54 protein-coding genes and 2 tRNA genes (1 of these 56 cut by a window edge) are annotated in these 57115 nt (G+C 68.1%); 25 read left to right on the top strand and 31 right to left on the bottom strand.

Annotation, left to right across the window (positions count from 1 at the left end; all coding sequences use genetic code 11):
- Positions 1-186: transposase (locus tag COA17_RS05610; protein WP_141397027.1), on the bottom strand; the 186-nt coding region annotated here is incomplete at its 3' end.
- Between the two features lie 54 nt (positions 187-240).
- Here COA17_RS05610 and COA17_RS18725 point away from each other — a divergent pair.
- Positions 241-1389: a recombinase family protein gene (locus tag COA17_RS18725; RefSeq protein ID WP_342746850.1), complete on the top strand. Its 1149-nt coding sequence runs from the start codon at positions 241-243 to the stop codon at positions 1387-1389.
- Between the two features lie 6 nt (positions 1390-1395).
- Here COA17_RS18725 and COA17_RS05615 read toward each other — a convergent pair whose 3' ends face one another.
- Positions 1396-2622: a tyrosine-type recombinase/integrase gene (locus tag COA17_RS05615; protein ID WP_096610881.1), complete on the bottom strand. Its 1227-nt coding sequence runs from the start codon at positions 2620-2622 to the stop codon at positions 1396-1398.
- 166 nt (positions 2623-2788) lie between these two features.
- Positions 2789-2875, bottom strand: a tRNA-Leu gene (locus tag COA17_RS05620).
- A gap of 203 nt (positions 2876-3078) precedes the next feature.
- On the opposite strand from COA17_RS05620, the gene COA17_RS05625 reads away from it, so the two are divergent.
- The 5 genes from COA17_RS05625 to gltB all read left to right on the top strand — a co-directional run bounded on the left by COA17_RS05625 (position 3079) and on the right by gltB (position 11735).
- The gene (locus COA17_RS05625; RefSeq protein WP_096610883.1) at positions 3079-4005 is read left to right on the top strand and encodes a complex I NDUFA9 subunit family protein; all 927 of its coding nucleotides are present in this window, start codon (positions 3079-3081) and stop codon (positions 4003-4005) included.
- Between the two features lie 41 nt (positions 4006-4046).
- Complete coding sequence (locus tag COA17_RS05630) at positions 4047-4847, top strand: undecaprenyl-diphosphate phosphatase (RefSeq protein ID WP_096610885.1); 801 nt, start codon at positions 4047-4049, stop codon at positions 4845-4847.
- A 155-nt stretch (positions 4848-5002) separates the two neighbouring features.
- Positions 5003-6442, top strand: coding sequence for an NAD(P)-dependent oxidoreductase (locus tag COA17_RS05635; RefSeq protein ID WP_066487051.1), 1440 nt, complete (start codon positions 5003-5005; stop codon positions 6440-6442).
- The gene (locus tag COA17_RS05640; protein WP_141397029.1) at positions 6442-7200 is read left to right on the top strand and encodes a DUF2059 domain-containing protein; all 759 of its coding nucleotides are present in this window, start codon (positions 6442-6444) and stop codon (positions 7198-7200) included. Before COA17_RS05635 ends, COA17_RS05640 begins: the two co-directional genes overlap by 1 nt.
- A complete protein-coding gene (gene gltB, locus COA17_RS05645; protein ID WP_096610887.1) occupies positions 7200-11735 on the top strand; it encodes a glutamate synthase large subunit in 4536 nt (1511 codons plus the stop codon). The genes COA17_RS05640 and gltB overlap by 1 nt, the downstream gene beginning before the upstream one ends.
- 4 nt (positions 11736-11739) lie before the next feature.
- On the opposite strand, the gene COA17_RS05650 is transcribed toward gltB, so the two are convergent.
- Both COA17_RS05650 and COA17_RS05655 read right to left on the bottom strand, forming a co-directional pair.
- Positions 11740-12129 (bottom strand): type II toxin-antitoxin system VapC family toxin, encoded by a 390-nt coding sequence (locus tag COA17_RS05650; protein WP_096610889.1) that lies wholly within the window; start codon positions 12127-12129, stop codon positions 11740-11742.
- A complete protein-coding gene (locus COA17_RS05655; protein WP_096610891.1) occupies positions 12126-12368 on the bottom strand; it encodes a type II toxin-antitoxin system VapB family antitoxin in 243 nt (80 codons plus the stop codon). The genes COA17_RS05650 and COA17_RS05655 overlap by 4 nt, the downstream gene beginning before the upstream one ends.
- A gap of 98 nt (positions 12369-12466) precedes the next feature.
- On the opposite strand from COA17_RS05655, the gene COA17_RS05660 reads away from it, so the two are divergent.
- Genes COA17_RS05660 through COA17_RS05670 form a run of 3 tightly spaced genes read left to right on the top strand, consistent with a single transcriptional unit; the run spans position 12467 to position 13925 of the window.
- On the top strand, positions 12467-13138 hold the full coding sequence (locus COA17_RS05660; RefSeq protein ID WP_066487063.1) for a glutathione S-transferase family protein: 672 nt from the start codon (positions 12467-12469) through the stop codon (positions 13136-13138).
- Positions 13138-13509, top strand: coding sequence for a tRNA-binding protein (locus COA17_RS05665; RefSeq protein ID WP_066487065.1), 372 nt, complete (start codon positions 13138-13140; stop codon positions 13507-13509). Before COA17_RS05660 ends, COA17_RS05665 begins: the two co-directional genes overlap by 1 nt.
- On the top strand, positions 13509-13925 hold the full coding sequence (locus COA17_RS05670; RefSeq protein ID WP_096610893.1) for a secondary thiamine-phosphate synthase enzyme YjbQ: 417 nt from the start codon (positions 13509-13511) through the stop codon (positions 13923-13925). The genes COA17_RS05665 and COA17_RS05670 overlap by 1 nt, the downstream gene beginning before the upstream one ends.
- A 104-nt stretch (positions 13926-14029) precedes the next feature.
- On the opposite strand, the gene COA17_RS05675 is transcribed toward COA17_RS05670, so the two are convergent.
- Positions 14030-14758: a class I SAM-dependent methyltransferase gene (locus tag COA17_RS05675; protein ID WP_096610895.1), complete on the bottom strand. Its 729-nt coding sequence runs from the start codon at positions 14756-14758 to the stop codon at positions 14030-14032.
- A gap of 3 nt (positions 14759-14761) precedes the next feature.
- Complete coding sequence (locus COA17_RS05680) at positions 14762-15175, bottom strand: GtrA family protein (RefSeq protein WP_231738665.1); 414 nt, start codon at positions 15173-15175, stop codon at positions 14762-14764.
- 123 nt (positions 15176-15298) lie between these two features.
- Here COA17_RS05680 and COA17_RS05685 point away from each other — a divergent pair, with 123 nt between their 5' ends.
- Positions 15299-17089, top strand: coding sequence for a hypothetical protein (locus COA17_RS05685; protein ID WP_096611589.1), 1791 nt, complete (start codon positions 15299-15301; stop codon positions 17087-17089).
- 177 nt (positions 17090-17266) lie between these two features.
- On the opposite strand, the gene COA17_RS05690 is transcribed toward COA17_RS05685, so the two are convergent.
- From COA17_RS05690 to COA17_RS05725, 8 genes are all read right to left on the bottom strand, one after another.
- Positions 17267-17884, bottom strand: coding sequence for a MarC family protein (locus COA17_RS05690; protein ID WP_066487075.1), 618 nt, complete (start codon positions 17882-17884; stop codon positions 17267-17269).
- 13 nt (positions 17885-17897) lie between these two features.
- Positions 17898-18767 carry a bifunctional methylenetetrahydrofolate dehydrogenase/methenyltetrahydrofolate cyclohydrolase FolD gene (folD, locus tag COA17_RS05695; RefSeq protein ID WP_096610897.1) on the bottom strand — a complete coding sequence of 290 codons (870 nt, stop codon included), beginning with the start codon at positions 18765-18767 and terminating at the stop codon, positions 17898-17900.
- Positions 18764-19066, bottom strand: coding sequence for a DUF167 domain-containing protein (locus tag COA17_RS05700; protein ID WP_066487081.1), 303 nt, complete (start codon positions 19064-19066; stop codon positions 18764-18766). Before COA17_RS05700 ends, folD begins: the two co-directional genes overlap by 4 nt.
- Entirely contained in the window at positions 19063-19374 is a 312-nt protein-coding gene (locus COA17_RS05705; RefSeq protein ID WP_066487082.1) for a YggT family protein, read from the bottom strand. The genes COA17_RS05700 and COA17_RS05705 overlap by 4 nt, the downstream gene beginning before the upstream one ends.
- A 56-nt stretch (positions 19375-19430) precedes the next feature.
- Complete coding sequence (gene argB / locus COA17_RS05710; protein WP_066487095.1) at positions 19431-20327, bottom strand: acetylglutamate kinase; 897 nt, start codon at positions 20325-20327, stop codon at positions 19431-19433.
- 25 nt (positions 20328-20352) lie between these two features.
- Complete coding sequence (locus COA17_RS05715) at positions 20353-21036, bottom strand: queuosine precursor transporter (RefSeq protein WP_096610899.1); 684 nt, start codon at positions 21034-21036, stop codon at positions 20353-20355.
- A 55-nt stretch (positions 21037-21091) separates the two neighbouring features.
- Entirely contained in the window at positions 21092-21370 is a 279-nt protein-coding gene (locus COA17_RS05720) for a DUF3297 family protein (protein ID WP_066487099.1), read from the bottom strand.
- Positions 21371-21451: 81 nt separating this feature from the next.
- The gene (locus COA17_RS05725) at positions 21452-21820 is read right to left on the bottom strand and encodes a hypothetical protein (RefSeq protein ID WP_070321597.1); all 369 of its coding nucleotides are present in this window, start codon (positions 21818-21820) and stop codon (positions 21452-21454) included.
- A 138-nt stretch (positions 21821-21958) separates the two neighbouring features.
- On the opposite strand from COA17_RS05725, the gene COA17_RS05730 reads away from it, so the two are divergent.
- Positions 21959-22363 (top strand): EVE domain-containing protein, encoded by a 405-nt coding sequence (locus COA17_RS05730; RefSeq protein ID WP_096610901.1) that lies wholly within the window; start codon positions 21959-21961, stop codon positions 22361-22363.
- A gap of 171 nt (positions 22364-22534) precedes the next feature.
- Positions 22535-24859, top strand: a complete 2325-nt coding sequence (locus COA17_RS05735) for a TonB-dependent receptor (protein ID WP_096610903.1) — start codon at positions 22535-22537, stop codon at positions 24857-24859.
- Positions 24860-24904: 45 nt separating this feature from the next.
- Here COA17_RS05735 and COA17_RS05740 read toward each other — a convergent pair whose 3' ends face one another.
- On the bottom strand, positions 24905-25324 hold the full coding sequence (locus COA17_RS05740; protein WP_066491789.1) for a DUF2147 domain-containing protein: 420 nt from the start codon (positions 25322-25324) through the stop codon (positions 24905-24907).
- 91 nt (positions 25325-25415) lie between these two features.
- Here COA17_RS05740 and COA17_RS05745 point away from each other — a divergent pair, with 91 nt between their 5' ends.
- The 3 genes from COA17_RS05745 to COA17_RS05755 all read left to right on the top strand — a co-directional run bounded on the left by COA17_RS05745 (position 25416) and on the right by COA17_RS05755 (position 27626).
- Positions 25416-26717, top strand: coding sequence for an Nramp family divalent metal transporter (locus tag COA17_RS05745; RefSeq protein ID WP_096610905.1), 1302 nt, complete (start codon positions 25416-25418; stop codon positions 26715-26717).
- Positions 26718-26758: 41 nt separating this feature from the next.
- On the top strand, positions 26759-27151 hold the full coding sequence (locus tag COA17_RS05750; protein ID WP_096610907.1) for a hypothetical protein: 393 nt from the start codon (positions 26759-26761) through the stop codon (positions 27149-27151).
- A 103-nt stretch (positions 27152-27254) separates the two neighbouring features.
- Positions 27255-27626, top strand: a complete 372-nt coding sequence (locus COA17_RS05755) for a hypothetical protein (protein WP_141397030.1) — start codon at positions 27255-27257, stop codon at positions 27624-27626.
- Between the two features lie 15 nt (positions 27627-27641).
- On the opposite strand, the gene COA17_RS05760 is transcribed toward COA17_RS05755, so the two are convergent.
- Both COA17_RS05760 and COA17_RS05765 read right to left on the bottom strand, forming a co-directional pair.
- Positions 27642-28367 carry a hypothetical protein gene (locus COA17_RS05760; protein WP_096610911.1) on the bottom strand — a complete coding sequence of 242 codons (726 nt, stop codon included), beginning with the start codon at positions 28365-28367 and terminating at the stop codon, positions 27642-27644.
- Entirely contained in the window at positions 28364-29578 is a 1215-nt protein-coding gene (locus COA17_RS05765) for a toxic anion resistance protein (RefSeq protein WP_066488426.1), read from the bottom strand. The genes COA17_RS05760 and COA17_RS05765 overlap by 4 nt, the downstream gene beginning before the upstream one ends.
- A 181-nt stretch (positions 29579-29759) precedes the next feature.
- On the opposite strand from COA17_RS05765, the gene COA17_RS05770 reads away from it, so the two are divergent.
- Complete coding sequence (locus COA17_RS05770) at positions 29760-32156, top strand: TonB-dependent receptor (RefSeq protein WP_096610912.1); 2397 nt, start codon at positions 29760-29762, stop codon at positions 32154-32156.
- 167 nt (positions 32157-32323) lie between these two features.
- Complete coding sequence (typA, locus tag COA17_RS05775; protein ID WP_066488424.1) at positions 32324-34147, top strand: translational GTPase TypA; 1824 nt, start codon at positions 32324-32326, stop codon at positions 34145-34147.
- Positions 34148-34234: 87 nt separating this feature from the next.
- Here the strand turns inward: typA and COA17_RS05780 are convergent, their stop codons facing one another.
- Positions 34235-34933 (bottom strand): hypothetical protein, encoded by a 699-nt coding sequence (locus COA17_RS05780; protein WP_066488423.1) that lies wholly within the window; start codon positions 34931-34933, stop codon positions 34235-34237.
- Positions 34917-35897 carry a M48 family metallopeptidase gene (locus tag COA17_RS05785; protein WP_096610914.1) on the bottom strand — a complete coding sequence of 327 codons (981 nt, stop codon included), beginning with the start codon at positions 35895-35897 and terminating at the stop codon, positions 34917-34919. Before COA17_RS05785 ends, COA17_RS05780 begins: the two co-directional genes overlap by 17 nt.
- Before the next feature lie 121 nt (positions 35898-36018).
- Here COA17_RS05785 and COA17_RS05790 point away from each other — a divergent pair, with 121 nt between their 5' ends.
- The gene (locus COA17_RS05790; protein WP_096610915.1) at positions 36019-37920 is read left to right on the top strand and encodes a M61 family metallopeptidase; all 1902 of its coding nucleotides are present in this window, start codon (positions 36019-36021) and stop codon (positions 37918-37920) included.
- A 56-nt stretch (positions 37921-37976) separates the two neighbouring features.
- Positions 37977-40922 carry a hybrid sensor histidine kinase/response regulator gene (locus COA17_RS05795; RefSeq protein ID WP_096610917.1) on the top strand — a complete coding sequence of 982 codons (2946 nt, stop codon included), beginning with the start codon at positions 37977-37979 and terminating at the stop codon, positions 40920-40922.
- A 33-nt stretch (positions 40923-40955) separates the two neighbouring features.
- Here the strand turns inward: COA17_RS05795 and COA17_RS05800 are convergent, their stop codons facing one another.
- Positions 40956-41840, bottom strand: coding sequence for a glucosamine kinase nucleotide-binding domain-containing protein (locus tag COA17_RS05800; protein WP_096610919.1), 885 nt, complete (start codon positions 41838-41840; stop codon positions 40956-40958).
- A gap of 114 nt (positions 41841-41954) precedes the next feature.
- On the opposite strand from COA17_RS05800, the gene COA17_RS05805 reads away from it, so the two are divergent.
- The 3 genes from COA17_RS05805 to COA17_RS05815 all read left to right on the top strand — a co-directional run bounded on the left by COA17_RS05805 (position 41955) and on the right by COA17_RS05815 (position 46507).
- Complete coding sequence (locus tag COA17_RS05805) at positions 41955-43451, top strand: MFS transporter (protein ID WP_245857469.1); 1497 nt, start codon at positions 41955-41957, stop codon at positions 43449-43451.
- Complete coding sequence (locus COA17_RS05810; RefSeq protein WP_066488837.1) at positions 43448-44479, top strand: serine hydrolase domain-containing protein; 1032 nt, start codon at positions 43448-43450, stop codon at positions 44477-44479. Before COA17_RS05805 ends, COA17_RS05810 begins: the two co-directional genes overlap by 4 nt.
- An 84-nt stretch (positions 44480-44563) precedes the next feature.
- Positions 44564-46507, top strand: a complete 1944-nt coding sequence (locus tag COA17_RS05815) for a metallophosphoesterase (RefSeq protein ID WP_096610921.1) — start codon at positions 44564-44566, stop codon at positions 46505-46507.
- 80 nt (positions 46508-46587) lie between these two features.
- On the opposite strand, the gene COA17_RS05820 is transcribed toward COA17_RS05815, so the two are convergent.
- The 9 genes from COA17_RS05820 to COA17_RS05860 form a co-directional block, all read right to left on the bottom strand.
- A tRNA-Phe gene (locus COA17_RS05820) sits at positions 46588-46663 on the bottom strand.
- A gap of 29 nt (positions 46664-46692) precedes the next feature.
- Entirely contained in the window at positions 46693-46887 is a 195-nt protein-coding gene (locus tag COA17_RS05825) for a DNA gyrase inhibitor YacG (protein WP_096610923.1), read from the bottom strand.
- Positions 46884-47810 (bottom strand): ribonuclease, encoded by a 927-nt coding sequence (locus COA17_RS05830; protein ID WP_096610925.1) that lies wholly within the window; start codon positions 47808-47810, stop codon positions 46884-46886. The genes COA17_RS05825 and COA17_RS05830 overlap by 4 nt, the downstream gene beginning before the upstream one ends.
- Positions 47803-48375 (bottom strand): Maf family protein, encoded by a 573-nt coding sequence (locus COA17_RS05835; protein WP_066488850.1) that lies wholly within the window; start codon positions 48373-48375, stop codon positions 47803-47805. Before COA17_RS05835 ends, COA17_RS05830 begins: the two co-directional genes overlap by 8 nt.
- Positions 48376-48431: 56 nt before the next feature.
- Positions 48432-48677, bottom strand: a complete 246-nt coding sequence (gene infA / locus COA17_RS05840) for a translation initiation factor IF-1 (RefSeq protein ID WP_022685627.1) — start codon at positions 48675-48677, stop codon at positions 48432-48434.
- A gap of 153 nt (positions 48678-48830) precedes the next feature.
- Entirely contained in the window at positions 48831-50444 is a 1614-nt protein-coding gene (locus COA17_RS05845) for a DNA methyltransferase (protein WP_096610927.1), read from the bottom strand.
- A 113-nt stretch (positions 50445-50557) separates the two neighbouring features.
- On the bottom strand, positions 50558-52696 hold the full coding sequence (locus COA17_RS05850) for a sodium-translocating pyrophosphatase (protein ID WP_096610929.1): 2139 nt from the start codon (positions 52694-52696) through the stop codon (positions 50558-50560).
- Between the two features lie 81 nt (positions 52697-52777).
- Positions 52778-53656, bottom strand: a complete 879-nt coding sequence (thiL, locus tag COA17_RS05855; protein ID WP_096610931.1) for a thiamine-phosphate kinase — start codon at positions 53654-53656, stop codon at positions 52778-52780.
- Between the two features lie 57 nt (positions 53657-53713).
- A complete protein-coding gene (locus COA17_RS05860) occupies positions 53714-54214 on the bottom strand; it encodes a P-loop nucleotide/nucleoside kinase family protein (protein WP_245857472.1) in 501 nt (166 codons plus the stop codon).
- A gap of 220 nt (positions 54215-54434) precedes the next feature.
- Between COA17_RS05860 and COA17_RS05865 the strand changes: the two genes are divergently transcribed.
- The gene (locus COA17_RS05865) at positions 54435-55130 is read left to right on the top strand and encodes an HAD family hydrolase (RefSeq protein ID WP_096610935.1); all 696 of its coding nucleotides are present in this window, start codon (positions 54435-54437) and stop codon (positions 55128-55130) included.
- 118 nt (positions 55131-55248) lie between these two features.
- On the top strand, positions 55249-55623 hold the full coding sequence (locus COA17_RS05870; RefSeq protein WP_096610937.1) for a hypothetical protein: 375 nt from the start codon (positions 55249-55251) through the stop codon (positions 55621-55623).
- Between the two features lie 505 nt (positions 55624-56128).
- On the opposite strand, the gene COA17_RS05875 is transcribed toward COA17_RS05870, so the two are convergent.
- Entirely contained in the window at positions 56129-56755 is a 627-nt protein-coding gene (locus COA17_RS05875; protein ID WP_096610939.1) for a DNA-3-methyladenine glycosylase family protein, read from the bottom strand.
- A gap of 54 nt (positions 56756-56809) precedes the next feature.
- On the opposite strand from COA17_RS05875, the gene COA17_RS05880 reads away from it, so the two are divergent.
- On the top strand, positions 56810-57115 hold the 5' portion of the coding sequence (locus COA17_RS05880) for a 2Fe-2S iron-sulfur cluster-binding protein (protein WP_096611593.1). 12 nt of this gene lie beyond the right edge of the window; the window shows 306 of its 318 coding nt (coding positions 1-306); it begins with the start codon at positions 56810-56812; its stop codon lies off the right edge, out of view.

The following is a 57115-nucleotide window of genomic DNA, read 5'->3' on the forward strand; positions in this document are numbered from 1 at the left end:
ATTGTAGAGCGTCTTGTGCGGCCCATAGTCCTTCGGTGCATCACACCAGCGTAGCCCGTTGCGATTGACGAAAATGATGCCGCTGAGCACCCGCCGATCATCGACCCGAGGCTTGCCATGGCTCTTGGGAAAGAACGGTTGCAGACGCGCCATCTGCTCATCCGTCAGCCAGTACAGGTCGCTCATCCACTCTCTCCTCACGGAGCCTGAATCAGATCGCGCCTCCCACATCAATGGGTCCTGACCCTAAGGGGCGGAAGGCCGATGAGCCCGGGATCGGTCTACAACATTTTGCGCAACCCGATCTATGTGGGCGAGATTCGTGGTCACGACCGAACTTGGCCAGGCCGCCACGCGCCGATAATCGAACGTGCGACTTGGGATGCCGCATGTGCGCTGGCTGCCAAACGAACGCGGAAAGGCCCTTCTGCTCTGGGCACAGATCACTTCCTCGCGGGGATTCTATGGGACGATCTCGGACGCCACATGCTGCTCGACGTCAACTGGGTCGAAGGGCAACCGTATCACTTTTACGTTTCGAGCAACGCCCCATGGTCGCAGGCTGAGTACCGCCGTGCCTATCGGTCCCGAGCCGACCGGCTCGATGCTGTCACCCTTGCTGCTCTTGGTGCGTTTCTCACCGATCGCAGCCGTCTCCGCGCTGCACTTCGCACGCACGGCCTATTCGGCGCCGAGCTCGATCGGCTGGCTGAGTATGGCGGGTTAGCCGCTTCCCGCCTCGCGAACACCCCGCCCAGTCAGCTCGAAGGTCTCATCGCGGCATTGTTAGTGCGAATAGAGGTGGCCCCCGAAGCCCTCACGCTCGAGGTTCGGCCAATCGAGCTCAGGCGGTTTCTCGAATGGGACGGCCAAGGGACCTTCGTTGGACGGCAGGCGGACTGGCCAACGAGTAACGCACGTTACGCAATCGAGGTGCCGGTTAGCGTGATCGCAGCCGAACGATGGCCATCGTTCACCGTGCAACCCCGCGACCCTGCGGTCGAGGTCACGCCTGACAAGCAGCTTAAGATTCTGATTCGCAATGCCCGTGCGGCACAAGCCCTATTCGACGCACATCGAGACCTTGACCTCGTGGGCTTGGCGCAGCGGTTCGGCCGCTCGCCTGGCTATTTTTCCCGCCTGATCCGGTTGAACTACCTCGCTCCCGACATAGTCGCGGCGATCGCCGATGGCACACAGCCCCCCGGGCTCAACCGCAAGACCTTGGCATCGGCGCACATCCCTCTCGATTGGACTGTCCAGCGCCGAATGTTCGGATTTCCAGAGCCAAGCCGTCCCGTCACTCCCCGTAACTTGTTTGGTCGCGGAATGTGGCCATCGCGAGGGGATAAAGACGTAGTTGGTGGAGGAACGGCCGATGGTTTTTAACTCTCGTTACGCGCCCTTCGCAAACGCGCCCTTGATGACCTTGCCTCCCTCCCGGATCGTATCGAGGTAGTCGCTCCACCATTGCGCCATACGCACCCGCTCATCCCAGTGCTTGCCGCGGTGATAGACGCCGCGAACCGCATTGCTGTCACCGTGCGCCAGTCCCCGTTCAATTGCGTCCGGGTTCCAGAGGCCGCTTTCATTCAGCATGGTGGAGGCGGTTGCCCGCAGCCCATGAGCGGTGACCTCATCCTTGGTGAAGCCCATCCGGCGAAAGGCGGCATTCAAGGTGTTTTCGCTCATCGGTCGAACAGACGCACGGGCCGAGGGGAACACATACCCTTCGGTGCCGACCATCTCGGCGAGCTCTTTCAGGTAGCCAATTACCTGCTTTGAAAGCGGCACGGCATGAGGGCGCCGCGACTTCATCTTGCCTTCGGGGATCCTCCACACACCTTCTTCCAGGTCGATCTCCTTCCACTCGGCGTGCCGTAGCTCGCCAGGCCGGACAAAGACGTGGGGAGCGATCAGAAGGGCATATCGGGTTATGAAGTTGCCAGCGTAGTCCTGGATGGCTCGTAGAAGCCCGCCAAGCTCCTTGGGCTCGAGAATCGCTGCGTAGTGCTTTGCCTTTGGCGTGATCAGCGCTCCGCGGAGCATGGACGTCGGGTCGCCTTTGCAGCGCGTGGTGGCAACGCCATACCGGAATACGCGGCTCGCAAATGATCGGGTCTTCTTCGCGGTCTCGTGCTTGCCCTTGGCCTCTAGGCGCTTGAGGGGGGCGAGCACTTCGAACGGCTCAATGTCATCGATTGGCCGGCTGCCAATGGCATCCACCAGCTGCTCGAGGAAGAAGTTGGCCTTCACGATGGTGGCATCCGCCCTACCGCTCTGCACCATCATCTGATCGATGTACTCACGCGCTACAGCTTCAAAGGTCTGGGCTGAGAGGAATTCGGCGCGAATCTTCTGCTTGCGCTTCTCCATCGCCGGGTCGCCGCCGGACGCGATCTTGTGCCGCGCCTCATAGGCTGTCTGCCTTGCCTGCTTGAGGCTGATCTCGGGGTAAGCACCGATCGACAGCTTCTTTTCGACCGGGCCGATCCGGTAGCGGAATCGCCAGAGTTTGCCCCCGGCTGGGGAGACCTCGATGTACAATCCGCGGTCGTCAGCAACCTTGTAAGGCTTGTCCTTTGGCTTGAGTGCTCGAAGCCGAGTCTCGGTCAGCGGCATGTGCGGGCCTTTTCCCGATGTGGTTTTCGCAAAGGCCCGCAAAAGGCCCGCAAAAATGTGCGGAACCCCCGAGAAAAGGCGGGACGATCCGGCACGATCCAAGGGCCAATTCCCTTGGATTTCTGCGGACTTAATACACTTTTTGAGATGTTCCGAGAAGAACAAATGGTGCCCAGAAGAGGACTCGAACCTCCACGCCGTTACCAGCGCCGCCACCTGAAGACGGTGCGTCTACCAATTCCGCCATCTGGGCACGGGGTAGGCCGGCGCCTCTAGGGGGAAGCGCGGGGGGCTGTCAACAGCATCTTTGCGCGGGGCCGACATTTCTTTTCGCCGCGCGCCTGCCCGGCCATGGCGCTCCGCTCCGCTTCGCTGCGCTGCACCGCGCCCTTGTCTTCGCGGGAACGGAGCGGCTAGGGCAGCGGGGGCGCTGTGGCTTTTCGGATGACGAGGCAGATGAACAACGAACTGGTGACGCTGATCGGGGGCGGCGGCTTCCTGGGCCGCTATGTCGCTCAGGCGCTGTTGCAGGCAGGCGCGCGCGTCCGAGTGGCGCAGCGCGATCCGCGCCAGGCGTTCTTCCTCAAGCCGCTGGGCGGGCTGGGACAGACGCAATTCGTCGCCGCCGACGTCACCCGCCCCGACACGATCGTGCGCGCGGTGCAGGGCGCGTCCGCGGTCGTGAACCTCGTCGGCGTGTTCGGCAAGGATCAGCAGCGCGTCCATGTCGACGGCGCGCGCGCGGTGGCCGAGGCGGCGCAGGACGAAGGCGCCGCGCTGGTCCACATCTCCGCCATCGGCGCAGATGCGGCGGGCGATTCCGCCTATGCGCGGACCAAGGGGGCGGGCGAAGGCGCGGTGCGCGCCGCCGCGCCCGACGCGACCTTCCTGCGCCCCTCGACCGTATTCGGGCGCGAGGACCAGTTCATCAACCGCTTCGCGCAGATGATCGCAACGTTGCCGGTCGTGCCGGTGCTGCGCGCCGGTGCGCGGTTCCAGCCGGTCTATGCCGCCGATGTCGCCCATGCCGTATTGCGCGCGATCACCGATCCCACGACATTCGGCGGGCGCACGTTCGAACTGGGCGGCCCGGAAATGCTGACGATGCTGGAACTACATCAGCGGATCGCCGCACATATCGGCCGTTCGCCGCATTTCGCCGCCTTGCCCGATGCGCTGGGCGGGTTGATCGCCAGCATACCGGGCACGCCGATCTCCGCCGATCAGTGGAAGATGCTGCAACACGACAATGTCGTCGCCCCCCATGCGGAGGGGCTGGCCGCGCTGGGCATCACCCCCACCCCGCTCGATTCGGTCGCGCCCGGCTGGCTCGTCCGTTTCCGCAAGACGGGTCGTTTCGGCATGCTGAACAGCGCCGCCTGATCGGCCCTGACCCGCCGCCGGCCGACTACGAAGGAACCTGCATGACCGACCTCCTGACCGCCATCATCCTGGGCATCGTCGAGGGGGTGACGGAATTTCTGCCCGTGTCGTCGACCGGGCATCTGGTGCTGGCCACCGAATTGCTGGGGTATGATCCGCAGAAATGGGCGGTGTTCAACATCGCGATCCAGCCCGGCGCGATCCTGGCGATCGTCGCGCTGTACTGGCGGACGTTCTGGGCGGTGGCGATGGGATTGGTGCGGCGCGAGCCGGCGTCGATCGCGTTCGTGCGCAACCTGCTGATCGCGTTCGTCCCCGCGGTCGCGCTGGGGCTGGCGTTCAACGACCAGATCGAGGCGCTGCTGGAAAGCGCGGTGACGGTCGCCTGGGCGCTGATCCTGGGCGGCATCGCGATCCTGGTGATCGAGCGGCTGGCGCGCACGCACCAGGTCGGCGGGATTTCAGGGGTCAGCGCGGGCCAGTCGGCGAAGATCGGCGTCGTACAATGTATCGCGATGATCCCGGGGGTCAGCAGGTCGGGCGCGACAATCATGGGCGCGATGGCGCTGGGGATCGACCGGCGCACCGCCGCCGAATTCTCGTTCTTCCTGGCGCTACCGACCCTCACCGGCGCGACCGCGCTGCAACTGGTCAAGCATCGCGACGCGATCACCGGCGGCGACGTTCAGCTGATCGCGGTGGGTTTCTTGGTCTCGTTCGTCGTCGCGCTGGCCGTCGTGAAGGCCTTCATGGCAGTGGTGACGAAGCATGGCTTTGCGCCGTTCGCCTGGTATCGAATCGTTGCGGGCGCCGCGGCACTGGCGTTCCTTTACACGCGTTGAGGCCGTATCGGCCGTTAATTTGAGCGGACAGATGCGAACCACTTGCAGGTAGGACCCTAAATCCATATTTTTATGTCAGCATTACTGCCTTATATACGTGAAAGTACGTGACAGCGCCTCTTGAGATATGACACGCATGCCATCGGAGGACACCGATGGCCGATATGCTGAAGTTCGTTGATCGCCCGCAATCCTATCCCGCGAAGCGCACCGCCGCCGAGCGCGCGGAAGATTTCCGCGAGATCGCCGAACGCTACGCACCCCCGGCGGCGGAGGACCAGGCCGGACGCTGTTCGCAATGCGGCGTGCCTTATTGCTCGGTCCACTGTCCGCTCCACAATCATATCCCCGACTGGCTGCGGCTGACTGCCGAGGGGCGGCTGCGCGAGGCGTATGAGCTGTCGAACGCCACCTCGACCATGCCGGAGATCTGCGGCCGCATCTGCCCGCAGGACCGGCTGTGCGAGGGCAATTGCGTCATCGAGTTTTCCGGGCACGGCGCGGTCACGATCGGATCGGTGGAAAAGTTCATCACCGACACGGCCTGGGCGGAAGGCTGGGTGGAGCCGCTCGTTCCCGGCCCGGCGCGGGGCCAGTCGGTCGGCGTGATCGGCGCCGGTCCGGCGGGGCTGACCACCGCCGAATATCTGCGCGCGCAGGGGTATGAGGTCCATGTCTACGATCGCCACGATCGTGCCGGCGGGCTGCTGACCTATGGCATCCCCGGCTTCAAACTGGAGAAGCCGGTCGTCATGCGCCGCGTCGATCGCCTGAAGGCGGGCGGCATCGTCTTCCACGAAGGGTTCGAGGTCGGGCGCGACGCCACGCTCGACGAGCTGCGCGCACGGCATGACGCGATCCTGATCGCGACCGGCGTGTACCGGGCGCGCGCGATCGACGTCGACGGCCATGGCCATGGCGGGGTGGTCGCCGCGCTCGACTATCTCACCGCGTCGAACCGCAAGAGCTTCGGCGACGCGGTGCCGGCGTTCGAGGATGGCAGCCTGAACGCGGCCGGAAAGAACGTGGTGGTGATCGGCGGCGGCGATACCGCGATGGACTGCGTGCGCACCGCGATCCGCCAGGGCGCGAAGAGCGTGAAGTGCCTGTACCGGCGCGATCGCGCGAACATGCCCGGCTCGCAGCGCGAAGTCGCCAATGCCGAGGAGGAGGGAGTCGAGTTCGTGTGGCTCGCCGCGCCGGCCGCCTTCGACGGCAGCGACGGCCGCGTCACTGCCGTGCGCGCCAACCGGATGCGGCTGGGGGCGCCCGACGCCAGCGGTCGCCGCGCGCCGGAGGTCGATCCCGGCGGTGCGGAGGACATGCCCGCCGATCTGGTCATCAAAGCACTCGGCTTCGATGCGGAGGAACTGCCGCATCTGTGGGGCGCGCCCGAACTGGGCGTTACGCGCTGGGGCACGGTTTTGGTCGATTCGAAGACGCTGATGACCTCCCTGGACGGCGTGTTTGCCGCCGGCGATATCGTGCGCGGCGCCTCGCTGGTCGTCTGGGCGATCCGCGACGGGCGCGACGTGGCGACGACGATGCACCAGTATCTGAAGGCGAAGGCGAAGGCCGCGAAGGTGGCGGCGTGATGCGCCGGGCCACCTGCGTGCTGCTCGCGACGCTGATCGCGCTGCCCGCCGCTGCGCAGACGGCTGCCCCGTCTCCACCACCAGCCGCGATCGCGCCGGATGCCGAACGCCAGTCGCTGGGCACGCAGATCGCCGCCCGACTGTTTCCGGTCGGCACCTATCAGCGGATGATGACCGGCACGATGGACAAGCTGCTGGCCGGTGTGATGGGCAGCGTCGGCACGATGCCGATCGCGCAGCTCGCGACGATGGGCGGTCTTTCCACCGACGATGCCGCGGCGCTGCCGCCGGTGACGCTGGACCAGATCATGGCGATCTACGATCCGCATTATCAGCAACGCAGCCAGCTGCAGATGCGCGCGATGATGGCCGCGATGGGTGAGATGATGGGCCAGTTCGAGCCGCGGATGCGCTCCGCCCTGGCCGCCGCCTACGCCCGCCGCTTCACCGCCGCGCAGCTGCGCGAGATGAACGCCTTCTTCGCCACGCCGACGGGCGGCGCCTTTGCCGCCGAATCGATGACCATCTTCATGGACCCGGAAATGATGCAGGAGATGCAGGGGATGATGCCCGCCATCATCCAGCAGATGCCGGCACTCATGAAGAAGGTGCAGGCCGCGTCGGCGTCGCTGCCGCCGCCGCGCAAGCCGTCCGACCTGACGCCGGCCGAACGCGCGAAACTGGCGCGGCTGCTGGGCACCACCGAACAGAAACTGAAGGATCCGCCGGCCACCCTGGCGATCGAGGGAAACAAGTGATGACCGATCCCCGGACCGAGCAGCGCCAGTATCTCGCCGAACACGGCATGTATCGCCCCGAGTATGAGGGCGATGCCTGCGGCGTCGGCCTCGTCGCCGCGACCGACGGCAAGCCGTCGCGCCGCGTCGTCCAGTCGGCGATCGACGCGCTGAAGGCGGTGTGGCATCGCGGCGCGGTCGATGCCGATGGCAAGACCGGCGACGGCGCGGGCATCCACGTCGACCTGCCGGTGCGCTTCTTCGACGATTGCGTCGCCGCCTCGGGCCACAAATTGCTGCCCAACCGGCTGGCGGTGGGCATGGTGTTCCTGCCGCGCACCGACCTGGGCGCGCAGGAGACGTGCCGGACGATCGTCGAATCCGAAGTGATCGGCGCGGGCTACACCATCTACGGCTGGCGCCAGGTGCCGGTCGACGTCTCGGTCATCGGGATGAAGGCGCAGTCGACGCGGCCCGAGATCGAGCAGATCATGATCGCCGGACCGATGCCGGACGAGGCATCGGCCGAGGAGTTCGAGAAGAACCTGTACCTGGTCCGCCGCCGCATCGAAAAGCGCGTGATCGCAGCGCAGATCCAGGGCTTCTACATCTGTTCGCTGTCGTGCCGCTCGATCATCTACAAGGGGCTGTTCCTGGCGGAGAGCCTGTCGGTTTTCTATCCCGACCTGAACGACGCGCGTTTCGAAAGTCGCGTCGCGATCTTCCACCAGCGGTATTCGACCAACACCTTCCCACAATGGTGGCTGGCGCAGCCGTTCCGCTGCCTGGCGCACAATGGCGAGATCAACACGATCCGCGGCAACAAGAACTGGATGCTCAGCCACGAAATTCGCATGGCCTCGATCGCGTTCGGGGAACATTCGGAGGATATCAAGCCGGTGATCCCGGCCGGCGCGTCCGATACCGCCGCGCTGGACGCCACGTTCGAGGCGATCTGCCGTTCGGGCCGCGACGCCCCCACCGCCAAGCTGATGCTGGTGCCCGAGGCGTGGCAGAAGAGCGCCGACACGCCCGAAAGCCATTCGGCGATGTACCAGTATCTCGCCTCGGTGATGGAGCCGTGGGACGGCCCGGCCGCGCTGGCGATGACCGACGGGCGCTGGGCGGTCGGCGGCGTCGATCGCAACGCGCTGCGCCCGCTGCGCTATACCGAAACCGCCGACGGGCTGCTGATCGTCGGATCGGAAGCCGGGATGGTCGTCGTCCCCGAAAGCACCATCGTCGCCAAGGGGCGGCTGGGGCCGGGGCAGATGATCGCGGTCGACCTGGCCGAAGGCCGCGTTCTGCGCGATCGCGAGATCAAGGACAAGATCGCCGCCGAGCAGGATTATGCCGCGATGATCGGCGAATTCTCGACGCTGGACGATCTGCCCCCCGCCCCCGCCGACAGCGTCACCCGCTACGACCGTGCCGAACTGACGCGGCGGCAGGTCGCCGCCGGGCAGACGATCGAGGACATGGAACTGATCCTGTCTCCGATGGTCGAGACGGCCAAGGAAGCGATCGGCTCGATGGGCGACGATACGCCGCTGGCGGTCATTTCCGACAAGCCGCGCCTCATCAGCCAGTTCTTCCGCCAGAATTTCGCGCAGGTCACGAACCCGCCGATCGACCCGCTGCGCGAACGCTATGTGATGAGCCTGAAGACGCGCTTCGGGAATCTCGCCAACATCCTCGATACCGAGGACCGGCGCGAGCGCGTGCTGGTGCTCGACAGCCCGGTGCTGACCTCCACCGACTGGGCGCGGCTGAAGGCCTATTTCGGCAATGCCGCCGCCGATATCGACTGCACGTTCGAGGCGAACGGCGGGCCGGAGAAGCTGCGCGCCGCGATCCAGCGCATCCGCAACCAGGCCGAACAGGCGGTGCGCGAGGGCAAGAGCGAGCTGTTCCTGACCGACGAGCATATCGGCCCCGATCGCGTCGCGATCCCCGGCGTGCTGGCGGCGGCGGCGGTGCACACCCACTTGGTCCGCCGCGGACTGCGCTCCTACGCCTCGGTCAACGTGCGCGCGTCGGAATGCCTCGACACGCATTATTATGCGGTACTGATCGGCGTCGGCGCGACGACCGTGAACGCCTATCTGGCCGAAGCGGCGATCGCCGATCGCCAGGCGCGCGGGCTGTTCGGCGACCTGTCGATCGAAGAATGCCTGAAGCGCCACAAGAAGGCGATCGAGGAAGGGCTGCTCAAAATCCTGTCGAAGATGGGGATTGCGGTCATCTCCAGCTATCGCGGCGGCTATAATTTCGAGGCGGTCGGCCTCAGCCGCGCGCTGGTCAACGATCTGTTCCCGGGAATGCCCGCGAAGATCAGCGGCGAAGGCTATGCGTCGCTCCATGTCAACGCCAGCGACCGGCACGAAGCCGCGTTCGACGGCATGGGTCCGGGGGGTGTCGCGACGCTGCCGATCGGCGGCTTCTACCGCCAGCGCCATACCGGGGAGGCGCACGCCTATTCGGCGCAACTGATGCACCTGCTGCAGACCGCGGTCTCGACCGACAGCTATTCCAGCTACCTGCAATTTTCGCGCGGGGTGGCCGATCTGCCGCCGATCTACCTGCGCGACCTGTTGCAGTTCAACTTCCCCAAGGAAGGCGTGCCGGTCGACCAGGTCGAGGCGATCACCGAGATCCGCAAGCGCTTCGTGACGCCGGGCATGTCGCTGGGCGCGCTGTCGCCGGAGGCGCATGAGACGCTGGCGATCGCGATGAACCGCATCGGCGCGAAGGCGGTGTCGGGCGAGGGCGGCGAGGACAAGATCCGCTACCAGCCGTATGACAATGGCGACAACGCCAATTCGGTCATCAAGCAGATCGCCTCGGGCCGCTTCGGCGTGACCGCCGAATATCTCAACGCCTGCGAGGAGATCGAGATCAAGGTCGCGCAGGGCGCCAAGCCCGGCGAGGGCGGCCAGCTGCCCGGCTTCAAGGTGACCGAGTTCATCGCCAAGCTGCGCCATGCGACGCCGGGGGTGACGCTCATCTCGCCCCCGCCGCACCACGACATCTATTCGATCGAGGATCTGGCGCAGCTGATCTACGACCTGAAGCAGATCAACCCGCGCGCGCGGGTGTGCGTGAAGCTGGTCAGCTCGGCCGGGATCGGCACCGTCGCGGCGGGCGTGGCGAAGGCGCATGCCGACGTCATCCTCGTGTCCGGCCATGTCGGCGGCACCGGCGCGTCGCCTCAGACGTCGATCAAGTACGCGGGCACGCCGTGGGAAATGGGCCTGTCGGAGGTCAACCAGGTGCTGACGCTCAACGGCCTGCGCGGACGGATCAAGCTGCGCGCGGACGGCGGGCTGAAGACCGGGCGCGATATCGTGATCGCCGCGATCCTGGGCGCAGAAGAGTTCGGCATCGGCACGCTGTCACTGGTCGCGATGGGCTGCATCATGGTGCGCCAGTGCCATTCGAACACCTGCCCGGTCGGCGTGTGCACGCAGGACGAGGCGCTGCGCGGCAAGTTCGTCGGCACGCCGGAAAAGGTCATCAACCTGATGACCTTCATTGCCGAGGAAGTGCGCGACATCCTGGCGCGGCTGGGCGTCCGTTCGCTCGACGAGATCATCGGCCGCACCGAATTGCTGCGCCAGGTCAGCCGCGGTGCCGAGCATCTTGACGACCTCGACCTGAACCCGATCCTCGCCAAGGTGGACGCCACCGACGCCGAGCGCCGCTTCAGCCTGTCCACCTTCCGCAACGAGGTGCCCGACAGCCTGGACGCGCAGATCATCAAGGATGCCGCGGCGGTCTTCTCCCGCGGGGAGAAGATGCAGCTGACCTATTCGGTGCGCAACACGCACCGCGCGGTCGGCACGCGCCTGTCGAGCGAGATCACGCGCGCCTTCGGCATGTCGAAACTGGCGGAGGGGCATGTCACCGTCCGCCTGCGCGGGTCGGCGGGCCAGTCGCTGGGTGCCTTCCTGTGCAGCGGGATCACGCTGGAGGTGTTCGGCGACGCCAACGACTATGTCGGCAAGGGACTGTCGGGCGGAACGATCATCGTGCGCCCCGCCGTCTCTTCCCCGCTGGTCAGCCATGACAACACGATCCTGGGCAATACCGTCCTGTACGGTGCGACCGCCGGCAAGCTGTTCGCGGCCGGCCAGGCAGGCGAACGGTTCGCGGTGCGCAACTCGGGCGCCAATGTGGTGGTCGAAGGGTGCGGCGCGAACGGCTGCGAATATATGACCGGTGGCATCGCGGTGCTGCTGGGCGAGGTCGGCGCCAATTTCGGCGCCGGCATGACCGGCGGCATGGCGTTCGTCTATGACGCGGCGGGCACTTTCGCCCGGCGCGCCAACCCGGAGAACATCGTGTGGCAGCGCGTCGCCTCCGCGCATTGGGAGGAGGCGCTGCGTGCGCTGATCGCGGAACATGCCGCCAGCACCGACAGCCGCTGGTCGCGGGGGCTATTGGAGGATTGGCAGCGCACGCTCGGCCATTTCTGGCAGGTCGTCCCGCGCGAGATGCTGTCGCGCCTCGCCCACCCCGTCGACGACAGCGAGGCGCTGGAAGCCGCGGAGTGAGGGGTTATCGCGCGGACCGGATATCGGTCCGCGCGAAATCCTCTCCCTTGTACAGCAGCGGGCATTGCGCGACGCGCGCGATGGCATAGGCCATGCAGTCGCCGAAGTTCAGCGCCGCGGGATGCCGCCCCTTCCCGAACCGCTCGAACGCCTCGGTCGCGGCGTCGAGGTGACGTGCGGTGAAGTCGACGGTTTCCGGGCGGATACCGTCGATCAGTTCATGCAGATCGTCCGGCAGCCGGGGTGACTTGGCGGCGGCGACGATGCGACATTCCAGCAGCGTCGGCGCACCGATCAGCAGGTGATCGGTCCGCTCGATCGCATCGACCAGCGCGTCGGTGTCCGGTTCATGCAGCAGGATCGCGATCAGCGCGGACGAATCGAGCGCGATCACCGCGGCAGGCCGTGCTCGTCGTACCCGATGATCTCGTCGGGCGTGCGCGGGTCGATGTCATAGGTCGCCACCCGCTCCTGGATCCGCCGGATCCGCTCTCGCAGCGGCGGGCGGCCCTCCAACCGTTCCAGTTCGTGGCGCACCGCTAGCCCGATCGCATCGGTCAGCGACAGGCCGCGCTCGCTCGCCAGCCGGCGGATCGCGCGTTCGATCTCTTCGTGCTTGATGCTGATGCCCATACGCTTTCCATAACACGACGGGCCGGTTTCCAGAACGGTCCGTATCGTATCGAGACCGCTTCCCCTCGCCCCATATTTGCGCCTAACAGCATCCGCTTATGTGGCAGCTCTACCAGTTCCCGCTGTGCCCCTTCACGCGCAAGCTGCGCACGCTCCTCAATGAAAAGGACGTGGGCTATCAGCTGGTGCGCGAAAATCCGTGGGAACGGCGCGATTCGTTCATCGACATGAATCCTGCCGGGCAGACCCCGGTGATGACCGATCACGAACGCGGCATCGTGCTGGTCGATTCGATGGCGATCTGCGAGTATTTCGAGGAGACGGTGGACCGCGTCGCGATGCTGAACGGCACCGCCACCAACCGCGCGGAAATCCGCCGTCTGGTCGCGTGGTTCGACACGCATTTCTATCGCGACGTCACCCAGCCGCTGCTCGACGAACGGATGGTCAAGCGGATCGCGCACCGCGCCGCCCCCGATGCCGCACGCCTGCGCGAGGCGATGAAGTCCGCGGTCGGGCATCTCGATTACATCGACTTCCTGCTCGACCACCGCAAATGGATCGCCGGCGCGACGATCAGCCTCGCCGATCTGGCCGCGGCGGCGCAGATTTCGGTCGCCGATTACCTCGGTGGGATCGACTGGACCGGGCACGCGCATACGAAGGCATGGTATTCCGCGTTCAAGAGCCGCCGCAGCTTCCGCCCGCTCCTGGCCGAGCGGATCAGCGGGATCGAGCCGCCGAACTATTACGAGAATCCGGACTTCTGATGCACGTCACCCACGATCCCGCCGCGGCGCCCGCGCCCGAGATCGCGTTCGACGATTTCCTGAAGGTCGACGTCCGCGTCGGCACGATCATTACCGCCGATCCGTTCCCGGAGGCGCGCAAGCCCGCGTTCAAGCTGACGATCGATTTCGGCCCGACAATCGGCGTGAAAAGGTCGTCGGCGCAGATCACCGAACATTATACGTGCGAGGCGCTGGTCGGGCGGCAGGTCGCCGCGGTGGTCAATTTCCCCCCGCGCCAGATAGGCAGGTTCGTGTCGCAGGTGCTGACGCTGGGCTTTCCTGATGCCGATGGGAAGGTCGTGCTGGTCACCCCGACCGTGGCGGTGCCGAACGGCGGGCGGCTGTTCTGATGCGTCAGGCGCATGGCCAACTGTCGATCGCGACGCGCGGCGCCGGGCTGGTGGAGATCACCCCGCAGGTCGCGGACTGGCTGGCGGCGCAGGCGATCGACGCCGGGCTGCTGACCGTCTTTTGCCGCCACACCTCCGCCTCCTTGCTCATCAACGAAAATGCCGCGCCGGCGGTGCAGCGCGACATCCAGCGCTATTTCGCGCGGATCGCTCCCGAATCGGGCGGCTATGAGCATGACGACGAAGGGCCGGATGACATGCCCGCGCACCTGCGCACCGCGCTGACGCAGGTGTCGCTCTCGGTCCCCGTCGCGGACGGCGCGATGGTGCTCGGCACGTGGCAGGGAATCTACCTGTTCGAGCACCGCGCCCGTCCCCAAACCCGCCACATCGCGCTGCACGTGATCGGGGAATAGGGCGGTCGCCTCCGTCCGTCGCATCAGCGAAAGCCGGGGCATCTGGCGGCTCCTGCGCTCGCGATCGCCACCAGATCCCAGCCTTCGCCGGGATGACACCTGTACTACGCCGGCTCCGCCAGCGTCAGGATCGACACCCCGATCGGCATCGGCACGCGCCCGACCAGATGCCGCTCCATCCCAAAGATCTTCTCGAACAGCGCGTTGACCGGTGCCGCCGGGGGTGAATCGTCGCTGTCGTCGCGCCCCGTCAGCCGCCCGGCGACGCGCGCCGCCGCGGCCAGCGGGAACAGCAGCGAGTTGAAATAGGTCAGCCCCCGTTCTTTCAGTCCCGCGGCGCGGATCGCCGTGACCAGCGCGCGCTTCGAATAGCGGCGGTGGTGATGGTTGACGACGTCGTGCGCGCTCCACAGCCACTGGTGCGCCGGCACCGCGATCAGAATCTTGCCGCCGGGCGCCAGGCATTCGCGCATCGCCGCCAGTGCCGCGACATCGTCCTCGATATGCTCGACCACGTCGAGCACCGCGATCAGATCGTAGGTGCCGCGCGGCACGCCGGTCAGCGCCGGCAGCGGCGCCTCGCCCACCGGGCGGCCCAGCCGTTGGCTGGCGATCGCGCGCGCGGCGGGATCGATCTCGATCGCGTCGACGGTACCGAACTGCGCCAGCATCGGCAGATTGTGGCCGGTGCCGCAACCGATCTCCAGGATCGCGGCATCGGCGGGCAGCCGCGCCTCGCGCTCCAGGAAATCGGCCAGGATGTCGCGGCGCGCGCGATACCACCAATGGGTGGAATCATGCTCCGCCATGCGATCGTAGACGCGCCGGTCCATATTCTATCTGAAAACCCAGTTGCGTTGCAGCCAGAAGGTCAGCAGCGGCACCACCGAGACGGCGGGTACCAACGGCCACCACGTCGGGCCATGGAAGAAGGGGCCGGTCACCAGCACCCAGGTGAAAAGCTGCTGAAGCACGAACCCGAACAGCTGGACAAGGAAGAATCGCCGCGCCGTCCGCGCATTGCGCGTGCCATAGCCGCGAAAACTGACCGCGCCATGCGCGAACCGCCCGATCGCGGTCGCCGCCAGGAACGCAATCACCACCGCCAGATTGGGGTTCATGACATAGGTCGCCAGCGGCCAGTAGACCGCGGCATAGAAAGCGGTCATCGCCCCGCCCGTCAGGCCGAAGCGCACCAGCTGCCAGAAGGTCTCGCGCGTCGTCGCGCTGGCCAGAGAGGGGGAACGCACCACCGTTTGTCTTGTCCCCAACAACCTTGCTTGCCCTTTGCTGCGGCAGGCGTAAGCACATCGGCCGCAGGGCGCCTCTAATATCGCAAGCCCGGTGAAGGAAGCGTTTTGACCACCGATCCGATGCGCCGCGCCGCCCGGCAGCTTGCCCCCCAGTTCGCCCGCCTGTTCGACCGCGAGTGGATCCGCCTGACGCTGGCGGCGTGGCTGGCGATCATGGCCTGGTATCTGGTCCAGCGCTGGCCCGCGATCCAGTGGCTGTCGCTGGGCGATACCGACGACAACATGCGGCTGATGCAGGTGCGCGCCTGGCTGGCCGGACAGGGCTGGTTCGACCTGCGCAACTACCGGCTCAATCCGCCGGGCGGGTTCGATATCCACTGGTCGCGGCTGGTCGACCTGCCGATCGCTGCACTGATCCTCCTCTTCCGCCCGATCGTCGGCGCGGTGGAGGCGGAGAAGCTGGCGTGCGGGATCGCCCCGATGCTGCCAATGGGGGTGACACTGGTCGCGCTGGGGGCGACGCTGCGCCGGCTGGTCGCACCGCTCGCCTGGCCGCTGGGCATCGCATTGTTCCTGGCGACGACGGTGTGCCGGGGCATGTACATGCCCGAACGGATCGACCACCACGGCTGGCAGCTGGCGATGCTGGCGGTCACCGTCGCGGGGCTGTGCGATCCAGCGCGCGCACGCGGCGGTGCGCTGGTGGGCATCGCCACCGCGGTATCCTTCACGATCGGGCTGGAGATGCTGCCGTACGCCGCAATGGCGGGCGCGATCATCACGCTGTCGTGGATCTGGGACGTGGCGGAACGCCCGCGGCTCGCCGCCTATGCCCTGACGCTAGGGGGCGGGATCGCGGCGGGCTATGCCGGCTTCACCTCCTACGCCAATCGGGTGCTGCGCTGCGACGCGCTGACCCCGGTATGGATGTCGACACTGGTGCTGGCCGCGGCATTGCTGCTGGCGCTGGCGTGGTGGTCGCCGCGACGCGCGGGGCTGCGGCTGGCCTCCGCGATCGTCGCAGGCGCGGCGGTGGCGGCGTTCTTCGCGCACACCTTCCCGCAATGCCTGGGCCGCCCCGAACAGGTGTCGCCCGAACTCTACGACAGCTGGCTGTCGCATGTGCGCGAGGCGAAGCCGATCTACGCCCACCCGCTACGCATCGCGCTGCCGATCGTCGCCTTGCCGCTGATCGGGCTGATCGGCGCGGCGATCGCGACGATCCGCGCACGCCGCGATGCGCGGCTGCTCGGCTGGGCGTGCGTCGCGCTGTTCGGCGCCTTCGCCGCGCTGATGCTGCTGTGGCAGGCGCGCGCGGGGCCGGCGGCGCAGCTGTTGGCGATTCCCGGCGCGGCGGCGCTGATCTGGGCGATGGTGCCGTGGCTGATCGCCCCGCGCCATCGCGTGGCGAAGGCGGCGGCGGCGGTCGCGGCGTTCGCGGTGCTGTCTGGCAGCATGGTGCCGGTGGTGATCCGCTGGTTCGCGATCGATCCGCCCAAACCCTATGTCCAGCGGGTCAACCGCGCGACGGGGCGCTGCCTGACGATTCCGGCGATGGCCCCGCTCAACCGCTGGCCGGCGCAGACGATGTTCACCTTCGTCGATCTCGGTCCGCGGCTCATCACGCTGACCCATCACCGCGCGGTCGCGGGCCCGTATCACCGCAACGGCGATGCGATCCTGGACGTCCACCACGCCTTCGAACGATCGCCGGAAGAAGCGCGCGCGATCATGAAGCGCCACGGCGCGACGATCCTGCTGATCTGTCCGAACATGACCGAATCGACCAATTACCGTGCGGAGGCGCCCAAGGGTTTCTACAGCCAGCTGGCGCACGGCGCGCGCTTCGATTGGCTGGAACCGGTCGCGGTGCCGGGCCCCTCCCCATTCCGGGCGTTCCGGATCGAATAGCGGGTCTGCCTCCGAGCCTGCCGTCCCGTCCCGGACCTGTCCAAACCTTTCCTTCATGCCGGACCTGATCCGGAATCCAGCGTGCCGCGTACCCCTCAGGCGCTGATCCTGCTGAACGGTCGCCGCCGGAACTGCGCCGACGGACGGGCGCAGCCGCCAGAGCGGTTTCCGACCGCTCTAGCGCAACTGCTCCATCACCCCGTCGATCACGAACTGCACCGCCAGCGCGGACAGCAATACGCCCAGCAGGCGGGTGATGACCGCCTCGATCTTGGCGCCCATGATCCGCATCAGCGGCCCCGCCGCCAGCAGCGCGGCCAGCATCAGCAGCAGGTTCGCGCCCAGCGCCGCCAGCACCACCGCCGAGCGCTCGATCCCGTCGTTGCGCGACATCAGCAGCATGATCGTCGCGATCGATCCCGGCCCCGCGATCATCGGCATCGCCATCGGGAAGATCGACACGTCGTCGGCCTCCTCGGGCGAGATCTTCGACGCGCGGTCCTCGCGCCGCTGGGTGCGCTTCTCGAACACCATCTCCAGCGCGATGACGAACAACATGATCCCGCCCGCGATGCGGAAGCTCGCCAGCTCGATCCCCAGCCCGTGGAGCAGCGGCTCGCCGATGAACGCGAACAGCACCAGGATGATCGCCGCGACCACCACTGCACGGATCGCCATCGCGCGGCGATGCGCGGGCGATGCGCCCGACGTCAGCCCGGCGAAGATCGGCGCGCAGCCCGGCGGGTCGATCACCACGAAGAAGGTGACGAAGGCGGAAACGAACAGCTCGATCACAGCGCGCCCACCGTCACAGCCCGGCCGGCGCGGGCAGCCCCGCGCGGCGGCACGCGGCGACCAGCGTATTGCGCATCAGCACCGCGATCGTCATCGGCCCCACCCCGCCCGGCACCGGGGTCAGCGCGCCCGCCACCCCGGCGACCGCGGGGTCGACGTCGCCGACCAGCCCGGCCTCGGTCCGGTTGATGCCGACGTCGATCACCGTCGCCCCCGGCTTCACCCAGTCGGCCTTGACGAACCCCGGGATGCCGACCGCCGCGACGACGATATCGGCGCTGCGCACATGCGCCGCGACATCGCGCGTGCGGCTGTGGACGGTGGTGACGGTGGCGCTTTCCTTCAGCAGCAACGCGGCCATCGGCTTGCCGACAATGTTCGAGCGGCCGATCACCACCGCCTCCATCCCCGACAGGTCGGGGTGCAGGTCCTTCAGCAGCATCACGCACCCCAGCGGCGTGCACGGCACCAGCCCGTCGATCCCGGTCGCCAACCGCCCGGCGTTGACCGGGTGGAAACCGTCGACGTCCTTGTCCGGGTCGATCCGCGTCAGCACCGCGCGCTCGTCGATATGGCGCGGCAGCGGCAGCTGGACCAGGATGCCGTCGACCGTATCGTCGGCGTTCAGCCGGTCGACCAGCGCGATCAGCGCGTCCTCGCCGGTGTCGGCGGGCAGGCGGTGCTCGAAGCTTTCCATTCCCGCCGCCACCGTCGCCTTGCCCTTCGACCGGACATAGACGGACGAGGCGGGGTCCTCCCCCACCAGCACCACGGCCAGTCCGGGCCTGCGCCCGGCGCGCGCGGTGAATTCGGCCGCCGCATCGCCCACGCGGGCGCGCAAGGTGGCGGCAAAGGCTTTTCCGTCGATCGGGCGTGCGGTCATGACGCGGGCGCATAGAGCGAAGCGGCGATCCGCGCCAGAGCGGTCGCATCACCCGCGATCGTCAGCCGCTTCACCCGCGCGGTCTGCCCCGCCACCAGCGTCACCGCGCGGCGCGGAACGCCGAAATGCTTTGCCACCAGCGCGACCAGCGCCTCGTTCGCGGCGCCGTCGACGGGCGCCGCCGCCAGCCGCGCGGCCAGATGCTCCGCCGTCCCAGCGGTCAGCGCGTCGCGCCCGCCGCGCGGCGTCACGCGCACCGCGATCGCGATGCCGTCGCCGGTCTCGCGCCAGGCGCTCAGATTGCGGCGCCGCCCGACATCACGCTGACCGCGATGTTGTTGAGGATGATGTTGAGGATGACCAGCAGCAGCAGGACCACCATCGGCGCGAAATCGATCCCGCCGGTGGCCGGCAGGAAGCGGCGGATCGGCCGGTACAACGGCTCGGTCACGCGGTCCAACCCCTCGTGCAGCGAACGGATGAACGGGCTGGAGGTGTTGATGATGTTGAACACGATCAGCAGCGACAGGACGAACTGGATCAGGATGACCCAGCGCACGACCTGGAAGATCACCTGAAGGATCTGGATGATGGTAAGCGTCAGCACGCCGGGCGTCTCCGAAAAGGTGTGTCGCACATATAAGGCACCAGATACGCCGGGGACTAGCCCTTGCGGATCAGTGTGCCTGCACCGCGCTTGGTGAAGATTTCGAGCAGCATCGCATGGGGCACGCGCCCGTCGAGTACCACCGCCGCATCGACCCCCGATTCGACCGCGGCGACGCAGGTTTCCAGCTTGGGGATCATGCCCCCGCTGATCGTCCCGTCCTCGCGCAGCGCGCGGACCGCGGCGGGGTCCAGATCGGACAGCAGCTGCCCCTGCTTGTCCAGCACGCCCGCCACGTCGGTCAGCAGGAAGAATCGCGACGCGCCCAGCGCCGCCGCGATCGCGCCGGCCATCGTATCGGCATTGATGTTGTAGGTGTGGCCGTCCGCCCCGATGCCGATCGGCGCGATCACCGGGATGATCCCCTCGCGGCTCAGCGAATCGATGATCCGCCGGTCCACCGCCACCGGCTCGCCGACGAAGCCCAGGTCGACGTTGCGCTCGATCCCCTGCAGCGGGTCCGGCTGGTTGCGTCCGACCTTCTCGGCCTGCACCAGCCCGGCGTCCTTGCCGGAAATGCCCACCGCACGCCCGCCGGCGCGGCCGATCCAGCCGACGATTTCCTTGTTGATCGATCCGGCCAGCACCATTTCGGCGATCTGCGCGGTTTCGGCGTCGGTGACGCGCAGCCCGTCGACGAACCGCGATTCGACCCCCAGCCGCTTCAGCATGCTGCCGATCTGCGGCCCGCCGCCGTGGACGACGACCGGATTGATGCCGATCGCCTTCAACAGCACGACGTCCTCGGCGAAATCGGCCTGCGCCTCGGGATCGCCCATCGCATGGCCGCCGTATTTCACGACGAAGGTCTTGCCCGCATAACGCTGGAGGTACGGCAGCGCCTCGACGAGCGTCTCGGCCTTCAGCGCGGGGGAAAAAGTGGCGTCGGTCATCGCCGCGCCATAGGGGCAAGCGGGGTCAGCCGTCCAGCCGCCGTCCCAGGCTGACCATCAGGTAGATCAGCGGCGGCACCAGCGCGATCGACAGTACGACCTTCGCCAGCATCTGTCCCGCCATCAGCCAGCCGATCGCCGACAGCCCGAAGGCGATCGAAATGAACAGCACCGAATCGACGATCTGGCTCAGCGCGCTGGCGGTCGCGGCGCGGAACCACAGCAGCCGCCCGCCCTCGCGCCCCTTCAGCCAGGAAAAGATCGTGACGTTCAGCGTCTGCGACACGCCATAGGCGACGATCCCGCCCGCCCAGATCCACGGCGTGGCGCCCATCATCTGATTGAACGCGGCCAGATGCCCCGGGTCCATCTCCGGCGCGGGCGGCAGGACCAGCACGATCAGCGTCAGCGCCATCGAGATCAGCAGCGGCACGAACCCGATCAGCACCAGCCGGTTGGCGACCGCGCGGCCATGCAGTTCGGCGACCGCGCTGGAGGTGACGACCAGCAGCAGGAACGCGAAGATCCCCGCCTCCACCGCCAGCGGCGGCAGCCCGAACACCGGCCCCAGCCGCGAGATCGGGCCGAGCGACACCTGCTTGTTGCCCAGAACCCCGGCGATGCACACCATCCCGCCGTAGAAGATCGAGAAGGCGAACAGCGATGGCGGGATGTGGGATCGCGGGATCGGCGGGGCGGCAGGTTCCATAACGTTACCTAGCGGATACGGTCCGGGAGCGACAAGATACCCCCGGCGCGCGTCGTCACTCGCCGTCGGCTGCAGGCGCCTCTGCATCGCCCCCGGCCGGACGCTCGAACCACGCCTCGACCGGGCCGGTCAGCTTGATGGTCAGCGGGCGGCCGCGGCGGTCCATCTTCTTGCCCAGCGCGACGCGGATCCAGCCTTCGGAGATGCTGTATTCCTCGACGTCGGTGCGCTCGGCGCCCTTGAAGCGGATGCCGACGCCGCGTTCCAGCGCCGTCTGGTCGAAATACGGGCTGCGCGGGTCGATCGACAGATGGTCGGGAGGGGTATCGCTCATGGCGCGCGCTGTTGCCGCAATCGCGCGGCGACCGCCACAAAAAACGGCACGGGAACCGTCGCCCCCGTGCCGTCCTGCCGCTTACCAGCCGTATCCGTAATAGCCACGCGGCGCATTATAGTAATAATCGCGCTCATAGACCCGCGGCGGGGGCGGCGGCGCATAGTAACGCTCGCGGTACACCACGCGCGGCGGCGGAGCGTAGTAAGGATCGTTGTAATAGCCACGGTTGTAATAATAACCGCGGTCGTAATAGCGGTCGCGGTTGCTCGACGCGATCGCCGCGCCAAGGCCCAGGCCGATCACGCCGCCGATGATCGCCCCCGCCGCCGCATCGCCGCCGCGATCGCGATGGCGCCAGTAACGCTGCGCCTCCGCGGGCGCCGCAGTCGCGAGCACGGTCGCCGCCAGTGCCGCGCCGAGCGTCGCCTTCTTCCACATACCCGTCATCTCGGACTACTCCTCCGGTTCAAAGGGTTCGCGATGCTGGACTGAACGCGCAGATCGGCGAGCCTGTTGCGCCTTGTCGCCGATTCGCGCTGAACCAAACCGGAATATGGCGTTCATGGGGCGTTTAGGGAGCGTGAGATGGCATATTGGCTGATGAAGAGCGAACCGGTCAGCTACGGCTGGGACGATCTGGTCCGCGATGGCGCGACCGAATGGGACGGGGTGCGCAACCACGCTGCCGCCGCGCATCTGCGCGCGATGGCGCCGGGCGACCGCGTGCTGTTCTATCACAGCGGTGAGCAGAAGGCCGCGGTCGGCGTAGCGGAGGTGACGCGCGCCGCGCGCGCCGATGGCGATGCTGGCAACTGGGTATCGGTCGCGATCCGTCCGCTCGACGCGCTGCCCGCCCCCGTGACGCTGGCCGCGATGAAGGCCGCGCCCGCGCTTGTGGACATGGCGATGCTGCGCCAGTCGCGGCTGTCGGTCAGCCCGGTGACGCGCGCGCAATGGGACACGATCATGTCGCTGACGACGCAGACATAAATCGTCACATTTCATGATCCCGACACAATCGGGGTCTAGCGCGCCGGATAACGGGCGGGAAACACACCGGACGACCGAAAGGGACTGCCACGCCATAAGCGCGGCAGGGCGGTCGACGTGCGCGCTTTCCCCGACACGACAAGCCCGGGCCACCTTTTCAGTGAGGAACACATGCGTATCTCGACCCGCTCGACCCTGCTCGCCGGCGCCGCCGCGTTCGCGGCGCTCGTCGCCGCCCCGGTGACGGCGCAGACCACTGCCACGGCCACCACGGCGACCGCCACCGACACCACCGACCAGAACGGCCTGGGCGAGATCGTCGTCACCGCCGAGCGCCGATCGGAGAATATCCAGCGCGTGCCCGTGTCGGTCGCGGTCGTCAGCGGCGACGACCTGCGCGCCTTCCAGGCGGGCGGCGAGGATGCGCTGGCGCTCGCCGGCCGCGTTCCGGGCCTGTACGCCGAAACCACCACCGGCCGCATCTTCCCGCGCTATTACATCCGTGGCCTGGGCAATATCGACTTCTACCTCGGCGCGTCGCAGCCGGTGTCGATCATCCAGGACGACGTCGTGCTGGAGCACGTCGTGCTGAAGTCGAACCCGGTCTACGACCTCGCCAATATCGAGGTGCTGCGCGGGCCGCAGGGGTCGCTGTTCGGGCGCAACACCACCGCGGGCATCATCAAGTTCGACACGATCCGCCCCGGCCAGACGTTCGACAGCCGCATCGCCGCCAGCTACGGCACGTACAATACCGTGACGCTCGACATGGGCGTCGGCGGGCCGCTGGTGCGGGACAAGATCGCGTTCCGCGCCTCCGCGCTGCTCCAGCACCGCGACAATTGGGTCGACAACACCTTCGCCGGGACGGGCGCCGACGGCACGCGCGGCGGCAAGGACGTGATGGGCGGCTTCGACGAGCGTGACGCACGCCTCCAGCTGCTGTTCACCCCCACCGAGGCGCTGTCGGTGAACCTGTCCGGGCACGTGCGCGACTATCGCGGCACCTCGACGATCTTCCACCGCGGCGCGCTGCTGCGCGGGTCGAACAATGTCGAGGCCGAACCGCGCGACCGCATCGCGCTGGACGAGGCGGACAACAACCCGCAGGCGTATCGCACGCAGGGCGCGTCGGTGAACGCCGCGCTCGATCTGGGGCCAGCGACGCTGACCTCGATCACCGCCTATGAGCACACGGCCGGCTACAGCCGCGGCGATACCGACGGCGGCGCGGCGGTGAACTTCGGCGGCGTCGGCTTCGGCCAGAGCATGGGGCGGATCGCCGATCTGGACCAGTGGACGCAGGAAGTGCGCCTCGCCAGCAACGGCGACAGCGCGTTCAAGTGGCAGGTCGGCGGCTTCTATTTCGACAGCCGCGACATCACCGAATTCTACCAGCGCAGCTATTTCCTGTCGCCGGGCAACCCCGCGCGCAACCCGAACAACTGGGCGCGGCTGCACGACGTCAACACCAGCTGGGCGGTGTTCGGCCAGGCCAGCTACCGCATCGCCGATCGCCTGACGCTGACCGCCGGCGCGCGCTATACCGAGGATCGCAAGCGGACCGAGCTGGTGAAGCCGGTGTTCAACGCGGCGGGCACGGTCGACCAGTTCGCCGCCGCCAACCCCAGCGCGCCCAAGACGGTGCGCCTGTCGGGCAAGGAGCCGAGCTGGGACGTGTCGGCGCTGTACGAGATCGATCCGACCGCCAGCATCTACGCCCGCGTCGCGCACGGCTTCCGCGGGCCGACGATCCAGGGGCGCTCGGCGGTGTTCAACACCCCCTTCACCACCGCCGACAGCGAAACGATCATGTCCTATGAGGTCGGCGTGAAGACGCGGCCGACGTCGACGCTGCGCTTCAACGCCACCGCCTTCACCTACCGGGTCGACGACATCCAGCTGAACGGCAACGACGTCAACGGCAACGGTGTGCTGTTCAACGCCGATCACGCCAATGCCTATGGCGTCGAGGCGGAGGCCGAATGGCGCCCGATCCGCAACATCACCTTCTCGCTGGGCGCCAGCGCGATCCATACCGAGATCAAGGACAAGCGCGTCTATGCGCTGGTCTGCGCGTTCGGTGGGCTGGTGACCTGCTCCGTCAACGATCCGACGATCGTCGTGCGCGGCGGCACCTATGCGCAGATCGACGGCAACCCCCTGCCCAACGCCCCGCGCTGGCAGGCGAATGCCGCGGTCCGCTATGACATCCCGCTGACGAACAACGGCAGTCTGTTCGTGGCGAGCGACGTCAACATACAGGGCTACACCAATCTGGTGCTGTACAAGACGCGCGAATTCTACGCTGACGGCAATCTGGAGCTGGGTCTGAAGGCTGGCTACGTCACCGCCGACGGGAAGTACGAACTCGCCGCCTTCGCGCGCAACATCACCAACGAGAAGAACCTGAAGGGCGTGATCGAGAACTACAATGCCGCGGTGTTCAACGAACCGCGCATCGTCGGCGTCTCGTTCGCGGGCCGTTTCCGCTGATCCAGAACCCGCCGCCCGGTCGCGTGACCGGGCGGCGGGGCTGCGTCACTTCGCCGGGCGCCACGTCTGCGTCTGGCAGAAGAAGGCGATGCAGCCCTTCACCTTCAGCGACCCGTCCGGGTTGCGGGTCACGATCGACTTGTACGTCTTGCCGTTGCGCGGGTCGTAGATGCGCCCGCGCCAGTCGCTGCCGGCGTCGGTGAAACCGGACAGGATCGGCATCCCCAGGATCGGGCGCGTGCGCAGCGCCGGATCGGCATTGTTGACGTCGGTCTTCGCCGCGCCCGGCTCGCTCTTCAGGATGGTGGCAAGCCGACCGCACACGGTATTGCCGCACGGCCCCACCACGATCACCCCTGCCCCGTCCTCGGTCAGGTAGCGGCCGGCGATCGGCGTCGCGGCGACGGCGGGGTTGACGATGGCCGTGGTAAGCGCGGCGGCGGCGAGCGGGAGCAGGGGCTTCATGTCGCTGACGTGCGACAATCGCGCGCGTCGCGCAACACCCGGTCGGCATCACGGTTGAAACCACGGGCGCTCTCCCGCATTCAGGCAGGCGATGACCGCCCGCGCCCGCTCGCTCGACGACAGCTTCGCATCCGTCCCCGTCCCGCGCGGCGCGGGGTTCTGGCGGCGGCTGATGGCGTTCGTCGGCCCCGGCTGGCTGGTCGCGGTCGGCTATATGGATCCGGGCAACTGGGCGACCGACATCGCCGGCGGATCGGCGTTCGGCTACACCCTGCTCTCCGTCGTGCTGCTGTCGAACCTGATGGCGATCGTGCTGCAATCGCTGTCGGCGCGGCTGGGGATCGGCGCGGGGCTGGACCTGGCGCAGGCGTGCCGCCGGCACTCGTCGCCCGCGCTGCGCTGGCTGCTGTGGGCGCTGGCGGAGGTCGCGATCATCGCGTGCGACCTGGCCGAGGTGCTGGGCACCGCGATCGCGCTCAAGCTGCTGTTCGGGCTCCCGCTCGTCTGGGGCGTGGTGGTCACCGGGCTGGACGTGTTCCTGATCCTGGCGCTGCAACGCTACGGCTTCCGCCGGCTGGAAGCGTTCATCGCCAGCCTGCTGATCGTCATCGCGGGCTGTTTCGCGCTCGAACTGTTCTGGGCGCGGCCCGACTGGATCGCGGCGGCGGGCGGGCTGGTGCCGCGGGCGGAGATCGTCACCAATCCGGCGATGCTCTATCTGGCGATCGGCATCCTGGGCGCGACGGTGATGCCGCATAATCTCTATCTCCATTCCTCGATCGTGCAGACCCGCGCTTATGGTGAGGGCGAAGCCGACCGGCGCGAGGCGCTGTCGATGGCGACGATCGATTCGACGGTCGCACTGGGGCTGGCGTTCTTCATCAACGCCGCGATCCTGATCCTTGCCGCCGCCGCCTTCCACAGTGCCGGCCGGTTCGAAGTGGCCGAGATCGAGGATGCGCACGCGCTGCTCGCGCCGATGCTGGGGGTCGGCGGCGCCAGCGTGGTGTTCGCGATCGCGCTGCTCGCCAGCGGGCAGAATTCCACCGTCACCGGCACGCTGGCCGGACAGATCGTGATGGAGGGGTTCCTCGACATCCGCCTGCCGGTGTGGCTGCGGCGGCTGGTGACGCGCGGGCTGGCGATCATTCCCGCAGTGGTCGTCGTGGCCGGTTCGGGCGATCGCGGCGCGACCGACCTGCTGGTGCTCAGCCAGGTGATCCTCAGCCTGCAACTGCCGTTCGCGGTGATCCCGCTGGTCGCCTATACTGCCGACCGCCGCCTGATGGGCGGTCTTGCCGCACCGCGCTGGCTGTCAGTTCTGGCGTGGGGGATCGCAACGGTGATCGTCATATTGAATGGTTATCTTTTGTGGGGATATGTCGCCGGCTGACGGCGTGCCACCGCAACGGCCGTTCAAGGGAGAGGTCAGGCGTGTCGATCGACGCATATTCCATCAACGTCGATCCGTCGCGCCATCTGGTCGATATCGCGGTCCGCGGGCTGTGGACCGTGGAGACGGTCTCGCGCTATCGCACCGACATCGCGCAGGTAATCGGCACGCTGCGTGCGCACGGCTGCGCGGTCGGGCAGCATCTGACGCTGCTCGATATCACCGGCTTCATCGTCCAGGTGCAGGAGGTGACGGCGCTGCTGGCGGGAATGGCGGCCGAACCCGAATTTGCCACGCGCTGCGCCGCGATCGTGGTCGAGGCGCCGTTACTGCGGATGCAGGCGCGGCGCGTCCTGCCGCACTATGGCGTGTTCGCCGAACGCGGTCCCGCGCTGGAATGGCTGCTCAGCGATCGGCCAGCCGCACCGGAATGATTCACGCCGGCATGTCCCTGCCGCAGGGATGGCGCGCGACCGGACGTCGGTGATATTAGACAACATAATCGGCACGTTAGCGGCCCCGCATAGGAGAGGATTGGTGACGCCGGACGCCTTTTTCCGCATCGACGTGAACCCGGCGCGAGAATTCGTCGAGATCGCGCTGTCCGGGCTGTGGAGCACGGACACGATCCGGCGCTTCGAAACCGACCTGCGTCGCCGGCTGCTCGATCTTCCCGCGATCGGGCGGCAGCGGACGCTGTTCGACCTCACCGGCTTCATCGTCCAGGTGAAGGAGGTCGCCGCCGGCTTCGAGCGGCTGGCGGCGGATCGCGGGATCGCGTCGCGCCGGATCGCGGTGATCGGCGCCGCGCCGCTGCTGCGGATGCAGACTCGCCGCGTGGCGCCCGACTACGGCCTCTTCACCGATCGGGCGGCCGCGATGGAATGGCTGTTCGCCGACGCCGCCTGAACCGCGCGCACCACCTCATTCACCCTGGTATTTGATCTCCAGGAACCGGCTGCGCGTTTCCAGCGTGTCCAGGTCGCCCTGCGCCAGTTGCGCGCTCATCTCGCCGATCTCGCGCTCGATCACCGTCAGGCCGTCGATCAGCTGCTGGTCCGGGGTGCGTCCGTTGCGCGGGGTGCCGCGCAGCGGCACGGGCACGCGCTGATAGTCGCGGACGAAATCGGGCAGCTGCTCGCCCACCAGCCGCCGCACGTCGGCCGCCGCCGGACTGTCTTCGTCCAGCGCCGCCAGCTGGACGCCCAGCGTGTCGAGCCGCTGGTCCAGCCGATCGAGCAATGTCACCGCCGGCGCGGGCAGCGACGGGCGCTGCGCCTCCAGCCAGCGCGCGGTCTGCATCGGCAACGCCTTCAGTTCGGATCGCGCAATCCGCTCGGGCGTGGGCACCGGGGTGGCGGGGGCGAAGGCGATCGCCAGCGTCACCGCCGCCATCAGCATCATCACCGCCAGCGCGCCGAACATCCCCAGCGGCATCACCACGCCACCCACCACGCCCGCCGCGATCAGGATGATGAGGTTGGCCACCGCGATGAACGCCGCACGCTGCGCCAGCCCACCGCGCCCGCGCCGCGGACGGCGCTGCAACGGGATCAGCCCGCCCGTCACGTCGCGTCCCGCCACCCGGTCCGACGCGCTGCGCGCCGCCGCCACCGCCTGGTCGGTCTCTCCGCTCGGCGGCAGCGTCACAGCGCCTCCAGCTTGAACTGGTCGGCCGGCCCGGCGACGCGGTTCTGCGCCGCGCCCTCGGCCCGCGCGATATAGCCCTTGGACTTCTCCACCTCGTTGCCCAGCGTGGTGACGGTGGTCTTCATGCTGTCCAGCGCCTTCAGCTTGAACGTGTCGATCGCGTCCATCGTGTCATAGATGTTCTGGAACGCGCGTTGCAGCGTTTCCAGCGGGATCGTGCTGGCGGCCGCCTGTTCGTGGATCTGCGCGGTGTTCTGGCGCAGCAGCTTGCCGGTCGAATCGATGATGTTGGCGGTGGTGGTGTTCAGCTGGGTGATCTGTTCCAGCACCAGTTTCTGGTTGGTCAGCGCCTGCGCCACGGTGACGGCGGTGCGCAGCGCGGCGACCGTCGTGGTGCTGGCGCGGTCGACGCCCTTGATCAGCTCGACGTTGTTCTTCTTGACCAGGTCCAGCGCCAGATAGCCCTGCACCGTCACCGCCATCTGCGTCAGCAGGTCCTGCGTGCGCTGGCGGGCGTAGAACAGCGCGGTCTCGCGGATCGCCTTGGCCTTGGCCGGATCGGTCGCGTCCAGCTCGTTGGCCTTGTCCTCCAGCCGCGCGTCCATCGTGCGCGACAGATGGATCATCTGTTCCAGCCGCCCCATCGCGGTCCACAGGTTGGCGCGCTCGGTATCGATCGCGGCATTGTCCATCAGCAGCTCGTCCTTGCCCGACCCAAGGCTCTTCAGGATCGAGCTGATGTGCGTCTGCGACGATTTGTAGCTGTCGAAGTAATTGCGCATCTTGTTGCCGAACGGGATGATTCCGAACAGCTTCTGCGGCGCGGTCAGATTGCCCTTCTTGCCGGGGTCCAGGTCCTCGACCACGCGGCGCAGTTCGGCTAGGTCCTTGCCCACCCCGCTGTCCTGGTCCATCGCCTTGACCGGGCGGTCGAGGAAGCGGTTGGACTGACCCGCCGCGTCGCGAATCTCCTTCTGCCCCATCGCCGTGATCGCATCGACGCGCTTGCCGAATTCCGGGCTGTTGACGTCCTCCGCCACCAATTGCCCGACGAATTCGTCGACGCGCCTCTCCAGCTCGCTGCGGGTCCCCTGATCGACGGGCACCAGCCCGGCGGCGCGTTCGGCCTGTACCGTTGGGATCGGGTCCGGCGGGGTCAGGACCAGCGCGGGCTCGGCCGTTGCAAGTGCCGTGTCGGGCGTCGTCGCCATGAACCTTCTTCCTTCGCTTCGCGTGCAGGCGCATTGTCCACCGACCGCGCCCCCGTTTCAACCGTATTAGCGATGTAAGACGCCGCGATGGCGGTGTCGAGAGCGCGCCGGAGACACGGATGTGTCACGGAGTGCCGCTAGCGGCACTCTCAACACACGATAATCATCGGGGGATCATTCCATGTCGCGCCTTCTCTCCGGCAGCGTGGCCACGTTGCTGCTGACCGTTTCCGTGCCCGCCTTCGCGCAAGGGGCGTCGCAGTCGCCCGGCCAGCCCGGCACGGCCAACGGCGACGACATCATCATCACCGCACAGAAGACCGAACAGCGGATCGAGGACGTGCCGCTGACCGTGTCGGCGGTCACCGCGCAGCGGATGGCGGACATTGGCGTCAATTCGCTGGCCGAAGTGGCGATGTACGTGCCGGGCCTGCGCATCCAGGAGCAGAGCGCGAACAACCCCGGCGTCGTGATCCGCGGCATCACCTCCGACAGCGGCTCGGCGCAGCAGGGCGCGCGCGTCACGCTCTACTACAACGGCGTCGACATCTCGCGCTCGCGCGGCGCCTATCAGGACCTGTACGATCTCGAACGGGTCGAGGTGGTGAAGGGGCCGCAGGCGACGCTGTTCGGCACCGCCGCGGCGGTGGGTGCGGTCTCGATCATCTCGGCCAAGCCGCGCGCCGGCTTTTCCGATGCGATCACCGCGACGTACGGCAATTACAACCGCACGCAGGTGACCGGCTTCGTCAACGCCGGCAGCGATGTGTTCGCGGCGCGGCTGGGCTTCGGGGTGAAATATCGCGACGGCTATGTCCGCAACATCGCGGGCGACCCCAACGTCCCCAACCAGAACCAGGGCCGCGTCGACCAGGACGACCTGTACGGGCAGAAGCAGGCCGGCGCGCGCCTGTCGCTGCGCTATACGCCGACCAACGCCGTCACCGCCGACCTCGTCCTTACCTATGACGGGCAGCGCAACACCGGCACCCCGTTCAAGAGCCGCGTGTTCGCACCGACCGGCGGGCAGACCGGCGACTTCGGCGTGGCCGAACTGTCCGGCTCGCCGTACAGCGCGCAGGTGCTGGGCGCGCGCAAGCTGGGGCTGAAGCGCGACGTCTATGACGCCAACCTGACCGTGTCGGTCGATCTGGCGCCCGGCGTCACGTTCACCACCGTGAACGGCTATCGCAAGTTCAACAGCAACGAGGTGTTCGACGCCGACGGCGGCCCGGCCTGGTATCTGGAGTTCGCCGAGGACGCGCAGGGCGACCAGTGGAGCCACGAAGGCCGCTTCAACTTCGAAGGCGATCGCTATCGCGCCTCGTTCGGCTGGAACGGCTTCTTCGAGGACGGTTTCCAGCGCGTGCCCTTCTCGACCGAGGAAGGCACGTACCTGGCCTGCTCGGTGTCGCCGACCTTCGCGCCGATCCGCGCCGCGCTCAACGCCGCCGGGCTGCCGACCGGCACCGCCTGCGTCGCTGCCAACGGCACCATCCCCGCGACCCGCGCCACCGCGCTGCTGACGCGCGGGGCGGCGACGCAGATCCCCTATGCCTCCACCTTCGCCAATTATGGCCGCAACGACGCCTATTCGGTGTTCGCCGACGCCACTTGGTTGCCCACGCCGGCGCTGGAGTTGACCGCGGGCGCGCGCGTGCTGATCGAAAAGCGCCGCTCGGGCTATGAGAACGTCCAGCCCAATTCGCGCATCCTGGCTGGGCTGGGCATCTTCAGCAGCCTGCTGGGCACCGCCAATACCGCCGGGCGCCGATTCACCGCCTCGCAGAGCTATTCGGCGATCCTGCCGCGCTTCAACGCGCTGCTGCGGGTCTCCGACACGCTCAACCTGTACGGCACCGTATCGAAGGGTCGCCGTTCGCCGGTGGTGCAGGTCGACGCGCAGAGCGCGGGCGGCGTCGTCATCCCGCGCGTGCAGCTGGTACCCGAGGAAAACGTCTGGAATTTCGAGGCCGGGGTGAAGATCGCCAGCCGCACGCTGACCGGCACACTGTCCGCCTTCTACCAGAGCTATCGCGGGTTCCAGGTGTCGGTGATCGGCAGCGACGGCATCGCCCGCACGCAGAGCGCCGGGTCGGCCAAGAACCCCGGCGTCGAGCTGGAGGCGACGTGGCGGCCGGTCTCGGCGCTGTCGCTCTTCGGCGCCTTCGCCTATCTCGACGGGAAGATCGACCGCAACAACAGCCTCGCCCCCGCCTTCTCGGGCGCGCGCTTCCGGTTGCAGCCGCAATACACCGCCTCGGGCGGCGCGACGCTGCGCCTGCCGCTGGGTGAGGGCATGACCTTCTACGCCACGCCCTCGGCTACCTATCAGAGCAAGGTGTTCTTCGAACTGCCCAACAGCGAGGCGATCAGCCAGGGCGGCTATACGCTGGTGAACGCGCGCGCCGGGGTGGAGCTGGCCGAGGGCCGCTACACGATCGGCGCGTTCGCGCGCAACGCGCTCAACAAGCGCTACCTGCTCGACGCCGGCAACACCGGCGGCGGGTTCGGCGGGCCCACCTACATTCCGGGCGAGCCGCGCTTCTACGGCGTCGAACTGTCGGCGCGCTACTGACGGCAGCGGCCACCCGCCCTCCCTCTCCCGTTGGGAGAGGGAGGGGGCGCGAAGTGGCGGAAGGGTGAGGGCGACGACTCTGCCCCACTGGCGCTCGCGTCAACTTTCGGCTAAGGGCGCCGGCGATAACAGCCTGCGGCGCTCGCGGGCCACCCTCAGGAACCCGTATGAACCTGCGCAACATCGCCATCATCGCGCACGTCGATCATGGCAAGACGACCCTCGTTGACCAGCTCTTCCGCCAGTCCGGCACCTTCCGCGACAACCAGCGGGTCGAGGAGCGGGCGATGGATTCGAACGACCTGGAAAAGGAGCGCGGGATCACCATCCTGGCCAAGCCCACCTCGATCGAGTGGGAAGGCGTGCGCATCAACATCGTCGACACCCCCGGCCACGCCGACTTCGGCGGCGAGGTGGAGCGGATCCTGTCGATGGTCGACGGCGTCATCCTGCTGGTCGACGCGGCCGAGGGCGCGATGCCGCAGACCAAGTTCGTGACCGGCAAGGCGCTGGCGCTGGGCCTGCGCCCGATCGTCGTCGTCAACAAGGTCGACCGCTCCGACGCGCGCATCCAGGAAGTGCTGGACGAGGTGTTCGACCTGTTCGTCGCGCTGGAGGCGAATGACGAACAGCTCGACTTCCCGGTCCTCTACGCCTCGGGCCGCAATGGCTATGCGTCGGAGGACATGGACCGTCGCGAAGGCACGCTGACCCCGCTGTTCCAGAAGATCGTCGATCACGTGCCGCCGCCGTCGCTCGATCAGGACGCGCCGTTCAGCTTCCTCGTGACGCTGCTCGACCGCGACAACTTCCTGGGCCGCATCCTCACCGGCCGCGTCCAGTCGGGCGTGGTGAAGCTGAACCAGCCGATCCATGCGCTCGACAACCAGGGCAATGTGATCGAGACCGGCCGCGCGTCGAAGCTGATGAGCTTCCGCGGGCTGGAGCGCGTGCCGGTCGAGGAAGCGCGCGCGGGCGACATCATCTCGCTCGCCGGCCTGACCGTCGCGACCGTGGCGAATACGATCGCCGACACCTCGGTCTCGACGCCGATCCAGGCGCAGCCGATCGACCCGCCGACGCTGTCGATGCGCTTCGCGGTCAACGATTCGCCGATGGCGGGGCGTGAGGGCACCAAGGTGACCAGCCGCATGATCCGCGACCGCCTGATGCGCGAGGCGGAAACCAACGTCGCGATCAAGGTGACCGAGGCCGCCGACCGCGACAGCTTCGAGGTCGCCGGGCGCGGCGAATTGCAGCTGGGCGTGCTGATCGAAACGATGCGCCGCGAAGGGTTCGAGCTGGGCATCAGCCGCCCGCGCGTGCTGTTCGGCGAGGATGAGAACGGCAAGAAGACCGAGCCATACGAAACCGTCATCATCGACGTGGACGAGGAGCATTCGGGCACGGTCGTCGAGAAGATGAACCTGCGGAAGGCCGAGATGACGGACATGCGCCCGTCGACCGGCGGCAAGACCCGCATCACCTTCTCCGCGCCCAGCCGCGGCATGATCGGCTATCACGGCGAGTTCCTGTCGGACACGCGCGGCACCGGCATCATGAACCGGCTGTTCGAGAAGTACGGCCCGCACAAGGGCAATATCGAGGGGCGCAAGAACGGCGTCCTGATCTCGAACGGCGCGGGCGAGGCACAGGGCTATGCGCTCGGCCCGCTCGAAGATCGCGGCATTCTGTTCGTCGGCCATGGCGAGGCGCTGTACGAGGGCATGATCATCGGCGAGAACGCCAAGACGGATGACCTGGAGGTCAATCCGATGAAGGCGAAGCAGCTGACCAACTTCCGCGCGTCGGGCGGCAAGGACGATGCGATCCGCCTGACCCCGCCGAAGAAGATGACGCTGGAACAGGCGATCGCGTACATCGACGACGACGAGATGGTCGAAGTGACCCCGAAGTCGATCCGCCTGCGCAAGCGCCACCTCGACCCGCATGAGCGCAAGCGCGCCAGCCGCGCGAAGGAAGCCGCATAAGGCCCATGACCCCGGTGGACGATCGTCCACCGGGATTTTTTCATGCGCTACGCCGGTTAGAGCGGTTTCCGACCGATCTAGCTGCCTTCAGCGCGAGAGGTCGCGCAGGTCGAACGCCGCCGGTCGCGGGGTGCTTTCCAGCTGCCAGCCGCCATCGCGTAGCGCCAGCCGCTCGGTCGCCTCGCCCTCTTTCGCCAACTGCTGGGGCAGCCACGGCCAGATCGCGGCGACCGCCGGATGGCGCGTCCATTCGGGCACGTCGGTCAACCGGTAGCGATAGCGGATCGTACCCGTGCCCATCATCGGATCGGCATCGGTGACCGACGCGTCGGTCACCTCGACCTTTCCGTAGCAGATCAGGCCCGGCACTCCGCCCTCGTCCGCCGCCGGCGCACGGAACGTCGCCGCCCCCGCCGCGGTCGGGACGAAGCGGAGCGCGGCCTGACCGCCGCCTGCGCCCGGCAGCCGGCTTTCTCCGGCGGGGCGCAACAGCCCGGCCTGCACCAGCGCGGTGGCGCGGCGGCGATCACGGGCGCTGTCGGTCGACACATCCCACGGCATCGCGAAGAACGCGCCGCACGCGGGCTGCGCGGCGAAGCGGCGGTCGAGCAGCGAACGCGCGTCCGCGGCGGTCGGCGGCGCCGGCTCCGACGGGTCGTGCGCCTCGCCCTGGATCGGCGCCTGCGCCGAATTGCCGCCATTCCCCGACGAACAGGCGACCACCAGCGCCAGCAACGCGGCCGACGCCAGCGACCGGACCGTTATCGGATCATTGCAACGGGGCATCGCGACGCTCCAGCAGCGGGGGAAGATACGGGGTCGGCGCATCGGCGGGCATCGTCGCCAGTTCGCGCTCGATCGCGGCGGCCCGCGCGGCGGACGAGGGGTGCGTGCGGGCGCGGAACAGCCCGCCGTCGATCTTCCCGCCCTGTTCGCGCCAGAAGGTGACGGCGATGTGCGGATCCCAGCCGGCATTGCGCATCAGATACGCGCCCATCAGGTCCGCCTCGGTCTCCGTCTCCCGGAACAGCCGGCCGTTGCGCCCGAATTCGGACAGCATGCCCCAGCGCACGCCCGCCGCCTCCAGCCGCGCGCGATGGCGCAGCACCGCATGGCCCAGTTCGTGCGCCACGACGACCGCGATCTGATCGTCGTCGAACAGCTCGAACAGGCGCCCGCCCACCTGCACCACCTGTCCGTCGGACGAGGCGCCCAGCTTGTTGCCGGCCAGCACCTCGAACTCGACCCGGCATCCGGCCACCGGGGTGACGGTGATCGTTCGCGCCGCCGTGCCCACCCCGCGGCGGATCGTGAGCGGCAGCGGCGCACCGACCGGACGCGCCGCGATCAGCGCCTGCGCCGCATTGCGGGTCGCGCTGGTCACCGTCCCGGTCGCCGCCGGCGCGGGCACCGCGGTCCCGGCGACCGCCAGCAGGCCGTCATTTTCCTCAAGCCCGGCGCGCGCCGCGGGGGTATCGGGCAGTACCAGCTCGACCATCACCGGGGCGGGATAGCTGCCGCCGGCGGCGACATCGGCGGGATATTGGTCGATCGCGTGCAGCGTCGCGCCGGTCACCGGCTGCGTATCGCGGCACAGCGCGGCATTGGCGGTGGTCAGTCGCCACGCGATCGCCGCCAGCCGCCGGTCGACCTCCAGCAGCGACGGCGCCGTCTCCCCCACCCCCGCCGCCGCCGGCATCGCAGGAACGACCGCCAGCATCAGCGCCAGCCCAATACGCCACTTCGTCATGCATGCCTTCTGCCCCGGATCGGCCCGGCACGGCAATGGCCGGGCGCCTCGCGCGAAATTCACGTGACGGCCGGCGCACGCGCGGGATAGCAGGGACGACGGGATTTCAGGGGATAGGACGATGCGCATCCTGACACGACCGGCCGCGCTGCTGCTGCTGGCCTTCGCGACGCCGATACCCATCGCGGCGCAGACGCCCGACACCATTGCCTCCACCGCCGATGACGCGCCGGTCCGCTACGACATCTCCTTCCCCGATGCCGCGCATCATCAGGCGCGCATCGTCGCCACCTGGCGCGGCGTGCCGGCCGGGCCGCTGCGCGTGCAGATGTCGCGCTCCTCGCCGGGACGCTATGCGCTGCACGAATTCGCCAAAAACGTCTACGCCGTCTCCGCGACCGATGGCGCGGGCCGCGCGCTGCCACTCACCCGCACCGATCCCTATGGCTGGAGCGTGGCGGGCCACGATGGCACGGTGCGCATCACCTATTCGCTGTACGGCGATCGCGGTGACGGCACCTATGCGCAGATCGACACCACCCACGCGCATCTCAACATGCCCGCGACGATCCTGTGGGCGACCGGCTATGACGATCACCCGATCGACCTGACCTTCACGCCGGCCGCGCCGGACTGGACCGTCGCGACCCAGCTGGCGACAACGAACACCCCCGGCCGCTATCGCGCCGCCAACCTGCAATATCTGATGGACAGCCCGACCGAGCTGTCGCGTCACGACGTGCGCGAATGGCAGGTCGGCGACGGCGCCGATCGCTACACGATCCGGCTGGCGGTGCATCATCCCGGCACCCCGGCCGACGTGGATCGCTTCGCGGAGCAGGTGAAGGCGCTGATCCCGCAGCATCGCGCGCTGTTCGGCGAATGGCCGCGCTTCGACCATGGCAGCTATACGTTCATCGCCGATTACATGCCGCAGGCGAGCGGTGACGGGATGGAGCATCGCAACTCCACGATCGTCACCGGCACCGCGCCGCTGGACGGCAGCAACACCGCGCAGCTGGGCACGGTGGCGCACGAATTCGTCCATGCCTGGAACGTCGAGCGGCTGCGCCCGGCGGAGCTGGAGCCGTTCGACTTCACCCGCGCCAATCCCACCCCGTCACTGTGGTTCGCGGAGGGGTTCACGCAATATTACGGCCCGCTGCTGATCCGCCGTGCGGGCCTGTCGACCACCGATGCATGGCTGGCGGATATGTCGCAGACGCTCGACTATGTCGTCAACGCGCCCGCGCGGCAGCTGGCGGGGCCGATGGAGATGAGCCTGCGCGCGCCCTTTGCCGATGCCGCGACCTCGATCGATCCGGTCAGCCCCAACGTCTTCCTGTCCTATTACCCCTATGGCGCGGTGGTGGCACTCGCGCTCGACCTGTCGCTGCGGCGGCAATTCCCGAAACTGACGCTCGACGACTACATGCGGCTCTTGTGGCGCACCCATGGCCGCACCGAAAAACCCTATGTCACCGCCGACCTGCGCAGCGCGCTGGCGCAGCTGACCGGCGATGCCGCCTTCGCCCACCGCTTCTTTGCCCAAACGGTGGAGGGTCATGCACTGCCCGACATGGCGCCGCTGCTGGCGCAGGCCGGGCTGCTGCTACGCCCCGCCCACCCCGCGCGCGGCTGGATCGGCACGCGCGCGGCGAACGCGACGCCCGCGGGCGAGGTCGTGCTCGCCGCCGCGCCGCCGCCCGGTTCGCCGCTCTATGTCGCCGGCGCCGACAAGGGCGACCGGATCGTCGCGCTGGGCACGACGCCGCTCGCCACCGTTGCCGATTGGGACGCGGCGCTCGCGCGGCTGGCGCCGGACAGCGACGTCGCGGTGCGCTTCGTCCCCCGCGACGGGCGCGAGCGGCAGGCGACGCTGCGCGTCCGGCCCGATCCGGCGCTGGAGGTGGTCCGCGCGGAGGCAGCGGGCGTCCCGCTGACCGCCGGGCAAAGGCGCTTCCGGAATGCCTGGCTCGGCGGGCCATCGGCCGACCGGCAAGAAACAACCGTTCGACGTTAGTCGCTTAGCTTGCGTCAATTGTTGACGGCAACCGACAGCGGTATCACACACCGGTCATGAGCACGTTACATTCGCGTAGTGCCGTGGGTGCGGTCTGGCCCGTCGGCGGCGGCGAAGCGGGAACATTGTTGCGCGCTTTCGACTGGTCGGGCACCGCACTGGGGCCGATCGACGGCTGGTCGCCCACGCTGCGCACCACAGTGTCGAACGTCCTCAACTCGCCGGTGCCCAAGGTGCTGATGTGGGGGACAGACCACATCATGATCTATAACGATGCCTATGCGGTGATCGCGGGCGCCAACCACCCCCGCGCGCTGGGCGGCACGGTGCCGGGCATCTGGCCGGAAATCTGGGACTGGAACCGCGTCATCCTGGAACGCGGCTTGCGCGGCGAGGTCCAGTCGTTCCGCGACCAGCCGATGACGCTGCTGCGTTCGGGCGTGCCCGAACAGGTCTATCTCGACCTGTTCTACACCCCGGTGTACGAGGAGGGCGGCACCGTCGGCGGGGTGCTGTGCACCCTGCTGGACAATACCGACCGGCTGCAGCTGGAACGCCGGCTCGCGGCGAGCGAGGCGGAATTGCGCGCCGTCACCGATGTGCTGCCGGTGCTGGTCGCGTTCATCGATCGCGATCACATCTATCGCTTCGCGAACGAATATTACCGCGAGTGGTTCGGGCTTACCCCGGCGCAGGTCGTCGGTCGCCATGCGCGCGAGGTGATCGGGGAAGCGAACTATGCCGCGCGGCAGTCCATGATGGACCGCGCACTGGCGGGCGAAACGATCGCGTCCGACGCGACGATCCAGCATGGCGACGGCGGCTGGCGCCGCGCCGACGTGCGCTACCTGCCGCGGCGCGAGGCGGACGGCAGCGTCTCGGGCTTCCACGTGCTGGTGTTCGACGTCGAGGAACGCGCCCAGCGAGAACAGGCGCTGGCCGCCGCCAACGCCCGTTTCCGCGCGGCGATGGACGCGATGCACGGCGTCTTGTGGACCAACGACGCCGCCGGCCGGATGATCGGCGAGCAACCCGGCTGGGCGGCGCTGACCGGGCAGAGCGAGGCGGAATATCGGGGCTATGGCTGGGCCGATGCGGTCCACCCGGACGACGGCCCGCCGACGATCGCGGCGTGGGAGCGCGCCGTCGCCGCCAAATCGACGTTCGTGTTCGAACACCGCGTCCGCTCCGGCGACCAGTGGCGCACCTTCGCGATCCGTGCGGTGCCGCTGCTGGACGATGCGGGGGAGATCGTCGAATGGGTGGGCGTCCACACCGACATCACCCACCGTCGTGCGGCAGAGGCGGCATTGCGCGAACATGCCGAGCAGCTCGAACGCCAGATCCTGCATCGCGAGCGCGCCGAGGAACAGCTGCGCCAGCTCAACGAAAATCTCGAGGCGCGCGTCATCGCGGAAATCGCCACCCGCCGCGATGCCGAGGCGAAGCTGGCGCAGGCGCAGAAGATGGAGACGGTCGGCAAGCTGACCGGCGGCGTCGCGCACGATTTCAACAATCTGCTGCAGGTCGTGTCGGGCAATCTGCAATTGCTGGCCAGGGATATCGCGGGCAATCCGCGGGCGGAGGCGCGCGTCGCCAACGCGCTGGCGGGCGTGGCGCGCGGATCGCGGCTGGCGGCGCAGCTGCTGGCGTTCGGCCGGCGCCAGGCGCTGGAGCCGAAGGTCGTCAACGTCACCCGCTTCGTCCAGGGGATGGAGGACATCCTGCGCCGCGCGATCGGCGAAGGGGTGGAGATCGAGACCGTCTTCGGCGGCGGCCTGTGGAACACCTTCATCGACCCCGGTCAGATCGAGAATGCGCTGCTGAACCTGGCGATCAACGCGCGCGACGCGATGGAGGGCCAGGGGCGGCTGACGATCGAACTGGCCAACGCCCATCTCGACGACGAATATGCGCGCACCCATGACGAGGTGACACCCGGGCAATATGTCATGCTGGCAGTCACCGACACCGGCAGCGGCATGGCACCGGACGTGCTGGAAAAGGCGTTCGAACCGTTCTTCTCCACCAAGGCGGAGGGCAAGGGTTCGGGGCTGGGCCTGTCGATGGTCTATGGCTTCGTCAAACAGTCCGGCGGCCATGTGAAGATCTATTCGGAGATCGGCCACGGCACCACGATCCGCCTCTATCTGCCGCGCGCGATGGAAAGCGAGGACGTCGAGGTCGCGGTCGATACCGGCCCGATCACCGGCGGCACCGAAACCGTATTGGTGGTGGAGGATGACGACGAGGTGCGCGCCACCGTCGTCGAGATGCTCACCGACCTGGGCTATCGCGTGCTGAAGGCGGTAGACGCGCAAAGCGCGCTCAACGTCATCGAAAGCGGCATCCCGATCGACATGCTGTTCACCGACGTCGTGATGCCCGGCACGCTCAAAAGCCCGGAACTGGCGCGCAAGGCGCGGCAGCGGCTGCCCGACCTGGCGGTGCTGTTCACGTCGGGCTACACCGAAAACTCGATCGTCCATGGCGGGCGGCTGGATGCGGGCGTCGAGCTTCTGTCCAAGCCGTACACGCGCGAGGCGCTGGCCCGGAAATTCCGCCACGTCCTTGCCAATCAGCGCCAGCGCAGCCAGTCGGTCGGTCGCGCGGCGATCGCCCCGCCCCCGCTGCCCGCCGCCACCGGCATGACCGTGCTGCTGGTGGAGGACGACCCGCTGATCCGAACCGCGACCGCGGAGGCGTTGCAGGAAGGCGGGCATATCGTGATCGAGGCCGCCAGCGCGGAAGAGGCGATGGCCACCCTGCAGACCGTCCCCGTCGCGGTGCTGGTCACCGACATCCATCTGCCGGGCACGTCGGGGATCGAGCTGGCGCAGCGCGCGGAGGTGATCCGTCCCGGCATCCGCGTGGTGGTGGCCAGCGGCGACACCGGCGGGGTCGCCCCGCGACTGCCAGGCGCGCTGCTGCTGACGAAGCCGTACAATGCCGAACGCCTGCTGGCGGCGGTACGCGGCGAGGGGCCCGGCCGCGCCGTGTGAGAATCGCGCGGGCCGCGCGCAACGCGGATGCCGTCACCCTGCTCGGGCGTCCCCCGGTAGCCCCGCCAGCAACAGCGCGCCGTCCAGCGCGTCGCCCTGCGCCTCGCCCAGCTGCGCGACGGTGCGTGCGCGCAACCACGGGCGAAGCCGCGGCGCCAGCCCGCCCATCAGCACGCACGACGGCGCGCCGCGTTCGAACACCGTCTCGATGAAGCGTTCGACGTGCGCTGCGGCATCCTCGACGATCGAGCGCGCGATCGCATCGCCCGCCTCGGCATGGTCCATCACCAGCGGCGCCAGCGCGGCATAGTCGCGCGGGGTCGCGCGATCCATCCACGCGATCGCCTGCGGAATGGCATGGCCGAAGCGGTCCGACACCGCCAGGCTCAGCGGGGTGCGCTGGCTGCGCCCATCCAGCGCGCGCAGCGCATGGCGTACCGCCGACAGCCCCAGCGCCGCCCCGCTCCCCTCGTCGGAGATCGGGAAGCCGTATCCGCCGATCGCCACGTCGGTGCCGTTGATGCGCAATTGCGCGATGCTGCCCGTCCCCAGGATCAGGATCGCGCCGTCCGCGCCGCGATGCGCGCCCAGGTTCGCGATCACCGCATCGGTGACATAGGCGACCGACGCGAACGGCCAGTCGAGCGCCGCCAGCGCCTCGCGCACGCCGGGGCGGGAAATGCCCGCGATCCCCATCCCCGCGCTGGTGTCGCGCAGATCGTCCGCGGTCAGCCCCGCCTCTGCGGCCGCCTGCGCGATCGCCGCGTCCAACGTCGCGCGCAGCTGCTCCATCCCCACGCGGGCATTGGCCGGACCGGTCGCGCCGCTGCCGATCAGCCGGCCGGTCGCGTCGGCGATGCGCGCGCGGCAGTGGCTGCCGCCCGCATCGATCCCCAGGAAATAGCGCGTCGTCGTCATATTCGTCCCTTGCCGTGCCGCGCGGGCGCTGTGCCATGAATAGGCGGCACTTGGCCATAACCGCGGGTTGGGGGCGGGATTGACGCGGTCGGGCGAAGCGCGGACCGTGCCGCGATGACCGACCCCGCCGCACCCGTACCTGCCGACACGCCCCGCCCCCGCGATCCGCGCGGCATGGCGCTGTACGCGCTGCTCGGCTTCGCGGCGGGACTGCCCTTCTACATGTTCTCGACCGTGCTGACGCTGCGGTTGCAGGCGCATGGCGTCGCGCTGGCGGTGATCGGCTTCTTCGCCTGGGTGCAATTGCTGCCGACGCTCAAGTTCGTCTGGGCGCCGCTGCTCGATCGCTATTCGATTCCCGGCTTCGGGCGCTTCTGGGGAAAGCGGCGCGGCTGGATCATGCTGGCGCAGCTCGGCATCTTCTCGGCGATGATCGCGATGGCGCTGACCGCCGGCGACGCCAGCCTGGCCATCACCGCGCTGTTCGCGGTGCTGCTGGCGTTCTGGACCACGACGCTGGAGGTCGCCGCCGACGCCTGGCGTATCGAACTCTACCCCACGCAGGACGAACAGGGGCCGATCGTCGCGGCGAACCTGTGGGGCTATCGCACCGCGATGGTTGCGGCGGGATCGGGCGCGCTGATCGTCGCCGACGGCGCGGGCTGGGTGGCGGCCTATCTGGTGATTGCGGTGGCGGCGTTCCTGCCCTTTCCGCTGCTGGTCGCGATGCGCCCGGACGGCGAAGGCGGCGGCGGGCGCTGGGTGGGGCTGGCGACCGGGCTGGTCGCCAGCCTCGTCATTCTCGGCGCCGCCGCGCTGGTGACCGCCGCGGTCGGCTGGGCCGCGCTGTCGGCCGCCGCGGGGCTGGGGATCGGCGCGGGCAGCAACGTGACCCCGTATGTGCTGGTGTTGTGCATGGTGCCGTTCCTGGCGATGGGCGCGGCGCTGCCGTGGATCCGCAACGCAGCCCCCACGTCGCGGCTGCGTACCTCGACGGTGCTCGGCCCCTATGTCGATTTCTTCTGGCGCTACGGCGCGGGGGCGCTGCTGCTGATGGCGTTCGTATCGCTGTACCGGATGGGCGACGTGCTGGCGCTCAACCTGTCAAAGCCGATGATCAAGGGGCTGGGCTATTCGCTGACGCAGATCGGCCGGGCCGACAGCCTCGTCGCGCTGGTCGCCAGCATGGCGGGCGTCGGGCTGGGCGGCTGGCTGGCGACGCGCTGGCGGATGACGTGGCTGCTGGCGTTGGGCGCGGTGGTCGCGGCGGCGGGCAATTTCGGCTTCGTCTGGCTCGCGCATCAGCGGGTGGACGAAGCCCTGCTGTACGTGTCGACCGCCGCGGACCAGTTCGGCAACGGTTTCGCCGGTGCGGTGTTCGTCGTCTATCTCTCGCTGCTGGTGAACCCGCGCTATCCGGGCGCGCAATATGCGTTCCTGACCGGCTTCGCCTTCCTGCTGCCCCGCCTGCTGGCGGGCGCCGGGGGGACGATGGTGGGGGCGATCGGCTATGACGGCTTCTTCCTGCTGTCCGGAATCGTCAGCCTTGCCGCCATCCCGCTGCTGCCGTTGCTGGCGCGCGTCGCCGCCCGGCCGGAGGATCACGCATGACCGACCTCGACACCGTCGCCGACGCCGCCTTCGCGCCAGCGCGCGCCTATGTCGATGCCGCGCGCATCCCGGGCGCGATCCTGGGTCTCGTCACCACCGACGGGCGCCGCGCGGTGCGCTGCACCGGGCTGGCGCGGCGCGTGCCGTCGCCGGAGCCGCTGACGACGGCGCATTGGTTCGATCTAGCCTCGGTCAGCAAGGTGATCGCCACCACCACCTTCGTCCTGCAGCTCGCCGACGAAGGGCGGCTCGATCTCGATCGCCCGCTCACCGATGCCATCCCCGACCTGCGCCAATATGACGTCGCCGGCGCCCCCGAACGGCGCCTGACTTTCCGCGACTGCCTGGTGCATCGCACCTTCCTGCCCGCGGTGGAGCCGATCTACACCTATGGCGACGATCCGGCGCGGCTGCGCGCCTTCGTCCTCCAGCGCGAATGGCGCCACGGGCCGCCGGTCTATTCGGACATCAACTTCATCCTGCTGGGCATCGCGGTGGAGCGGCTGACCGGCGCGGGCCTCGACGCGCTGCCGCTGGGCGCCGGCCTGAGCTGGGGACCGCCCCCCGGCCCGGCGGTCGCCACCGAACATTGCCCATGGCGCGGCCGCGTCCTTCAGGGCGAGGTGCATGACGAGAATTGCTTCGCGATGGGCGGGCGCACCGGCCATGCCGGGCTGTTCGGCACGGTCGACGGCGTCCTCGACTTCGCGCGCGGGCTGCTCGACGGCAGCGGCGCGTCGCCCGCGATGCTGGACGCGATCCGCACGCCGGTCGAGGGGCAACGCACCCACGGCTGGGAAATCCGCCATCCCGGATGGTCGGGCGGTCAGGCCTGCTCCCCCGGCACGATCGGCCATACCGGCTTCACCGGCACCGGCCTGTGGGTCGATCACGACCGCGGCCTGGCCTGGACGCTGCTGACCAATCGCGTCCATCCCACGCGCCACGCCGACAGCGGCATCTTCACGCTGCGCCCCGAAACGGGCGAGGCGCTGATCGCCGCATGGGACAGCAACGCTTCGACATAGCGGCGACATGGCGCCGTCACCGAAACTTCATTCCAATGTAGAGTCGTTGTTCCACCATTCTGGTAGGTAACCAGGGGACGGGACATGAACAGACGGGAATTCACGCGCCGCGCCAGCCTGCTGGCGATGGCGACGGCGGGCAGCGGTATGGTCGCCGCGTGCGACGGCGACGGTGACATTCCCGCACTGGCGCCCGCGCCCTCCCCGACACCCACCGCCGCACCGCTGCCGACCGCGATGTTCGTCAACGAGCCGTTGGTGCTCAGCGAACCGATGCTGCAACTGCCGACCGCCGATTCGGTGCGCGTCGTGTGGTTCACCGAGTTCCAGGGCCGCGACCATGCCGTGCGATACGGCGCGAATTTCGGCGCGCAGGTCGCCGCCACCTCCACGCCGCTGTCGCGGATGTACGAGGATGCCACCTCGACCGTCGCCGGCCGCAGCTACACCGGCCTCACGCAGCGCGACATCTGGAAGCACGAGGCGCTGGTCGCCGGGCTGAAACCGGGCGAGCGCGTCCCCTATGTCGCGGTCAGCAACGATGGCGTGAAGACGATGCGCAGCGGCGAGGCGACGCTCCAGCCGCTGCCCGCCGCCGGGCAGAAGACGCGCATCCTGCTGACCTCCGACCTTCAGCTCAAGAAGATGGCCTCCGCCAATTACGAGCGCGTGTTCGAAACGCAGGGGCCGATCGACGGCATCTTCTTCGCCGGCGATCTGGTCAACGTGCCCAATCGTGCGTCGGAATGGTTCGACAACAGCGTCATCAACCTGCCGCCGTTCTTCGGCGCATTGCAGGGGACGATGCGCAAATGGCAGCCGACGTCGACCTACACCGGCGGCGCGCTGCTCCAGAACGGCTGGATCTATCCGATCCTGGGCAACCACGAATATTCGGGGCGGTGGAACGCGGCCAACACGCTCAACACCATGTTCAACGATCCGCAGCCGCGCTGGTATGCCGAAATCGCCTATGAGAAGGTCAAGACGACCGTGAACCCGTCGGGCAGCGACGCCGTGCGCGAACGCTGGATCCAGGACAATTCGTTCGAGATCGTGTCCTACAGCGAAGTCTTCACCCTGCCGCAGGGGCCGGAGGGCGGCCGCTATTACGCGCAGCGCATCGGCGACCTGTTCCTGATCGCGATGGACGGCAACCGCATCTGGCGCAGCTGGGGCGCGACCGGCCGCGGCAAGCTGTCGGAGGCGACCGCGTCGATGAACAGGCCCGCCGAATGGGGCTTCGGCGATTTCCAGTTCCATCCGTTCGCCAAGGGATCGCGCCAGTACAGCTGGCTTCAGGGCATATTGGCCAGCGAGGCGTTCCGCACCGCGAAATACAAGGTGGTGATGGTCCACCAGTCGGTGTTCGGACTGGGCGACAATGCCATCCCGGTGATGGCGCAGACGCAGGCCAGCTTCGAATATGCCGACGCGGGCGGCGCGGTGCGCACGCTGGGGCCGATCCCCTTCCCGATCGACGCGACGACCTGGAACACGCAGATCCAGCCGATCATCGACGCCGGGCGGATGCGCTTCGTGAAATACGATTATCCGCTGTCGCAGGATCTGTGGCGCAGCGACATCGAACCGCTGCTGGTCGGGGCGGGGGTGCAGCTGGTGCATGTCGGCCATTCGCACCTGTGGTGCCGGTCGAAGGTGGGCACGCTCAACTATCTCGAAACGTCGAACGTCGGGAACAGCTACGGCGCCTACGTCGACAATCTCGCGCCGCGCCGCACGGCGGTGCCCGCGCCGGGGCTGCCGGCCGGGACGTCCTTCACCTGGAACCAGGACGACTACCCGCGCGAAGGCGACCCGCATGACCGGCCGGCGATCTTCCCGTCGCTGCGCCAGCCGATGGTCGAGCTGGCCGGGGGCAACACCTCGGTGCCGTTCGTGTCGAGCAACGACATCACCGCCTACAGCATCCTCGACACCGGCACGGGCACCGTCAGCAGCTTCGCGTTCGACACCCGCTACCCGGCGCGCGATCCGATCAAGTTCGACGAATTCGCGCTGATCTGATGCCGCACGGCGGGGCGTGCCGGTGCGCGTCCCGCCGCCACCCGCGCGCCGCGATGCGGCTTATCCGACGATCATGGAAATGGTGCCCAAGGGCGGGATCGAACCACCGACACTACGATTTTCAGTCGTATGCTCTACCAACTGAGCTACTTGGGCCTATCGCGAACAGCGATGAGGCGCGGTCCCTAATCGGTGTCGCGGCGCCTGTCCAGCCCTTCCGCGCCCGCCACATCGATCATTTCCGGATCGACCGGCGCACCGGGCAGGCGATAGCCTTCGTCCAGCCAGCGCAGCAGGTCGCGGCTCGCGCAGCCGCGCGAGCAGAAGGGGGCATGATCGCGCACGGCCGGCGCGGCACAGATCGGGCAGCGTTTCGTCATCGGTCGAATATGGGGGTTCGCCCCGTCCGGCGCACGATCTCCGCGATCCACGCCGGTGTCGCCTCGATCCGGTCGCGCACCGCATCGGGCAGGCGGAAGCGCGCCGGCGCGGACACCGGCGTGCGCTCGATCATGCGCAGCGCGGCACGCGCGGCCGCGCCGACGGGATCGTCGCGGATCCGTTCGGGCAGCGACGCGCGCGGGCGCGGGCGCACGATCTGCAGGAAGCCGAAGCCGTTCACCGAGGTCCGCTCGAACGGCGGCGACAGCGCGGCGTCGATCGCGGCCGCCACCGCCTGGCGCGCGGCCTTGCCGGTGACGGTCGGGAAGTCGATGCCGATCGACCCGCCGATGCCGTGGCGGTGGATCGCCAGCGCCGCCGCAGTCGCCGCGCGCACCGCCAGCGCCTCGCCCGGAAGGTCGCCGTCGACATCGAACAGCGTCATCGCCGGGGTCGGCGACAGCCGCAGCACGCCGCCCGCGAACGCGATCTCGCCCCCCGACGCTTCCTCCAGCACCTCGGACCAGCCCGCCGCCTCCAGCGCGTCCGCCTCATGCGCGCGCAGGTGCCGCACCGGATGCCCAGTGGCGGCGATCCGCGCCAGCAGGTCGGGTCCGGCGGCCGGCGCGGCATCGCTGACCTGTGCCCGCGCGCGCTTGGCGCGGCCGGGTTCGGGGATCGCCTCGCGCACCACCTCGACGGTCAGCGCCGCGCCCAGCGTCACGCCGGGCGGCGCGCGGTCCAGCATCACCTCGCGCCCGTCGTCCAGCGTCGCGACCGTCCGCTCGGTCAGCCGCGCGCGCGCCACCGTGCCGACGCGCAATGTCGCTGGCAGTTCGATCCGCGCCGCCAGGATGCGCTCCCCGGCGACCAGCGCGGCACGCGCCTCGCCCACGCCGTCCTCATATAGCCATTCAGCCAAGCGGGACGCCCGCCGCCGCCAGCAACGCGCGCGTTTCGAACAGCGGCAGGCCGATCACCCCCGAATGGCTGCCGTGCAGGAAGCGGACGAACGCCTCCGCGCGCCCCTGGATCGCATAGCCGCCCGCCTTGCCCAGCCCCTCGCCGCACGCGATGTACGCGGCGATCTCGGCCTCCGACAGCGGCTTGAACGCAACGATCGTATCGGCCAGCCGGATGCGCACCGTACCGTCCGGCGCGATCACGCACACCGCCGACAGCGCATGGTGCCGCCGCCCGGACAGCAGCCGTAGCAGTGCCCGCTGCACGTCCTCGCTGTCCGCCGGAGGCAGGATGCGCCGGCCCAGCGCGATCGTCGTATCGCCGGCCAGCACCGCCTCCCCCGCCTCGCGCGGGACCGCGCGCGCCTTCTCCTCGGCCAGCCGCAGCGCATAGGCGCGCGGCAGTTCGCGCGGGCGCGGCGTTTCATCAATGTCGGGGGAATGGATGCGCGCGGGCACCACGCCGATCCGCGCCAGCAGGTCGCGGCGGCGCGGGGAAGAGGAAGCGAGGACGAGCGTCGTCATGGGCTACCCGCGGTCATGGCGCTGGCCGGCATCGGTATCCGCCGGCCCGGCGGGCGTCAGGACGGGCCGGGGCCGCCGCGACCGGGCATGAAGCGATAGGTGATCCGCCCCTTGGTCAGGTCATAGGGGGTCAGTTCGACCAGCACCTCGTCCCCCACCAGCACGCGGATGCGGTTCTTGCGCATCTTGCCGGCGGTATGCCCCAGGATTTCATGGTCGTTTTCGAGCCGGACACGGAACATCGCATTGGGCAGCAGTTCCACTACCTGCCCGCGCATCTCGAGAAGTTCTTCTTTCGCCAAACGGTGTCTCTTTCGCGTTCAATGCGCGGCGCCATAGCCCAGACGGCGACAAAAGGGAAGGCGAGCGCACACCGCATGATGCGGGCGTGGCCGTCGCTTCCCGCGCTTCGCCGTCAAAGGTGGCGAGCGCGCGCCGGGCGCGCAAGGGGCCGTTCAGAACAGCGAAGTCTGGCGCCCGGTATCCTCCCGCGCGGCGCGGCGAAACGCGGCCGTCGGATCGACCAGCGGCAGGTCAGGACGCTTGCCGCGAAACAGCTCGGCCAGCGTGATGATCTGCAGCCGTGGATAGGTCTTGCCGGTCGCCGCCGCGGCGAACCGCCCGACCGCGGCAGCCTCCTTTTCCATCACGGTGGTAGGCGTTGCCTTGCACAGGAAGATGCCCGCCGGCGCCTTCTCTCGCTCCATCGCGGAATGCAGGTCGCGGATCATCCCGACCCCGACATGGTCCCCGCCCTTGACCGAGACGATCGCCCTTTCGGTACGCTTTCCATCGGGCTTGAAATAGATGATGCCGTCGACCCCGCCGTCGGCGCCCTTCTTCTTGCCGCCATAGGGCATCGCATCGACCATCGACACCGCCCACCACTGGAACTGATATTTGTCGCGCCGCGCCAGATCCATGGCCGACTCCAGATCCTTGGGCGTACCCTCGACGGTAAAGGCGACACCCGGAAACGCCGCCTGCATCCGCTTCTCGATCAGCGAGATCGCCAGATGCGTGACGTCGATCCCGATCCACTGCCGCCCCAGCTTCTGCGCCGCATGCACCGCCGTCCCGCACCCGCAGAACGGATCGAGCACCACGTCGCCCTCGTTCGACGACGCAGCGATGATCCGTTCGAGGAGCGCGACGGGTTTCTGGGTGGGGTAGCCGAGCCGCTCCTGCGCTTGGGAATTCAGCGCCGGAATGTCTGTCCACAATGCCTGGACGGCCGTGCCCTTCGCCTCGTCCAGATACCGTTTCAGGCGGATGCCGCCGCCGCCGCGGGTGAAATGTAGCCGCCCCTCCGCATCCAGGCGCTCCATCGTTTCCCGCGGCATGCGCCACAGCGAAGTGACGCCCTTGTACTCATAGGTATAGCCGCCACCCGACAGGCCTTTGGCCGTCAGATTGTCGTCCATCCAGCGACGGCCATCGGCATCCCGCTGCCGAAAGCGTGCCTCGTACTCGGGTTCATAGGCAAGCGTCTGCGGATGCCATGCGTAGTCCGGGGATCGGGTGTAGAACAGCAGCGTGTCGAGGTTCCGTCCCCACCGCCCCGCATCGTTATGGGCAGTGGTGCGCTTCCATATAATCTCGTTGCGATAGCGATCCGCGCCGAACACCGCGTCCAGCAACAGCTTCAGGTAATGGCTCGCGGTGGAATCGCAGTGCAGGTACAGGCTGCCCGTCGGCCGCAACACACGGTGCAGTTCGATCATCCGCACCGCCATCATCGCCAGATAGGCCATCATGTCGTTGTCGCCCAGGAACCGGCGCATCGCGTTCAGCAGATCGAACGCGCGGGTATGGCCGCTGCGCGCCACCTGGTCGAAGGCATCCTCGGCGCGGTCGTTCCAATGCCAGGTATCGACGAACGCCTCGATCTGTGCGTCTGCCGTGGCGCCGGTCGGCGACTTGAACAGAATGTTGTAACTGGCATTCGAATTGAACGGCGGGTCGAGATAGACGAGGTCGACACTGCCATCCGCGATCTCGCGCCGCAGTACGTCGAGGTTATCGCCGTAATACAGGTGATTGGCGGGGCGGTTCGCGGTCCTGCTCATGACCGCGATTGGAGCGTGACGCAATTATCCTGTCGCGCGCTTGTGCTTCCGTTTCGGCGGCAATGACTGCCTTGCCGCCGAAACGGATCGACTAACCGGCGTTACCCCGCCCCCTACCCCCCGTTCGCCGCCAGCGCCGCCAGCAGCAGCAGCGCGACGATGTTGGTGATCTTGATCATCGGGTTCACCGCCGGGCCGGCGGTGTCCTTGTACGGGTCGCCCACCGTGTCGCCGGTCACCGCGGCCTTGTGCGCTTCCGATCCCTTGCCGCCGTGGTTGCCGTCCTCGATATATTTCTTGGCATTGTCCCAAGCGCCGCCGCCGCTGGTCATCGACAGCGCGACGAACAGCCCCGACACGATCACCCCCAGCAGCATCGCGCCCAGCGCGGCGAAGCCCGCCGCCTGCCCGTCGACCGCGCGGACGATGAAATACAGCGCGATCGGTGACAGCACCGGCAGCAGCGAGGGCACGATCATCTCGCGGATCGCCGCGCGGGTGACCAGGTCGACGGTCCGCGCGTAATCCGGGCGGCTGGTCCCGGCCATGATGCCGGGATTGTCGCGGAACTGCCCGCGCACCTCCTCCACCACCGCGCCCGCCGCGCGGCCCACCGCGGTCATTCCGAACGCGCCGAACAGGTACGGCAGCAGCGCGCCGAGCAGCAGCCCGACGATCACATACGGGTTGCTCAGCGAGAAATCGACCGTCAGGTCCGGGAAATAGGTCTCCAGGTCCGTGGTATAGGCGCCGAACAGCACCAGCGCCGCCAGCCCCGCGGACCCGATCGCATAGCCCTTGGTCACCGCCTTGGTGGTGTTGCCCACCGCGTCCAGCGCGTCGGTCTTGTGCCGCACCTCGTCGTCCAGCCCGGCCATTTCGGCGATGCCGCCGGCATTGTCGGTCACCGGGCCGTAGGCGTCGAGCGCGACGACCATCCCCGCCAGCGCCAGCATTGACGTCGCGGAGAAAGCGATGCCGATGATCCCCGCCAGCTTGTACGCGGCCACCACCGCCACGACGATCACCAGCGTCGGCAGCGCGGTCGCCTCCAGGCTGATCGCCAGCCCCTGGATCACGTTCGTGCCGTGCCCGGTCTCGCTCGCCTTGGCGATCGACTTGACCGGGCGATAGGCGGTGCCGGTGTAATATTCGGTGATCCACACGATCAGCCCGGTCACCGCCAGCCCGATCAGCATGCACCAGAACAGGTCCAGCCCGGTGAACCCCGCGGTCGCGGTGGCGGTATCGGCGCCTTCGTCCAGGAAACCGGCGCCGCCGATCACCTTGTGCATGTCGCCCAGCGTGTATTGCGTGGCGAACCAGATCGCGGGCACGGACAGGATCGCGGAGGTCCAGAACCCCTTGTACAGCGCGCCCATGATCGATCCGCTGGCGCCCAGCCGCACCATGTACGTGCCGATGATCGAGGTGATGATGCACACGCCGCCGACGATCAGCGGCAGGCTCATCAGCCGCATCAGTTCGGCCGCATCCGCCTGGATCAGCAGCGCGATCGACACCATCGTCACGCCCAGCGTCACGACATAGGTTTCGAACAGGTCGGCGGCCATGCCCGCGCAGTCGCCGACATTGTCGCCGACATTGTCGGCGATGACCGCGGGATTGCGCGGATCGTCCTCGGGTATGCCGGCCTCCACCTTGCCGACCAGGTCGGCGCCGACGTCGGCGGCCTTGGTGAAGATGCCCCCGCCCAACCGCGCGAAGATCGAGATCAGCGACGCCCCGAACGCCAGCGCGGTCAGCGCCTCGACGATCTCGCGGTCGTTGGGCAACCGCCCGGCCGGGCCGGTCAGGTACCAGAAGAACCCCGCGATCGCGAGCAGGCCCAGCCCGGCGACCAGCATCCCGGTCACCGCGCCGGACCGGAACGCCATGGTCAGCCCGCCCTGCAACGATCCGCGCGCCGCCTCCGCGGTGCGCACGTTCGCGCGCACGGAGATGTTCATGCCGACGAACCCGGCCACCCCCGACAGGATCGCGCCGATCGCGAACCCGACCGTCGACAGCGTCCCCAGCGTCACCCACAGCACCACCGCGACGATGACGCCGACGATCGCGATCGTGGTATATTGCCGACGCAGATACGCGCGCGCACCCTCCTGGATGGCGCTGGCGATATCCTGCATCCGTTCATTGCCCGGCGATGCGGCGAGCACCTGTCGGCTGGTGGCGAAGCCATAGAGTACGGCGATCAGGCCGCAGACGATGGCAAGGTAGACGGTCGTCATGCCTTACATCCCTCCTGTTGGCGCGGACCCGGTCTGTCGCCGGCGCCTCGCGCGAGGGGTGGAGGCTATCATGCCAGGGGGTCAGCGCAACCCATGCTGGAACCCGAGTTGAGCGGGCAGCGCCACCGCCGCCCCGTCGCGGGTCAGCGTCAGCCCCGCACCCGCCGCGAAACCACCGACCCGCGTTGCCGGCACGGGCGGCACGAACCCCGGCGGCGCGGCGAACAGCAGTTCGTAATCGTCCCCCGCGGTCGTTGCCGCCAGCGCGTCGGCGACGCCGGCGGGCAGCGGCAGCGCGTCCAGCGCGATCGCAACCGCCACGCCGCTCGCCGCCGCCATCCGCGCGGCATCGATCAGCAACCCGTCGGACACGTCCATCATCGCATGGACCAGCGGCGCCAGCGCGCGCCCCTCCGCCAGCCGCGGCACCGGGCGGCGGTATCGCGCCAGCAATGCCGCATCGCCCGCCCCCGCGCACGCGATCGCCAGCCCGGCACCTGCGCCGCCGATCGTCCCCGTCACCCATAATCCGTCACCGGCCCGCGCGCCCGACCGCGCCGGCGCCGCGGCGTCGCGCCCGAACGCGGTCACCGTCAGCACGCGCGGCGCGCCCGCCGGCAGCGACACGGTGTCCCCCCCGATCAGCGCCACGTCATACGCGCGCAGCACCGTCGCCAGCCCGTCGAGGAACGCCGCATCCCAGTCCGCATCGCGCAGCGGATAGTTGAGCATCACCCCCTCCACCGCCGCGCCCTTCGCCGCCAGGTCGGACAGGTTGGTCGCCACCAGCTTCCACGCGACATCCGCCGCCGGATCGCCGGGCAGGAAATGCACCCCCTCCACCAACGTATCGCTGGTCACGACCAACCCGCCCAGCACCGCCACATCGTCCACCAGCCCGCGCGCGCCGGGATGCAGCGGCAGCGTGCGCAGCCGCGCGATGAAATCGGCCTCATTCATTCGGGGAGTGTAGGGCTGCGCCGCGCCGGGCGGAAGCGAATGATGGACGCGCTCACATCAGAGAAAGCGTCGGAGCTCCGCCAGCACACGGTCCAAATCGACGGAAATTCGCGTATCTACTTCGACGATCGGACCTATCCCCATCGGACGGTCATATTCGTCGAGCATTTCCGGGGGCATTTCTTTTAAGGGGTGGGCGGCATGGTGCTCGCTCGTGGCTGCGCGTTCACGAAACCGCTTGGCTGTTTCCGCACGACCGCAATCACAATGAACTTCAACAATCGACGCCCCGAGGTTGGTCAGCTTGGTCCGCTCATAGTCGCTATGCGGTCGAAAATTGGCTTCCAGTACCGCCTGCGGCGCATGGCTTGCCAAGGACCATATCAATTCCATCGACGCGCCGCCGATCAGGCGAGAGGCTGCGAGATCGCCTCCGCCGTCGCCAAACACGTCGGTCAGCGTCTCCTTGATAAAGTCCTTCGAGAACAACGGATACCCAAGCCGTTGCGCCAACGGCACCGCGAGCGTCGTCTTACCCGCACCCGGCGCGCCTGACACGATCACTATCTGGCGCGGAACGTTTGACACCAAGGGGGCATATCAAAGGTCGGGAACGACCGCCATCGGGCGTGATCCGACGTGATAGCCGTCCCATTGGGGAACGGGACCGGGAATGCCGACGGCTGAACGGACGACGCCCCCCTCACCCGCGCGGTGCTATGGCGCGGCGTCGTATCCGCGGTTAAGCAGCGCCCGTTTCTTCCATCCGCGAGCCGCCATGCCGATCGACCTCATCTGCCTCGATGCCGACGACACGCTGTGGCACAACATGCGCTTCTTCGCCGCGGCGGAGCAGGCGTTCGCCGATCTGGTCGCGCCTTATGCCGACGACGCGGCGGCGCGTGCGCGGATGGAGGCGGTGGAGATCCGCAACCTCAAGCGCTACGGCTATGGTGCGAAGAGCTTCACGCTGTCGATGATCGAAACCGCGCTGGAACTGGCCGGTGACGCGCTGCCCGCGGCCCATGTCGCGCGCATCCTCGATATCGGGCGTACGCTGCTCGATCACCCGGTCGAACTGCTCGACGGCATCGGCGACACGGTCGAGGCGCTGGCCGCCCGCGCGAAGCTGGTGCTGGTGACCAAGGGCGACCTGCTGCATCAGGAGGTGAAGCTCGCCGCCTCGGGCCTGGGCCAGCTGTTCACCGGGGTGGAGATCGTCAGCGACAAGCGCGCCGACACGTTCGTGCGCGTCTTCCACCGCTACGGCTGCGCGCCCGATCGCGCAGTGATGGCGGGCGATTCGATGCGTTCGGACATTCTGCCCGCGCTGGAGGCAGGGGCATGGGGGGCGTTCATCCCGCAACCGCTGGCGTGGAGTCACGAGGTCGCCGCCACCCCCGCCGACCACCCGCGCTTCCGCCAGCTCGCGCGGCTCGCCGACCTGCCCGGCTGGATCGACACACTGCCCTGACCGGCCGCGCGAGGGCCGACAAAAAACGTCTGAAATCAATTACAAACGATCGACATCGCGCCCGCGCAACCCATCCTCAATCTTTCGCCGCGACAAGGCGCCGGGAAAGAGGAAGCTGATGTACAAGATCGTCGTCGACCGCACCCACACGCTGATCCGTCTCGACGTTACCGGCATGCTGACCGCCGCGGTCGCCGATCAACTGGCCGGCGACATGATCGCGCGGGTGATGGAAGCGCAGCTGGAAAGCTATGTCCTCATCATCGACATTTCCCGCTGCCCGGTCCAGTCGCAGGACATCATCGGCCTGATCGGCGGGCATCTGACGAAGATGAAGCGCGCGCGCGGCGTGGCGATCGTCACCGGCAGCACGCTGGTGCGCGTCCAGCTGCGGCGCATCTTCGACCAGCCCTTCACCCGCTTCGTCGCCACCCATGCCGAGGCGCTCGACTGGCTGCTGGCGGCGAAGGAACCCGCGGCGCTTTGCGCGTGACGGGGGACGTGCGCCAGCCAATAAGAATACGCCGGGCCGCAACCACGCACCTTATGAAACCGACGGGTTTCGCCCAAAAACAGACATTAGTCGCGTCAGTTGCGGTTGTACGAACGGATTGTCTTAAATCCGACCCGAACCGCTAAGATGGTCGCGTAGGCCGCGATGGAACACAAGACGATGATTTCGATCCAAAATCTCACTGGCGAGCCATCGATTGTCGACCCATGAGACCCTCTGCCGGATCGAAGGGCGGACACAATCCAAGAGACACTACTGATTAAGACGGTCAGCGTGACCATGTTCATAGTCAAGCGCGGATGACGTGCGAAAAAGCCATTTTTTGCGTCACGCTGGTCCATCTTCGGTGTACTAGCGGTCGCAAGTTAACAACCGGCTATGACGGGCCGCATAACTGCCACGACGCGCTGCTACCCCCCTATCAGCGCGACCCTTCGGCAAATTCGCGAACGACCGCTTTCCACCCAAAACCTGACCCCACCGCCTAGACCGGCGCGGCATCCGCTCCCGCGCCATAATGGTGCCAGGTGAAGATCGCCGCCGCCCCGCGATACGGCCGCCACGCCTCCGCCAGCTCTCGCGTCATCCGCTCCGATGGGCGTTCGGGCAGGCCCAGGATGCGCCCGACCTCGATCTGCACCGCCAGGTCGCCGGCCGGCCAGATATCCGGCCGCCCCTCCGCGAACAGCAGGTACACTTCGGCGGACCACCGCCCGATCCCCTTGACGCGGACCAGCTGCGCGATCGCTTCCTCGTCATCCTCGGGCAGATGGTCCAGGTTCAGCCGCCCGCTGATCACCTCCTCGGCCAGGCTGCGGGTATAGCCGGTCTTCTGCCGGGAAAAGCCGCAGGCGCGCAGCCCCTCGTCGCTCAGCGCGGCGATCACCGCCGGGTCGGTCGGGTCGCCCAGCACCTCCAGCTTGCGCCACACCGCATCGGCGGCCTTCACGCTCACCTGCTGCCCGACGATCGTGCGCAGCAATGTGGCATAGCCGCGCGCGCGGATGCGCGGCGCGGGATAACCGACGCGCGCCAGCGCGGCGCCGAACGCCGGCTCGACGGCGGCCAGCGCGTCCAGGTCGCCATTCAGCCGCTCCGCGCTCAGCCCCATTGCGCGATGCCGGTACAGGCGGCATGGGGAGCGTGTTTGATCGGGGAGAAATTCATGCCCAAGCTTATCGTCGTTACGCGTGAGGGGGAAGAACGCGAGATCGACGGCGACGCCGGCCTGTCGGTGATGGAAGTGATCCGCGACGCCGGCATCGACGAGATGCTGGCGCTGTGCGGCGGTTGCTGCAGCTGCGCGACCTGCCACATCCACGTCGATCCCGCCTTCGTCGCCGCGCTGCCCGCGATGAGCGAGGACGAGAACGACCTGCTCGATTCGTCGGGCGACCGCGACGATACCTCGCGGCTGGCGTGCCAGATTCCGTTCAGCGCCAACCTCGACGGGCTGAAGGTGACGATCGCC

The organism is Sphingomonas ginsenosidimutans (genome assembly GCF_002374835.1).
Classification (GTDB): domain Bacteria; phylum Pseudomonadota; class Alphaproteobacteria; order Sphingomonadales; family Sphingomonadaceae; genus Sphingomonas; species Sphingomonas ginsenosidimutans.

Coding starts and splice junctions, on each gene's coding strand:
- COA17_RS05815 (WP_096610921.1), top strand. CDS start 44,564: ATGAACAGACGGGAATTCACGCGCCGCGCCAGCCTGCTGGCGATGGCG.
- COA17_RS05850 (WP_096610929.1), bottom strand. CDS start 52,696: ATGACGACCGTCTACCTTGCCATCGTCTGCGGCCTGATCGCCGTACTC.
- folD (WP_096610897.1), bottom strand. CDS start 18,767: ATGACCGCACGCCCGATCGACGGAAAAGCCTTTGCCGCCACCTTGCGC.
- COA17_RS05780 (WP_066488423.1), bottom strand. CDS start 34,933: ATGCCCCGTTGCAATGATCCGATAACGGTCCGGTCGCTGGCGTCGGCC.
- COA17_RS05825 (WP_096610923.1), bottom strand. CDS start 46,887: ATGACGAAACGCTGCCCGATCTGTGCCGCGCCGGCCGTGCGCGATCAT.
- argB (WP_066487095.1), bottom strand. CDS start 20,327: ATGACCGACGCCACTTTTTCCCCCGCGCTGAAGGCCGAGACGCTCGTC.
- COA17_RS05720 (WP_066487099.1), bottom strand. CDS start 21,370: ATGAGCGATACCCCTCCCGACCATCTGTCGATCGACCCGCGCAGCCCG.
- COA17_RS05795 (WP_096610917.1), top strand. CDS start 37,977: ATGAGCACGTTACATTCGCGTAGTGCCGTGGGTGCGGTCTGGCCCGTC.
- COA17_RS05790 (WP_096610915.1), top strand. CDS start 36,019: ATGCGCATCCTGACACGACCGGCCGCGCTGCTGCTGCTGGCCTTCGCG.
- COA17_RS05675 (WP_096610895.1), bottom strand. CDS start 14,758: ATGGACCGGCGCGTCTACGATCGCATGGCGGAGCATGATTCCACCCAT.
- COA17_RS05665 (WP_066487065.1), top strand. CDS start 13,138: ATGCACGTCACCCACGATCCCGCCGCGGCGCCCGCGCCCGAGATCGCG.
- COA17_RS05745 (WP_096610905.1), top strand. CDS start 25,416: ATGACCGCCCGCGCCCGCTCGCTCGACGACAGCTTCGCATCCGTCCCC.
- COA17_RS05875 (WP_096610939.1), bottom strand. CDS start 56,755: ATGGGGCTGAGCGCGGAGCGGCTGAATGGCGACCTGGACGCGCTGGCC.
- typA (WP_066488424.1), top strand. CDS start 32,324: ATGAACCTGCGCAACATCGCCATCATCGCGCACGTCGATCATGGCAAG.
- COA17_RS05740 (WP_066491789.1), bottom strand. CDS start 25,324: ATGAAGCCCCTGCTCCCGCTCGCCGCCGCCGCGCTTACCACGGCCATC.
- COA17_RS05810 (WP_066488837.1), top strand. CDS start 43,448: ATGACCGACCTCGACACCGTCGCCGACGCCGCCTTCGCGCCAGCGCGC.
- COA17_RS05800 (WP_096610919.1), bottom strand. CDS start 41,840: ATGACGACGACGCGCTATTTCCTGGGGATCGATGCGGGCGGCAGCCAC.
- COA17_RS05630 (WP_096610885.1), top strand. CDS start 4,047: ATGACCGACCTCCTGACCGCCATCATCCTGGGCATCGTCGAGGGGGTG.
- COA17_RS05805 (WP_245857469.1), top strand. CDS start 41,955: ATGACCGACCCCGCCGCACCCGTACCTGCCGACACGCCCCGCCCCCGC.
- COA17_RS05770 (WP_096610912.1), top strand. CDS start 29,760: ATGTCGCGCCTTCTCTCCGGCAGCGTGGCCACGTTGCTGCTGACCGTT.
- gltB (WP_096610887.1), top strand. CDS start 7,200: ATGACCGATCCCCGGACCGAGCAGCGCCAGTATCTCGCCGAACACGGC.
- COA17_RS05670 (WP_096610893.1), top strand. CDS start 13,509: ATGCGTCAGGCGCATGGCCAACTGTCGATCGCGACGCGCGGCGCCGGG.
- COA17_RS05660 (WP_066487063.1), top strand. CDS start 12,467: ATGTGGCAGCTCTACCAGTTCCCGCTGTGCCCCTTCACGCGCAAGCTG.
- thiL (WP_096610931.1), bottom strand. CDS start 53,656: ATGAATGAGGCCGATTTCATCGCGCGGCTGCGCACGCTGCCGCTGCAT.
- COA17_RS05735 (WP_096610903.1), top strand. CDS start 22,535: ATGCGTATCTCGACCCGCTCGACCCTGCTCGCCGGCGCCGCCGCGTTC.
- COA17_RS05685 (WP_096611589.1), top strand. CDS start 15,299: ATGCGCCGCGCCGCCCGGCAGCTTGCCCCCCAGTTCGCCCGCCTGTTC.
- COA17_RS05835 (WP_066488850.1), bottom strand. CDS start 48,375: ATGACGACGCTCGTCCTCGCTTCCTCTTCCCCGCGCCGCCGCGACCTG.
- COA17_RS05730 (WP_096610901.1), top strand. CDS start 21,959: ATGGCATATTGGCTGATGAAGAGCGAACCGGTCAGCTACGGCTGGGAC.
- COA17_RS05655 (WP_096610891.1), bottom strand. CDS start 12,368: ATGGGCATCAGCATCAAGCACGAAGAGATCGAACGCGCGATCCGCCGG.
- COA17_RS05625 (WP_096610883.1), top strand. CDS start 3,079: ATGAACAACGAACTGGTGACGCTGATCGGGGGCGGCGGCTTCCTGGGC.
- COA17_RS05635 (WP_066487051.1), top strand. CDS start 5,003: ATGGCCGATATGCTGAAGTTCGTTGATCGCCCGCAATCCTATCCCGCG.
- COA17_RS05865 (WP_096610935.1), top strand. CDS start 54,435: ATGCCGATCGACCTCATCTGCCTCGATGCCGACGACACGCTGTGGCAC.
- COA17_RS05715 (WP_096610899.1), bottom strand. CDS start 21,036: ATGGAACCTGCCGCCCCGCCGATCCCGCGATCCCACATCCCGCCATCG.
- COA17_RS05785 (WP_096610914.1), bottom strand. CDS start 35,897: ATGACGAAGTGGCGTATTGGGCTGGCGCTGATGCTGGCGGTCGTTCCT.
- COA17_RS05845 (WP_096610927.1), bottom strand. CDS start 50,444: ATGAGCAGGACCGCGAACCGCCCCGCCAATCACCTGTATTACGGCGAT.
- COA17_RS05765 (WP_066488426.1), bottom strand. CDS start 29,578: ATGGCGACGACGCCCGACACGGCACTTGCAACGGCCGAGCCCGCGCTG.
- COA17_RS05725 (WP_070321597.1), bottom strand. CDS start 21,820: ATGACGGGTATGTGGAAGAAGGCGACGCTCGGCGCGGCACTGGCGGCG.
- COA17_RS05870 (WP_096610937.1), top strand. CDS start 55,249: ATGTACAAGATCGTCGTCGACCGCACCCACACGCTGATCCGTCTCGAC.
- COA17_RS05615 (WP_096610881.1), bottom strand. CDS start 2,622: ATGCCGCTGACCGAGACTCGGCTTCGAGCACTCAAGCCAAAGGACAAG.
- COA17_RS05640 (WP_141397029.1), top strand. CDS start 6,442: ATGCGCCGGGCCACCTGCGTGCTGCTCGCGACGCTGATCGCGCTGCCC.